At 62.7% G+C, this 54,727-nt stretch carries 61 protein-coding genes and 4 pseudogenes (1 of these 65 cut by a window edge); 19 read left to right on the top strand and 46 right to left on the bottom strand.

Annotated elements, in window-relative coordinates; genetic code table 11:
- Positions 1–88 (bottom strand): annotated as a pseudogene (locus tag E0501_RS21630) (IS6 family transposase); the annotation flags it as partial.
- 175 nt (positions 89–263) lie between these two features.
- Between E0501_RS21630 and E0501_RS20160 the strand changes: the two are divergent.
- A complete protein-coding gene (locus tag E0501_RS20160; RefSeq protein WP_137703217.1) occupies positions 264–1,247 on the top strand; it encodes an acetamidase/formamidase family protein in 984 nt (327 codons plus the stop codon).
- Between the two features lie 46 nt (positions 1,248–1,293).
- On the top strand, positions 1,294–2,055 hold the full coding sequence (locus E0501_RS20165) for an SDR family NAD(P)-dependent oxidoreductase (protein WP_137703218.1): 762 nt from the start codon (positions 1,294–1,296) through the stop codon (positions 2,053–2,055).
- A gap of 69 nt (positions 2,056–2,124) precedes the next feature.
- Here E0501_RS20165 and E0501_RS20170 read toward each other — a convergent pair whose 3' ends face one another.
- The 10 genes and pseudogenes from E0501_RS20170 to E0501_RS21400 form a co-directional block, all read right to left on the bottom strand.
- A complete protein-coding gene (locus E0501_RS20170) occupies positions 2,125–3,837 on the bottom strand; it encodes an AMP-binding protein (RefSeq protein ID WP_137703219.1) in 1,713 nt (570 codons plus the stop codon).
- Between the two features lie 23 nt (positions 3,838–3,860).
- Positions 3,861–6,251: an amidase gene (locus tag E0501_RS20175; RefSeq protein ID WP_170222795.1), complete on the bottom strand. Its 2,391-nt coding sequence runs from the start codon at positions 6,249–6,251 to the stop codon at positions 3,861–3,863.
- Positions 6,248–6,976: an ATP-binding cassette domain-containing protein gene (locus E0501_RS20180; protein WP_137703220.1), complete on the bottom strand. Its 729-nt coding sequence runs from the start codon at positions 6,974–6,976 to the stop codon at positions 6,248–6,250. The genes E0501_RS20175 and E0501_RS20180 overlap by 4 nt, the downstream gene beginning before the upstream one ends.
- A complete protein-coding gene (locus E0501_RS20185) occupies positions 6,973–8,016 on the bottom strand; it encodes a branched-chain amino acid ABC transporter permease (protein ID WP_205123528.1) in 1,044 nt (347 codons plus the stop codon). The genes E0501_RS20180 and E0501_RS20185 overlap by 4 nt, the downstream gene beginning before the upstream one ends.
- The gene (locus E0501_RS20190; protein WP_137703221.1) at positions 8,013–8,882 is read right to left on the bottom strand and encodes a branched-chain amino acid ABC transporter permease; all 870 of its coding nucleotides are present in this window, start codon (positions 8,880–8,882) and stop codon (positions 8,013–8,015) included. The genes E0501_RS20185 and E0501_RS20190 overlap by 4 nt, the downstream gene beginning before the upstream one ends.
- A gap of 57 nt (positions 8,883–8,939) precedes the next feature.
- On the bottom strand, positions 8,940–10,187 hold the full coding sequence (locus tag E0501_RS20195) for an urea ABC transporter substrate-binding protein (protein ID WP_137703222.1): 1,248 nt from the start codon (positions 10,185–10,187) through the stop codon (positions 8,940–8,942).
- 57 nt (positions 10,188–10,244) lie between these two features.
- Positions 10,245–11,882 carry a flotillin family protein gene (locus E0501_RS20200; RefSeq protein WP_137703223.1) on the bottom strand — a complete coding sequence of 546 codons (1,638 nt, stop codon included), beginning with the start codon at positions 11,880–11,882 and terminating at the stop codon, positions 10,245–10,247.
- A 306-nt stretch (positions 11,883–12,188) separates the two neighbouring features.
- A complete protein-coding gene (locus tag E0501_RS20205; protein ID WP_137703224.1) occupies positions 12,189–12,827 on the bottom strand; it encodes a pyroglutamyl-peptidase I in 639 nt (212 codons plus the stop codon).
- Between the two features lie 73 nt (positions 12,828–12,900).
- A complete protein-coding gene (locus E0501_RS20210; protein ID WP_137703225.1) occupies positions 12,901–13,779 on the bottom strand; it encodes a nitrilase family protein in 879 nt (292 codons plus the stop codon).
- A 143-nt stretch (positions 13,780–13,922) separates the two neighbouring features.
- A pseudogene (locus E0501_RS21400) lies at positions 13,923–14,024 on the bottom strand (IS6 family transposase); the annotation flags it as partial.
- Positions 14,025–14,075: 51 nt separating this feature from the next.
- Here E0501_RS21400 and E0501_RS21225 point away from each other — a divergent pair.
- A complete protein-coding gene (locus tag E0501_RS21225) occupies positions 14,076–14,231 on the top strand; it encodes a hypothetical protein (protein WP_161594673.1) in 156 nt (51 codons plus the stop codon).
- A gap of 297 nt (positions 14,232–14,528) precedes the next feature.
- Here the strand turns inward: E0501_RS21225 and E0501_RS21405 are convergent.
- The 11 genes and pseudogenes from E0501_RS21405 to E0501_RS20260 all read right to left on the bottom strand — a co-directional run.
- Positions 14,529–14,609 (bottom strand): annotated as a pseudogene (locus E0501_RS21405) (IS6 family transposase); the annotation flags it as partial.
- Positions 14,610–14,987: 378 nt separating this feature from the next.
- Positions 14,988–15,911, bottom strand: a complete 924-nt coding sequence (locus E0501_RS20215) for a transglutaminase family protein (protein ID WP_137703226.1) — start codon at positions 15,909–15,911, stop codon at positions 14,988–14,990.
- Between the two features lie 48 nt (positions 15,912–15,959).
- Positions 15,960–16,169, bottom strand: a complete 210-nt coding sequence (locus E0501_RS20220) for a hypothetical protein (protein ID WP_137703227.1) — start codon at positions 16,167–16,169, stop codon at positions 15,960–15,962.
- Positions 16,169–16,702, bottom strand: coding sequence for a hypothetical protein (locus E0501_RS20225; RefSeq protein ID WP_137703228.1), 534 nt, complete (start codon positions 16,700–16,702; stop codon positions 16,169–16,171). The genes E0501_RS20220 and E0501_RS20225 overlap by 1 nt, the downstream gene beginning before the upstream one ends.
- A gap of 76 nt (positions 16,703–16,778) precedes the next feature.
- Positions 16,779–16,958 (bottom strand): hypothetical protein, encoded by a 180-nt coding sequence (locus E0501_RS20230; protein ID WP_137703229.1) that lies wholly within the window; start codon positions 16,956–16,958, stop codon positions 16,779–16,781.
- A gap of 90 nt (positions 16,959–17,048) precedes the next feature.
- Positions 17,049–17,855: a transglutaminase-like domain-containing protein gene (locus E0501_RS20235; protein ID WP_193555918.1), complete on the bottom strand. Its 807-nt coding sequence runs from the start codon at positions 17,853–17,855 to the stop codon at positions 17,049–17,051.
- A gap of 366 nt (positions 17,856–18,221) precedes the next feature.
- Complete coding sequence (locus tag E0501_RS20240) at positions 18,222–18,701, bottom strand: hypothetical protein (protein WP_235857927.1); 480 nt, start codon at positions 18,699–18,701, stop codon at positions 18,222–18,224.
- A gap of 270 nt (positions 18,702–18,971) precedes the next feature.
- Positions 18,972–20,060, bottom strand: a complete 1,089-nt coding sequence (hflC, locus tag E0501_RS20245) for a protease modulator HflC (RefSeq protein WP_137703230.1) — start codon at positions 20,058–20,060, stop codon at positions 18,972–18,974.
- Complete coding sequence (hflK, locus tag E0501_RS20250) at positions 20,057–21,124, bottom strand: FtsH protease activity modulator HflK (RefSeq protein WP_137703231.1); 1,068 nt, start codon at positions 21,122–21,124, stop codon at positions 20,057–20,059. Before hflK ends, hflC begins: the two co-directional genes overlap by 4 nt.
- Before the next feature lie 107 nt (positions 21,125–21,231).
- Positions 21,232–21,576, bottom strand: coding sequence for a hypothetical protein (locus E0501_RS20255; protein ID WP_137703232.1), 345 nt, complete (start codon positions 21,574–21,576; stop codon positions 21,232–21,234).
- A complete protein-coding gene (locus tag E0501_RS20260) occupies positions 21,573–21,881 on the bottom strand; it encodes a hypothetical protein (protein ID WP_137703233.1) in 309 nt (102 codons plus the stop codon). Before E0501_RS20260 ends, E0501_RS20255 begins: the two co-directional genes overlap by 4 nt.
- Positions 21,882–22,161: 280 nt before the next feature.
- Between E0501_RS20260 and E0501_RS20265 the strand changes: the two genes are divergently transcribed.
- The 3 genes from E0501_RS20265 to E0501_RS20275 all read left to right on the top strand — a co-directional run bounded on the left by E0501_RS20265 (position 22,162) and on the right by E0501_RS20275 (position 23,401).
- Positions 22,162–22,587, top strand: a complete 426-nt coding sequence (locus E0501_RS20265) for a hypothetical protein (protein ID WP_137703234.1) — start codon at positions 22,162–22,164, stop codon at positions 22,585–22,587.
- A complete protein-coding gene (locus E0501_RS20270) occupies positions 22,584–22,997 on the top strand; it encodes a hypothetical protein (protein ID WP_235857928.1) in 414 nt (137 codons plus the stop codon). Before E0501_RS20265 ends, E0501_RS20270 begins: the two co-directional genes overlap by 4 nt.
- Before the next feature lie 215 nt (positions 22,998–23,212).
- Positions 23,213–23,401 carry a hypothetical protein gene (locus E0501_RS20275; protein ID WP_137703236.1) on the top strand — a complete coding sequence of 63 codons (189 nt, stop codon included), beginning with the start codon at positions 23,213–23,215 and terminating at the stop codon, positions 23,399–23,401.
- Between the two features lie 56 nt (positions 23,402–23,457).
- Here the strand turns inward: E0501_RS20275 and E0501_RS20280 are convergent, their stop codons facing one another.
- Positions 23,458–24,192 (bottom strand): Crp/Fnr family transcriptional regulator, encoded by a 735-nt coding sequence (locus tag E0501_RS20280; protein ID WP_137703237.1) that lies wholly within the window; start codon positions 24,190–24,192, stop codon positions 23,458–23,460.
- A gap of 150 nt (positions 24,193–24,342) precedes the next feature.
- On the opposite strand from E0501_RS20280, the gene E0501_RS20285 reads away from it, so the two are divergent.
- From E0501_RS20285 to E0501_RS20330, 11 genes are all read left to right on the top strand, one after another.
- On the top strand, positions 24,343–24,579 hold the full coding sequence (locus E0501_RS20285; RefSeq protein WP_137703238.1) for a hypothetical protein: 237 nt from the start codon (positions 24,343–24,345) through the stop codon (positions 24,577–24,579).
- Positions 24,580–24,712: 133 nt separating this feature from the next.
- A complete protein-coding gene (locus tag E0501_RS20290; RefSeq protein WP_137703239.1) occupies positions 24,713–25,000 on the top strand; it encodes a co-chaperone GroES in 288 nt (95 codons plus the stop codon).
- 42 nt (positions 25,001–25,042) lie between these two features.
- Positions 25,043–26,671 (top strand): chaperonin GroEL, encoded by a 1,629-nt coding sequence (gene groL, locus E0501_RS20295; protein ID WP_137703240.1) that lies wholly within the window; start codon positions 25,043–25,045, stop codon positions 26,669–26,671.
- Between the two features lie 105 nt (positions 26,672–26,776).
- Positions 26,777–26,911, top strand: coding sequence for a hypothetical protein (locus tag E0501_RS21720; protein WP_268888900.1), 135 nt, complete (start codon positions 26,777–26,779; stop codon positions 26,909–26,911).
- Positions 26,912–27,181: 270 nt separating this feature from the next.
- Positions 27,182–28,492 carry a Na+/H+ antiporter NhaA gene (nhaA, locus tag E0501_RS20300; RefSeq protein ID WP_137703241.1) on the top strand — a complete coding sequence of 437 codons (1,311 nt, stop codon included), beginning with the start codon at positions 27,182–27,184 and terminating at the stop codon, positions 28,490–28,492.
- Positions 28,493–28,887: 395 nt separating this feature from the next.
- The gene (locus tag E0501_RS21725) at positions 28,888–29,013 is read left to right on the top strand and encodes a hypothetical protein (RefSeq protein ID WP_268888901.1); all 126 of its coding nucleotides are present in this window, start codon (positions 28,888–28,890) and stop codon (positions 29,011–29,013) included.
- 16 nt (positions 29,014–29,029) lie between these two features.
- The gene (locus tag E0501_RS20310) at positions 29,030–29,416 is read left to right on the top strand and encodes a DUF302 domain-containing protein (protein ID WP_137703243.1); all 387 of its coding nucleotides are present in this window, start codon (positions 29,030–29,032) and stop codon (positions 29,414–29,416) included.
- A gap of 1 nt (position 29,417) precedes the next feature.
- Positions 29,418–30,071 carry a TVP38/TMEM64 family protein gene (locus tag E0501_RS20315; RefSeq protein WP_137703244.1) on the top strand — a complete coding sequence of 218 codons (654 nt, stop codon included), beginning with the start codon at positions 29,418–29,420 and terminating at the stop codon, positions 30,069–30,071.
- A 96-nt stretch (positions 30,072–30,167) separates the two neighbouring features.
- A complete protein-coding gene (locus E0501_RS20320; RefSeq protein WP_137703245.1) occupies positions 30,168–32,501 on the top strand; it encodes a heavy metal translocating P-type ATPase in 2,334 nt (777 codons plus the stop codon).
- Between the two features lie 10 nt (positions 32,502–32,511).
- On the top strand, positions 32,512–33,123 hold the full coding sequence (locus E0501_RS20325) for a class I SAM-dependent methyltransferase (RefSeq protein WP_137703246.1): 612 nt from the start codon (positions 32,512–32,514) through the stop codon (positions 33,121–33,123).
- Positions 33,124–33,271: 148 nt separating this feature from the next.
- Positions 33,272–33,715, top strand: coding sequence for a DUF411 domain-containing protein (locus tag E0501_RS20330; protein ID WP_137703278.1), 444 nt, complete (start codon positions 33,272–33,274; stop codon positions 33,713–33,715).
- A 26-nt stretch (positions 33,716–33,741) separates the two neighbouring features.
- Here the strand turns inward: E0501_RS20330 and E0501_RS21785 are convergent, their stop codons facing one another.
- The 15 genes and pseudogenes from E0501_RS21785 to E0501_RS20405 form a co-directional block, all read right to left on the bottom strand.
- Positions 33,742–33,876: a hypothetical protein gene (locus E0501_RS21785; protein WP_328591488.1), complete on the bottom strand. Its 135-nt coding sequence runs from the start codon at positions 33,874–33,876 to the stop codon at positions 33,742–33,744.
- Positions 33,877–33,907: 31 nt separating this feature from the next.
- Entirely contained in the window at positions 33,908–34,165 is a 258-nt protein-coding gene (locus E0501_RS20340) for a hypothetical protein (RefSeq protein WP_137703279.1), read from the bottom strand.
- Entirely contained in the window at positions 34,162–34,836 is a 675-nt protein-coding gene (locus tag E0501_RS20345; protein ID WP_137703248.1) for a YcbK family protein, read from the bottom strand. Before E0501_RS20345 ends, E0501_RS20340 begins: the two co-directional genes overlap by 4 nt.
- Before the next feature lie 70 nt (positions 34,837–34,906).
- Complete coding sequence (locus E0501_RS20350; RefSeq protein ID WP_205123529.1) at positions 34,907–35,161, bottom strand: DUF6127 family protein; 255 nt, start codon at positions 35,159–35,161, stop codon at positions 34,907–34,909.
- 32 nt (positions 35,162–35,193) lie between these two features.
- Positions 35,194–36,189, bottom strand: a complete 996-nt coding sequence (locus tag E0501_RS20355; RefSeq protein WP_137703250.1) for an FscB — start codon at positions 36,187–36,189, stop codon at positions 35,194–35,196.
- Positions 36,186–39,539 carry a phage tail protein gene (locus E0501_RS20360; protein WP_137703251.1) on the bottom strand — a complete coding sequence of 1,118 codons (3,354 nt, stop codon included), beginning with the start codon at positions 39,537–39,539 and terminating at the stop codon, positions 36,186–36,188. The genes E0501_RS20355 and E0501_RS20360 overlap by 4 nt, the downstream gene beginning before the upstream one ends.
- A gap of 3 nt (positions 39,540–39,542) precedes the next feature.
- The gene (locus E0501_RS20365; protein ID WP_137703252.1) at positions 39,543–39,761 is read right to left on the bottom strand and encodes a hypothetical protein; all 219 of its coding nucleotides are present in this window, start codon (positions 39,759–39,761) and stop codon (positions 39,543–39,545) included.
- Positions 39,758–40,006 carry a hypothetical protein gene (locus E0501_RS20370; RefSeq protein ID WP_137703253.1) on the bottom strand — a complete coding sequence of 83 codons (249 nt, stop codon included), beginning with the start codon at positions 40,004–40,006 and terminating at the stop codon, positions 39,758–39,760. The genes E0501_RS20365 and E0501_RS20370 overlap by 4 nt, the downstream gene beginning before the upstream one ends.
- 123 nt (positions 40,007–40,129) lie before the next feature.
- On the bottom strand, positions 40,130–40,978 hold the full coding sequence (locus E0501_RS20375; protein ID WP_137703254.1) for a phage BR0599 family protein: 849 nt from the start codon (positions 40,976–40,978) through the stop codon (positions 40,130–40,132).
- 13 nt (positions 40,979–40,991) lie between these two features.
- Entirely contained in the window at positions 40,992–42,113 is a 1,122-nt protein-coding gene (locus tag E0501_RS20380) for a hypothetical protein (RefSeq protein ID WP_137703255.1), read from the bottom strand.
- Positions 42,106–44,589 (bottom strand): phage tail tape measure protein, encoded by a 2,484-nt coding sequence (locus E0501_RS20385; protein WP_137703256.1) that lies wholly within the window; start codon positions 44,587–44,589, stop codon positions 42,106–42,108. Before E0501_RS20385 ends, E0501_RS20380 begins: the two co-directional genes overlap by 8 nt.
- Positions 44,582–44,740, bottom strand: coding sequence for a DUF7697 family protein (locus E0501_RS20390; protein WP_235857929.1), 159 nt, complete (start codon positions 44,738–44,740; stop codon positions 44,582–44,584). Before E0501_RS20390 ends, E0501_RS20385 begins: the two co-directional genes overlap by 8 nt.
- A gap of 68 nt (positions 44,741–44,808) precedes the next feature.
- Entirely contained in the window at positions 44,809–45,246 is a 438-nt protein-coding gene (locus E0501_RS20395; protein ID WP_137703257.1) for a hypothetical protein, read from the bottom strand.
- Positions 45,246–46,183: pseudogene (locus E0501_RS20400) on the bottom strand (phage tail tube protein). Before E0501_RS20400 ends, E0501_RS20395 begins: the two are co-directional and overlap by 1 nt.
- A 24-nt stretch (positions 46,184–46,207) precedes the next feature.
- Entirely contained in the window at positions 46,208–46,627 is a 420-nt protein-coding gene (locus E0501_RS20405; RefSeq protein ID WP_137703258.1) for an acyl-CoA transferase, read from the bottom strand.
- Positions 46,628–47,126: 499 nt separating this feature from the next.
- Between E0501_RS20405 and E0501_RS20410 the strand changes: the two genes are divergently transcribed.
- A complete protein-coding gene (locus E0501_RS20410) occupies positions 47,127–48,212 on the top strand; it encodes a sodium:calcium antiporter (protein ID WP_161594674.1) in 1,086 nt (361 codons plus the stop codon).
- 199 nt (positions 48,213–48,411) lie between these two features.
- Here E0501_RS20410 and E0501_RS20415 read toward each other — a convergent pair whose 3' ends face one another.
- Genes E0501_RS20415 through E0501_RS20445 form a run of 7 tightly spaced genes read right to left on the bottom strand, consistent with a single transcriptional unit; the run spans position 48,412 to position 53,539 of the window.
- Entirely contained in the window at positions 48,412–49,044 is a 633-nt protein-coding gene (locus E0501_RS20415) for a DUF6441 family protein (protein WP_137703260.1), read from the bottom strand.
- Positions 49,041–49,352, bottom strand: coding sequence for a head-tail joining protein (locus tag E0501_RS20420; RefSeq protein WP_137703261.1), 312 nt, complete (start codon positions 49,350–49,352; stop codon positions 49,041–49,043). The genes E0501_RS20415 and E0501_RS20420 overlap by 4 nt, the downstream gene beginning before the upstream one ends.
- On the bottom strand, positions 49,352–50,365 hold the full coding sequence (locus E0501_RS20425) for a major capsid protein (protein WP_161594675.1): 1,014 nt from the start codon (positions 50,363–50,365) through the stop codon (positions 49,352–49,354). Before E0501_RS20425 ends, E0501_RS20420 begins: the two co-directional genes overlap by 1 nt.
- 25 nt (positions 50,366–50,390) lie before the next feature.
- Positions 50,391–50,768 carry a head decoration protein gene (locus E0501_RS20430; protein ID WP_137703263.1) on the bottom strand — a complete coding sequence of 126 codons (378 nt, stop codon included), beginning with the start codon at positions 50,766–50,768 and terminating at the stop codon, positions 50,391–50,393.
- Between the two features lie 4 nt (positions 50,769–50,772).
- Positions 50,773–51,792: a head maturation protease, ClpP-related gene (locus tag E0501_RS20435; protein WP_161594676.1), complete on the bottom strand. Its 1,020-nt coding sequence runs from the start codon at positions 51,790–51,792 to the stop codon at positions 50,773–50,775.
- A 4-nt stretch (positions 51,793–51,796) separates the two neighbouring features.
- Positions 51,797–53,320: a phage portal protein gene (locus E0501_RS20440; protein WP_235857930.1), complete on the bottom strand. Its 1,524-nt coding sequence runs from the start codon at positions 53,318–53,320 to the stop codon at positions 51,797–51,799.
- Positions 53,321–53,323: 3 nt separating this feature from the next.
- The gene (locus tag E0501_RS20445) at positions 53,324–53,539 is read right to left on the bottom strand and encodes a phage head-tail joining protein (RefSeq protein ID WP_137703265.1); all 216 of its coding nucleotides are present in this window, start codon (positions 53,537–53,539) and stop codon (positions 53,324–53,326) included.
- 65 nt (positions 53,540–53,604) lie between these two features.
- Between E0501_RS20445 and E0501_RS21230 the strand changes: the two genes are divergently transcribed.
- Positions 53,605–54,498 (top strand): DUF1186 domain-containing protein, encoded by an 894-nt coding sequence (locus E0501_RS21230; protein ID WP_161594677.1) that lies wholly within the window; start codon positions 53,605–53,607, stop codon positions 54,496–54,498.
- Positions 54,499–54,536: 38 nt separating this feature from the next.
- Here E0501_RS21230 and E0501_RS20455 read toward each other — a convergent pair whose 3' ends face one another.
- A protein-coding gene (locus E0501_RS20455; RefSeq protein ID WP_137703266.1) for a phage terminase large subunit family protein crosses the window boundary here: on the bottom strand, positions 54,537–54,727 show its final stretch. The gene runs 1,810 nt beyond the window's last position; 191 of the gene's 2,001 nt are visible here — the last part of the coding sequence; the start codon falls outside the window, past its right edge — the gene reads right to left on this strand; its stop codon occupies positions 54,537–54,539.

A 54,727-nucleotide genomic window follows, 5' to 3' on the forward strand; every position in this document is an offset into this window, starting at 1 on the left:
ACAACGGGAAACGCACATAGAGCATCACTGCCAGGCGGATGATCTCCGGGCTGGTCTTGAAGTACTTGAAGGGGGAACGCTTGGTCATCTTGAGAGGCTAAGAGAGCCCCCTGCCCGGCTCAAGGCAAGTTCCTCTGACATGACCCATGCCGGAGTCGATCATCGAGAACCGGAAGAAGATCGAGGAGCTCACCCGACAGGCCACTTGCCAAGTACCCGAGATGCTCTAGTCTGATGGCATGAGACAAAAGGGAGGTTTCCCGATGACATGGCTCGACTCCTCTGTCATGGGCCGGCGCGGCGTCGCGCAAGGCCGGGAAGGACAGCACCATCACCTCACCGAGGCGATGCAGGACGAATACCACTACGTCTACGGCCCCTATGCAGACCCGGTGATGACCATCGCCCCCGGCGACGTGGTCGCGGTCGAAACTCTCGATGCCTTCGGCGGCGCGGTCAAGACCGAGGATGATCTGCCGTCGAAAGTGCTGAACATGCCCTTCGTGAACCCGCAGAACGGGCCCATCGCGGTCGAGGATGCCAGGAAGGGCGACGTTCTCGCGGTCCATATCAGAAGCCTTCTGCCCCGGGGTCCGCAACCGGCCGGCACCACGGCCCTGATCCCCGATTTCGGCGGGCTGGTGGCCTCGGGCCTGACGCATCTGAACGCGCCGATCGCCGAGCGGGTCAAGAAGATGGATGTCACGCCCGACGGGATCCGCTTCTCGGACCGGATCACCCTGCCCTACGAACCCTTCGTCGGCACTATGGGCGTCAGCCCCGAAATCGAGGCAATCTCTTCTCTCGTGCCCGACTTCTACGGCGGCAACATGGACCTGCCCGATGTGGCTCCGGGTGCCGTGATCTATTTCCCGGTCCAGCGGGACGAAGGTTTCTTCTACATAGGCGACTGCCACGGCCGTCAGGGAGATGGTGAGCTTTGCGGCGTCGCGGTCGAGATCCCGGCCACGGTGACCGTGCAGATCGACCTGATCAAGGATTGGGCCATCCCCGGCGTGAGGCTGGAAACCGAGGAGTTCATCATGGCCGTCGGGTCGGCCCGGCCGATGGAGGACGCGGCGCGCATGGCATACCGTGACCTCGTCCGCTGGATGGTCGAGGATCACGGTTTCGAGGAAACTGAGGCCTACTTCCTCGCCACCCAGGCGGGCAGGATGCGCGTCGGCAACATGGTCGACCCGAAATACACGCTGGGCGCATCGATGCTCAAACGCTACCTGCGCTGATCCGACGGCGGGTCGGTCGCGCGGACAGAACGGGAGAACGTGCAAGATGGACCTGGGATTGAAAGGTCTGCGAGTCCTTGTCACCGGCGGCACCAAGGGCATCGGCCGAAAATGCGCCGACATCTTCGCCGACGAGGGCGCTGCCGTCTCGGTATGCGCCCGCGACGCGGCCCACGTGACTGCCACGGTGGAAGCGCTCAAGCAGAAGGGGGTTCCCGCCTTTGGCCGCGCCGTGAACGTCGCGAACGCCCATTCGCTGAAATCCTGGGTTCAGGACAGCGCCGCCGCGCTCGGCGGGATCGATATGGTCGTAGCGAATGTCTCCGCGCTTGCCGTTGCCGATGACGAGGCCGCCTGGCAGGCCGGTTTCGAAACGGACATGATGCATTCCGTCCGGCTCGTGAATGCCGCGATGCCCTGGCTGGAAAAGTCGCAGGCGGCGTCCATCACCCTGATTTCCTCGGTCTCCGGGCGCGAGATCGACTTCACCGGCCCGGCCTACGGCGCCTTCAAGGCCGCCCTTGTGCACTACGCCCAGGGCCTGGCGATGAAACTCGCCCCGATGGGTATCCGTGCCAACACCGTTTCGCCCGGAAACACCTATTTCGAGGGGGGCATCTGGCAATCGATCGAACAGAACAACCCCGATCTCTTTCGGGATGCCCTTGCGATGAACCCGATGAAGCGCATGGCCAACCCCGACGAGATCGCGCGCGGCGTGGTCTTCCTCGCATCGCCTGCGTCGAGCTTCACGAGCGGCACGAACCTCGTCATCGACGGCGCCCTCACCAAGGGCGTGCAGCTCTGACGCGACCGGCCCGCGCCCGGGCGCGCTCCACGAGGCGGTCGTCACCCAATCCCGGGTGGTCAGGCGCGATCAGGAGGACAGTCCCAGATCCTCGATCATCCGCGCGCGCATGACGAATTTCTGCGGCTTTCCGGTGACCGTCATCGGCATCTCCGTTACGAAACGGATGTAGCGCGGGATCTTGTAATGCGCGATCTTGCCCCGGCACCAGTCCCGCAGGCCGTCTTCCGCCATCTGCGCCCCCGGGCGCAGGATGATCCACGCCGCGACCTCCTCGCCGTATTTCGGGTCCGGCAGACCGAAGACCTGCGCCTGCGAGATGTCGGGATGGCCCACTAGGAACTCCTCGATCTCGGCCGGATAGACGTTCTCGCCCCCGCGGATCAGCATGTCCTTCAGGCGCCCGGTGATCCGGCAATAGCCCTCGGCATCGATGGTGGCCAGATCGCCGGTGTGCATCCAGCCGCCGCGGATCGCCTCCACGGTGCGCTGCGGATCGTCCCAATACCCCTTCATCACAAGGTAGCCGCGCGTCAGCAACTCGCCCTGCTGGCCGACAGGCAGGGTCCGGCCCTTGCCATCCACCACCTTGCACTCGGCATGGGGCTGAATGCGCCCCACCGTCGATACGCGCCGCTCCACGGGATCATCTACCGCCGACTGGAACGAGATCGGGCTCGTTTCGGTCATACCGTAGCCGATCGTGATCTGCCGGCAATTCATCCGTTGCATGACCCGGCGCATTAACGGCTCCGGGCAAGGGGCGCCCGCCATGATCCCGGTCCGCAGGCTTCGTAAGTCGAACCGGTCGAACTCGGGGTGATCAAGCATCGCTTGGAACATCGTCGGCACGCCGTGAACCGCCGCGCAGCCCTCGGCATCGATCGCCGCCAGGGTTTCGCGCGCATCGAAGGCCTCTCCCGGGATGACCATGGCCGCGCCATAGGCACAGGCCGCAAGGTTACCCAGGACCATGCCGAAACAATGGTAGAACGGCACAGGAATGCACAGGCCTTCCCCCGGTCGCAGCCGCATGGCCCGAGCCGTCGAGATCGCGTTGTTCACGATGTTCCGGTGACTCAGCGTTGCCCCCTTCGGGGCGCCTGTCGTGCCGCTGGTGAACTGGATGTTGATCGCGTCATCCGGGTCGAGGCTCGCGCCGATCGCATCAAGGCGGGCCCGAAGCGCGGGGCCGCCCTTGGCCATCACCGCATCGAACGACAAAGTGCCGGGCCGCGGGTCCGGCCCCAGCTGGACCACCGACCCGAGCCGCGGCAAACGCGCCGCCCGCAGCCGCCCGGGTGGGCAGGTGTCCAGCTCCGGTGCCAGCTCGGCCAGCATGGCCATGTAGTTCGACGACTTGAATTGCGGCGCCACGATGAGACAAGACACGCCGGCCTTGTTCAGCGCGTATTCCAGCTCCGAGCTGCGATAGGCCGGGTTGATGTTCACCAGGATCGCGCCGATCCGCGCGGTCGCGAACTGCGCCAAAAGCCATTCCGGACGGTTGGGCGACCAGATGCCCACCCTGTCGCCCTTGTAGACCCCGATCGCCAGGAGCCCCGCCGCAAGACGATCGACCAGCTTCGCAAACTCGGCATAGGTCCAGCGGTCGCCGGTCTGGCGAAAGACCGCCGCCGTTCGCGACGCGTGCCGCCGCACGACCTCGGACAGGAAGGCCGGGATCGTGGCCTCGATCAACGGACGATCGGTCACCCCCGCCACATGCGACAGGCCGTTTGCGGGGCGAATGCCCGGTCTGGAGATCACCCGTGCCGACATCGCGTCGCTGGTCCTTTCCGGCCTTACATGTTGCGCCAATCACCGGCCTGTTCGAAGGCACCCGCCGCGCGGTAGATCGTGCTTTCCTCGTAGCGCCGTCCCACAAGCTGCAGGCCCACGGGCAACCCGTCGGACATCCCGCACGGGATCGACATTGCCGGATGGCCGGTGACGTCGAACGGCGAGGTATTGGGCAGCATCTCGAAGGCGCGCTGCGTCCAAAGCGCCAGCGAACTGTCCGGCGGCGGCAGCGGCGTCGCCTTCATCGGGGTCGTCGGCATCAGCAGCAGGTCATAGGAGGCCAATACATTATTATACTCCTCGCGCAGCTTCCGCGCGAGGTTCTGCGCCTTGGCGTAATAACGGCCGCGCGTGTGCTTCAGGTGATACTGCCCCACGAACATCGAGATCTTCAGCGTGTCCGACAACTCGTCGGCCCGCGACCGCCAGTTGGAATGATAGTCCAGAAGCGAGGTGGTATAGAGCCCTTCCCAGCCGGTGCCGAAGCCGTTTCCGATCATCATCTGGTTGGTCAGGCCTTCCAGCCCGATGGGCGTCCAGATCGCCGGTCCGTACAGGTGCCAGGGGATCGAGATCTCGTCCACCGTGGCGCCCAGGCTGCGGAACACATCCGCCCCGGCGCGCACCTTCGCATCGACATCGGGTTCCGACTGTTCGTGCCCGAACCCTTCCTTGACCACGCCGATCCGCAACCCCGAGGCGCCGCGGTTGACCGACGCCGTGTAACGTTCAGTGTGCACGTCGTACTGGCGCGGGTCGAGGCCGTCGGCCCCGGCAATCACCTCGAGCATCAGAGCGTTGTCCATGACGGTCTGCGTCATCGGCCCGGCATGGTCGATCGTGTTCTCGATCGGCATGATCCCGGAATAGGGCACGAGGCCATGGGTGGGCTTCATCCCGTAGACCCCGCAGAACGAGGCAGGCATCCGGATCGAGCCGCCCTGGTCGCCGCCGATCGCCATGTCGACCAGCCCCGCCCCGACAAGCGCCCCCGACCCCGACGACGACCCCCCCGCCGAATAGCCCGGCTTGTGCGGGTTGTGCACGGCCCCCGTCGCGTTGGTGTGGCTGCCGCCCGAAAGGCAGAAATACTCGCAATGCGCCTTGCCCATGATCGTCGCGCCGGCATCCAGAAGGCGCGTGACGATGGTGGCATCGATATCGGGGGTATAGCCCTTCAGGGTCGACGCCCCGTTCATCATCGGCACACCCGCCAGGCACACGTTGTCCTTCAGCGCGACCGTCCGCCCAAGCAATGGTCCGCGCGGCGCGCCCTTGATCTCGGTCTTCACGTACCACGCGTTCATCGGGTTTTCCTCGGGTGTCGGACGATAGCCCGAGGTACGCGGATAAAGTACCGGCGGCAGGTAGTCAGGCAGCGAATCCACCACATCATAGGCATCCAGTGTGCCTTGCATGACATCGAGGAATTCCTGGATCCGCTCATCCGACATGTGCATGCCCAGTTCGGCGACAATCTCTTTCATCTGCGAATGGGTGGGGCGCTGGACGGTCATGTAGGACATCCTTTCTTGCAACGATGCCGGAGCGGCGGATCTTTCGGCCGGGGTGCCCAGGCCGGGTCTGCTTCCCGCGGTGTTAGCCGGGGTCTCTTTGGGGGCCTTGTCGGCCTGAAGTGCCGACAAGGCGCCCGAGGCCGGTTTCGCGGTCTGGGCGCTGCCCGCACCGAGACCGGTGAATTCCTCGATCAGGGCCGGGTCCGCCGCGTCCGAACCCGAGACCTCGCCCATGATGCTGCCCTTCTGGATCAGAAGGATCCTGTCGGACAGGGCGGTGATGAAATCGAGGCTCTGCTCCACCAGCACGATGCTCAGGCCTTCGCGGCGGTTCAGTTCCTTCAGCAGGTCGATGATCTCGTCGATGATCGAGGGCTGGATGCCCTCGGTCGGTTCATCCAGAAGCACGAGGTCCGGGTCGGACACCAGGCACCGCGCCAGGGCTAGCAATTGCTGTTCGCCGCCCGAGAGCGCCCCGCCATCGCGGTCCAGCAGCCGTTCGAGCCGCGGAAAATCGGCCAGCACCCGGTCGATGGCATCGTCCTCATCCATGTCATGCGCGGCAATGCCCATCCGCAGGTTGTCCCGGACACTCAGGTTGGGAAAGATTCCCCTGCCCTGCGGAACATAGCCGATGCCAAGCTGCGCGCGCCCCGAGGACCGCAGCCGCCCAATATCCTGGCCGTCGAACAGGACCGTGCCGCCCGAGGCCGGGATGATGCCCATCAACGCCTTCAGAAGCGTCGATTTCCCCATGCCGTTATGGCCTAGGATCCCCAGGATCTCGCCATCCTCGACCGACAGGTCGATGCCATGCAGCACGGGCACGCGGCCATAGCCTGCCCTCATGCCCGATACTTGCAGAAGCGCGCTCATGCCCTGTGCCCCAGATAGACTTCGCGGGCACGCGGATCGGCCGAAATCGCTTCCATCGTGTCCTGCATCAGGATGCGACCCTCGTGAAACAGCGTCACCGTGCGCGAGATCATGCGGATGAACTGCATGTCATGCTCCACAACGATCAGGGCCGACGTCTTGTTGATCTCCTCGATCAGCTCCACGGTCCTGTAGGTTTCCTCGTGGGTCATGCCCGCGGCCGGCTCGTCCAGCAGCACGAGCCACGGCTCCGCGGCCACGACCATGCCCAGCTCGACCCATTGGCGCTGCCCGTGGGCCAGCTGCCCGACCAGCGTGCGTCGGATATCGCCCAGTCTCAGGCGCTCGATCGTTTCGGCGGTAAGGCTGCGGGCACGCGACTCCCCGTGCCAGCGCCGGGCCGAGAGCCAGATGTTCTCTTCCACCGTCAACCCGTCAAAGACGTTGGGCACCTGCGTCTTGATGCCGACACCGAGGCTCGCAACCTCGAACGGCTCCGCCCCGGTCATCTCCTGGCCGCGGATGATCACGTCGCCCGAGGTCGGGGTCAGTTGCCCGGTCAGGCACTTGAAGAAGGTCGACTTGCCGGCGCCATTCGGGCCGATCAGGCAGCGCAGCTCGCGATCGAACAAGGTGAAATCCACCTGGTCGACCGCTCGCACGCCGCCGAAATGCATGCACAGGTCGCGGGTCTCGACAACAACCTCTCCGCGTTGGCGTGTCATCCCGCGTCCTCCGCCCTGCTCCGGCGGCGCCGGCGCGACCGCACGGGTCTCTTCCGGCGACGGCGGTTCACCCAGTCGATCACGGTCGGCGCCACGCCCTTGGGAACCAGCAGCACGAAGACGATCAGGATGACCCCGAGAACCAGGTTGTTGTTCAGAACGCTTTGGCCGCCCAGCGCCGAGGTCAGGTAGAACAGCGCAAAGGTCGCTCCGGCGGGCCCGATCAGCGTCCCGCGCCCGCCCACGATCACCCAGATGATCGTCAGCGCCGCGTTGTAGAGGTTGAACACATCCGGCGTGATCCGCCCCACCCCGTTGCAGAACATCACGCCGCCGACCGCGGCGATCCCGGCGCCGATGGTGAAGATCCCCAGCTTGTAGAGGCGCACGTCGTAACCCAGCAATTCCGAGCGAAGTTCGTTCTCGCGGATCGAGACGCAGACGCGCCCGAACTTGGTGTTCACCAGCCAGCCGGCGAAGACGTAACACAGGATGAGCGCCGCCATCGCGACATAGAACACCTGTTCGGGAAACAGGAAGGTGCGGGCATCCCAGGGCAGGTTGATCGGCGGAGACGACACCCCGTTGAATCCGCCCAGAAGCGCCTTGCCGATCTTGTATTCGGGTCCCGACGTGCGCCGGATCAGCGAAAAGAAGATCAGCGTCACGGTCAGCGTGATCACCCCCAGGTAGACGTCCGAGACGCGACCGAAGAAGATGAAATACCCCAACGCCGCGGCAAAGGCCGATGTCAGGAGCACCGCGATCAGGATGGCCCAGGTGGACCCGCCGATATTGATCGCCGAGATCGTGTAGACATAGGCCCCCAGCCCGAAAAAGGCGACCTGCCCGAAACACAGGATCCCGCCATAGCCCCAGATCAGCGCAAGGCTGAGCGCCAGGATCGCAAGCGCGATGGCGGTGGTGAGGTTGATGATGGTGAACAGCTGCAGCACATGCGGCGCCGCGAACATGAAAACGATGCCCAGCAGGGCATAGACAAGCGTCGGGCGCATCTGGCGAAGCATACCGCTGCTCATAGCGATTTCCGGAAGAAGCGGCCGGTGATCCCGCGCGGCATGAGCCGCAACAGGATGATCGCGGCAAGAAGAAGCGCGATCTCGCCAAAGGTCGAGCCCGCGATGAACGAGAAGATGCCGTTGATCCCTCCCAGCAGAACCGAACCGGCGGCCGTGCCGGCCAGGATCGACGCCCCGCCCGAGATCACGGTGATGAAGGCCTTGGCGATATAGGTCGCCCCGATGGTCGGCAGAACCCCCGTCATCGGCGCCAGAAGCCCCCCGGCAAGCCCCGAGACCGCCGCGCCCAACCCAAAGGTGATCATGTAGATCCGGCTGGTCGACACCCCCAGCGACGAGGCCATCTCGGCGTTCTGCATGGTACCGCGGGCCAGCAGCCCGAGCTTGGTGAACCGCAGCGTCATCCAGACCGCGACCAGCAGCGCGATCGTGATCAGGATGAGGAAAAGCTCGTAGCCCGACGCGGAATACGCGCCGATCCGCACCGCGCCCAGCGGCGGCGAAACGGTTGTCGCGGTCGAGGCGCCGAAGATCGATGTCACGATCCCCACCAGCAACAGCGACAGCCCCCAGGTGGCCAGCAACGTGTCCACCATCCGGCCATAGAGCCACCGGATCAGCAGGCGCTCGACGATCACCCCGATGATCCCCACGACGAGCGGCGCCAGGATCAGCATCGAGACCCAGATGTTGATACCCATGTTCGTGGCCACGACGACGGTATAGCCGCCCAGCATCAGGAACTCGCCATGGGCAAGGTTGATCACCCGCATCATCCCGAAGATGATCGCGAGCCCGAGACTGATCAGCGCCAGGTTGGCGATGACATAGATCAGCTGGAAAAGGACGGCGACGACGAGGTCCAAGAAAGGCGCTCCGAGGATAAGGTGGGGGTCCAGCACGAAAGCTGGACCCGAGGTCGGTTACTCGATCCCGGCCGCGGCCAGGCCGTTTTCGAACAGGAAGGTGGACTGATCGGGATTGGCGACCAGGTCACAGACCAGTTGCGTATCCGCCGGCGGCTGGTCGGTGAAGGATTCCACGATGTTCCAGGTCTGGTCCTTCAGTTCGCTAATGTAGACGTTCATGTTGCAGTGGTTCGTCTGCGCATCGATCGTCACCGCCCCGGACGGGCCGTTGTAGGTCAGCCCCGAGCGCAGCGCCTCAATCACCGGATCACGGTCGGGGGTGCCGGCCATCTTGACCGCTTCGGCCCAGAGCATCGCGCCCTCGTAGGACCGGACCGCCAGTTCGTTCATGACCGGACGATCGGCGCCCAGCCGCGCTTCGAGACGCTGCAGGAACTCGGTGTTGACGGCGTTGTCCGCGCCTTCGAAATACGAGTAGGAGGCGATGATACCGTCGCCTTCTTCGGCCGAGATCAGCTTCTGTTCGTTGCCGACGCCGAAGGTGGTGGAGGCGATCGGGATCTCCTTCATCATGCCGGCCGCCGCGTACTGGCGGTAGAACGACACATGCGCGCCGCCGACCAGGGCCGAGATGACGAAATCGGGCTTCGCGGTCTGGATCTTGTTGATGGTCGGGCCGAAATTGGTCACGTCCAGCGGGAAGAACTCCACGTCCAGCGTCTCTCCACCGTTCTCCGCCACGAACTTTTGCATCCACTGCGCGGTGATCTGTCCATAGTTGTAGTCGGCCGCGACGATGTAGACCTTCTTGCCCCACTTGTTCATCGCGTAAGGCACCACCTTCGCCACGGTCTGCGCCGGGGTCGAGCCGGTGCAGAAGCAGTTGTAGTCGCAGACGCCGCCCTCGTACTGGGTGTTGTAGAAATAGAGCGTCTTGAAGCGCGCCAGCGTAGGGCGGATTGCTTCGCGGCTGGCCGAGGTGATACCCGCATGCACCGTGTGAGCCCGGTCGCCCGCCGCGGCCTGGGTGGCATATTGCGTGTAGAACTGGATCGTCGACTGCGCGTCGTACAGCTTCAGCTCGACCTCGCGGCCCAGAAGGCCACCGGCGGCGTTGATGTCGTCAATCGCCATCTTGGTGGTCTCGGCCATCGGCGCGCCATAAATGTCCAGCCCCCCCGAAAGGTCGAGGATCGACGCGAAAATGATTTTGTCGCTGCCTTGTGCCCGGCCGATGATCGGGGCCGACGACAGGGCCAGTGCCGAGGACCCGGCCAGAAAACTCCTACGCGAAAAAGTCATGTTTTTTCTCCTGTTGGGTTAGGTACTTCGCGGATCGCGCATCGCGCATTGATCGCTTCAGTCCTTGGTTTCAGACGTTGAGCCGTCCGTTTCTTCCTTGCGGGTCTCCCCGCGACTTCTACGATCCAGCTGCGAGGTCACGCCGCGCACACCGTCGCCGATATTCATGCCCACTTCCTCGCCCAGCCGCTGAACCGCGGGAAGCTGCAGCGCCATGGACAGAACGCCATCGACCAACTGGTTGACCGTGCTGCCATCGCCCTCGCCGGCTCCGTCGCCCGTCGCGCCACCACCCCGGCCGACGCCGGTGATGTGATTGATGCGGATGCTTTCGATCTTCTCGGCGGGTTTCAGCATCCGTTCCACCACCTCGGGCAGGGTCTTGATGCGGGCCTCGTCGAGTTTCATCGACATAAGTTCCGTGCTTTGCGCGTTTTCGGCCTCGATCACCGCCGCACGGCCCTTGGCCTCCGCCAAGAGCTTGGACTTCTGCGCTTCGGCACGTTCGAGCATCGCCTTCGCCTCGGCCTCGGCCATCGCCAGGATCGTCCCCACTTCCGACTTCACGCGGGTATCGTCGACTTCGGCCTGCTCGGTGGCTCGGATCAAGGCGAGAACCTTGTCGCGATCCGCGGCCGCCTGCTCGCGGATCGTGCGAACCTTTTCCTCGGCCTCGGCCCCGGCCGCGGTGGCCGCGATCGCCTCGGCCTCGGCATGCGCCTCCTCGACCCGCTTGGCGGCGAGTCGGACGGTGTTTTCTGTCTTGGCCAGGGCCGTGGCCAGTTCGGCCGCCAGGCTCTGTTCCCGCAGCTCCCGGTCTTTCTGGATCTCGGTCAGCCGCACCTCGCGCTCGCGCGCGATCCGGGCCGCCTCGCGCCGCTTCTCCGATGTAGCCTGCTCTTCCGCCGTTTCAGCCATCGAGCGCGAGCGCGCGATCTCGATCTCGCGCTGCTGGGTGATCATTGCTTCCTCTTCCTCGCGCGAGATCGTCAGCTTGCGCTTGGTCGCATCCAGTTGGCTCTGGCGTACGGCGACCTCAGCATCGGATTCGATGACGGCGCGCTCCTTCTTGTTGACCGCGATGATTTCGGCAAGGCGCCGCATACCCAGCGCGTTGAAGGCGTTGTTTTCATCCAGCGCGTGAAACGGCGTTTGGTCGATCCGGGTCAGGGACACCGACTCGAGCAAGAGACCGTTCTGCGCCAGGTTCTCGGCCAGTATCTCCGACACCTCGCGCGCGTAACCGGCCCGGTTATCCTGCAACTCGTCCATGGTGTACCGGGCCGCTACCGACAGCATCGCATCGACAAGCTTGCCTTCCAGGGTTTCGGCCAGATCGGCCGAGCGGAACGACTTGCCCGCCAAGGCCTGCGCGGCAGTTGCAACGCCCTCGTCGGTCGCTCGGACGCGAACATAGAACTCGGCCCCGACATCGACACGCAGGCGATCCTTGGTGATGATCGATTTCGGACCCAGCCGCTCGATCTCGAGCTTGGTGGTCCGCATGTTCACTTCAGCGATCTTGTGCAGGAACGGCAGCGCAATGCAGCCGCCGTCGAGCACCACCCGCTGCCCGCCGGCCCCAGTCCGAACCAGGCTGATTTCGCGCGTTGCCTTGCGGTAATACCGGTTCAGAAACAGAATGATCAGGATCGCTGCGACAACAATAACGACGATAGTCACAAACACCGCCATCACGTCCACCCCCTTGTCTTGATATGGAGTGCGCGGCAGCGCGCACCCCGACTGGACCTATAGAAACTCGCCACAACCAATTTCTTGTCTGCAAGATGACCCAGCGTAAGCGTCGAGTCGAAAACCTGTCAACTCAGTTGATCAATCGACTTGCGTTCACGGCCACGACAAGAGGCTCGCAAAGAACGAAAAAACCTGTTTTGCCTGATATTTGAGCGCAAATTAACGTGACAGCCCCAATTCGTTCACCCCGCAAATGCCATTGCGTCGATGCCGGCTCTCAGTCCATTCCCACGACGTGCGGCGTCAGGCGACATCCAGCCCGGCGCGCAGCGCGTCGACCATGTCGTCCAGGCACATCGACGCCACGTCGGCGCGCTGATGCATCTCGAGTTGGCCATCCTCGGCCACCTGGTCCATCATCTCAGCCACCTGGCGCGGCAGATACGGCAGGTGAACAAAGCCCGCGTCGGTGTCGGGATGTCCTAGCGCGCAATGATGCAGGGCGATGTAAAGCGTCGCGTTGCAAAGATAGTTTCCGGCGCTGCCGGACTGGCGGCAGGGCAGCCCCGCCGCTCGAATCGCCGCTTTCATGGCATCCGCGCGCAGGGTCGAAAGATAGCCGTCCGGCCCGTCCTCGATCACCTTGCCGTTCTGGCGATGCCCGGCGTTGTCGGGCAATTCGAACCAAGACCAGTTGGCCGCCATACGCTCGATGCGGATCATCGGCTCACCCGGCCAGAGCCCCAGCGACACCACTTTCCTCGGGCGCAGGTCATCGATCAACTCGGGTAGCGCGCGGCCGACCCGTTGGAAATCCACCGGCAGGCTATGGCCCTTCACCGCCATGCCGCGGACCCGCATGCCATCGAGCGCCTGCGCCACCAGTTCCGAAGGATTGGCGCTGCGCCCGGCGTAGCTCTGGAAACCCGTGACCAGGATCATGTCCTTCCTCCTCGTCTAGCGGACCGCGCCCCGCGCCCGACCGGCCTTGGTGTTGTCGAAACCGGGCGCACCGCTAGACCCAACTGCGCTTCGCGCCCGAACCGAGCATCTCGCCGTAGACATCTGTGCGGCGGTCCCGAAGCACCTGGTTGAAATCGTTCCAATTGCGCTTGCGTCGCGCATCCGCGACGTTGAGATCGGCATAAAGGATCTCCTCGTCCGTCGCGCTGGCCGGTCCGGCGATCGGCCAGCCCGCATGGTCAGTGATCAGGCTCTGGCCGACAAAGGGCTGCCCGCGCTCCGTTCCCACACGGTCTGCCGCCGCCACGAAGACCGAGTTGGCATGCGACGCGCCCATGACCAGGATGTTGGCCATAGCGTCGCGCTCCGGGTCCTGCTCAGGCATCGGCACCCAGTTCGTCGGGATGCATACGATATCGGCACCCTGCAAAGCGCACAGCCGAAAACTCTCGGGAAACCACGCGTCATAACAGATCATCATGCCGATCCGTCCGATCGGAGTGTAGAACACCGGGAACCCCAGGTTGCCGGGCTCGAAGAAAAGGTTTTCCTCGTTCCACAGATGGTTCTTGCGAAACGTCCCGACATGACCACTTGGCCCGATCAGGACGGCCGCGTTGTAAAGGGCATCGCCCTCCCGTTCCGACAGGCCCGCGACGAGCCAGATCTCGCGCCGCGCCGCAACCTCGGCCCAGGCTTCGCAGGTCGGCCCGTCAGGCACCGTCTCGGCTAGGGCAAAGGCTTCCTCGCGGGTTTCAAAAACATACCCGCTGTTGGCCAGCTCGGGCAGTACAACCAGATTGGCGCCATTGTCCGCCGCAGTCTCGATCCGTTGAACGCTGCGACGGATGTTTCGCGCTTTTTCTCCGATGACGGGCTCCATCTGGACACAGGCGACACGAACCAAGGCTTCGTTACGTTGCTTTTCCATCCTCTTCCTCTTTCGCTCGCTTGCCCCGGGCCCCGGACCAACGGTTTCGGGGCCTAAATGCTCCAACCGAACGAGATCACCACCGGGCCTCATCCGGTGCGGCCAATAAATCCAGTCTAGTCCGAAACGGCCATTGCCGACATAACATTTTCAACGAAAGCACCGAACCGAACATACAGCATCACCGGCAGGCGGATGATCTCGGGGCTCGCTTTGAAGTACTTGAAGGGGGAGCGCTTGGTCATGGTCAGAGGCTACGCAACCGCCCTGCCCGCCTCAAGCCACGTTCTTCTGACATGACCCTCAAGATGGATCAGGAATGGGTCGAGTTGCTTGGTGAGGCATCTGCTGTTCCGCCTGAATGGAACTGGACCAACCTTGCAGGTAAAACCGGCGACGAGTTGGAGCTACAGTACCGGCACAAACTTGAGGCTCTGGCATACCCCTCCTGAAGGTCTGACGGGGCTGGGCCGGCAGTATCAGTGGCTCTGCGGAGGTTTCCTGACCCTCAGAAACGGCACAGATAACACGACCATCGCAGAACAGGCTGTGATATATTAAGTCAGCACAGCTGACACATGAGGTCAATTCATGGGAACCGAGAACAGGCAAGGACTCATCAATTCCGGGCAAGTATCAGCACCCGTTTGGGGAAGCCTCACAGAGAAGCAGGAACGGTTCGCACCGTGCTGTCAGACGAATTCAACTCGTCTCTGCAAGGTCAGTAGCGCTGTCCCTTATGCCGCGCAGAACCGGACATAGAGCATCACCGCCAAGCGGATGATCTCGGGGCTGGTTTTGAAGTATTTGAATGGGGAGCGTTTGATCATTTTGAAAGGCTACGAAAGCCCCCTGCCCGGCTCAAGCAAAGTTCCTCTGACAAGACCCAAAGAAGAGTTTTCACCAGAATTTCCCTGTAAATCGCGACTTATCAGGGAAATTCGCCCAAACCCCACCGACAAAATCGGGCAACTGAGAAGCTTGCGAAAATGAGGGGTTTTACAGCCCACGGTGCGTCTCAGCTGTGCACAGGCCAGTGTAAATGCACGAAACGACGGCAGAAATCGCGGTCAATTCTGCTGGGAAACGAGAGACAGGGGGGGGGTGGCGGAGGGAACAGGACTGGCGTCGAACCTTCTCCGGCCGTTAAAGTATTGTTATTGATAAGTTTAAACCAGCAGACGCAAGCCAGTCCCACCGAAATGCCATCAGACAAGCGCGATGTCCGCCCCGCCTCTTGGGGCCAGAAGCAAGTTGTCTTGTGCCGAAGCACTCTCCACTCTTACGAGCACCTCCATCGAGAGCAAATCGACGTTCGTTCCGACAAAGTTGCCTGCCACCGGGGTGACCTGTGCGATGTTTCGGGCCACGGCGAGTGGTATCAGGTTCCGGGACCCGAAGCTCCGGTTCGTGGGATCGAAGGCAATCCATCCGGCACCGGGTACAAAAATCTCGACCCAGGCATGGGTGGACCCGGAACCCGCAATTCCAAGGAGGCTTCCTTCCGCATCGGACAGATAGCCGGACACTATGCGGGAACCGAGTCCAAGTGTGCGCGCGGCTTCGGCGAGCAGGACCGCAAGATCACGGCACGAGCCCCACCGCCGGTCGAGCGTCTCGATCGGTGCCTGGGTGCCTTCAGTGTCGCGGCTCTGGTAGGAAATCTGGGTGAACACACCATTGCTGATGTCCTTCAGCAAAGACAGCGTGTCGGTCGGGCGCGCCATGACGAAGCCCTCGACCCATCGAGAAAGCCGACCGTCCGGGTCGGGGTATTGCGGAACCGTCAACGCGCCCAAATCGGTCCATTCGTCGGCGGCGTAGTCAAAGGGGTACTGCGCGGCCGAGGCGGCGATGGCAAAGACCGGCCATGCAGGCGCGGTGAGATCCACTGTGGCACGGCTCTCGATCACCAGATGATCTGTCAGGCTGTCAAAGATGGCGGTGGCGACAGCGTTGCCGGCCACGTCATGCGCCCAGGTTACCGTCGCCGTCGGAGAAATGGAGAGGGCATGCGCAATTAGTCGCAGTTCCCTCGTTTCTCGTGGACGTATCATCAACCGATGGGGCCCAAGGGGGACCTTTTGACGGTATCTGTAGGTCGTGGTGTGAACGATCTCGAGGCAGGCCAAAATGATGTTCCAGTTAGGATTGAGGAAGACGGTGCGCGGCTGCGGGGATCAGCGGCGGCGAGATGCGCCCGCGCTGACGGGCGCGGCGTTCCGCCAGGCATTCAACCCCTTGCAGCGCCGACAAATTCGTTCTCCGAAGCCTTCGCTCCAGAACGAGGTTTCGCATCGCAGGCATCGGCGTTCTTGCGGAACATCACCCACGGCCCTTGGGGTCGCGATGTCCGGTACGTCACCTTCGGCGATGGCCTCGTCCGCCATCACGTTTTCCCCGCAGCCAGACGGGTGCGCAAGGACGGCGGTGAGTCCGGTCGCGTAGGCATGCCTTCGTTTTCGGCGGTCTGGATGGACTCTTCGTCCCGCGCTCCTCGGGCGGTCGTCTTCGAAGGCGGCGCGGCCAGGTTCGGATCGGACGTCCCAGACCCGGAATAAAGATGTCGCAGGTGCGCCTCGGAGACCCCGTCGGCCTCCATCACGAGGCGCACCATCGGATCAGCCAGCATTTCCTCAAGGAAGAAGTCGGTCAACGCTCTGCCTGTCAGCTTGTCCCTGGCGCGGGCATGGTCCAGGTCGACAAGGGAAACGGTCAAAGTCCGCGCAAGTCCCGGATGAGATATCCGGGGATGAAGCTTCACAAGGACGGAGGCTTTCCAGGCTGCGGGATCCTGTTGATCCGGGGGTGAAACCAACTCCGTTTCGATCTCGTACTCTCCCGCCGGGAGCGTCTCGTCAAAGCCAGGAACGGTGAAGGGCCTGGAAAAAACCGCAATGGTCTTGCTCGTCAGATCTTCCATTGGCGCGTTCCTTTCCCTTGTTGCTGTGGATGGTCCGCGTCCATCACAGGAATGAGGCGCGTAACCTGTGTAGGTCTCAAGATGTCTTGGACTTCGCGGGTGCTTCCTTGTTAGCGGCCTTGGGCTCGGTCTCCTTGGCAGGGGTCGTTGCTGTTTTCGCAGGCTTCGGCTTTAACGCAGCCGCAGCCCTGGCGGTCAGGTCCTTGAAGGACATTTCATCGATCCTTTGATTTTCCGAGGCCAACTCCTCGTCCATGTCGGACCGGGATACCTCGCATCGGTACTGTATATATGGGGGCTGGCGACCCGAATTGCGATGGTGCATCGAAAAAGAGGCCGAGGTCAGTCAGGCCAGTTCATCTGTCCAAACCTTGAATTCCATCAAAGTGTTCTGGCCGAATGTCTGGGTCAGAGGGACATCGGCAGCATCGCGACCGCGCGCGATCAGGATTCTCGCAAACCTCGGCTTGTTGTTCCGCGGGTCGAACATGTGCCATTCACCAGCGAGAAAGACCTCCATCCACGCGGCAAAATCCCCGGGTGGATAAGGGAGAGGTTCACCGATGTCGCTCAGGTATCCGGTGCAGTAGCGGGCCGGAATGTTCATGCAACGACACAGGGAGATGGCGAGATGGGCGAAGTCTCGGCAGACACCCTGTCGCTCGGCCATGGTCTGCGATGCGGTGCGCGTCGCCTTCGCCTGCATGTAGTCGAAGCGGACATGTCCATGCACGAAATCACAGATCGCCTGGACGCGTGACCATCCGGGATCCGTGGTCTCGAAAAGGCGCCACGCCTCCTCCGAAAGAAGGTCGGTGTCGCAATACCGGCTGCCCTGCAGAAACACGAGGGTCTCGAACGGCAGATCCTGAACCGCGTGCTGCCGCGCGCCGGGCATGGAGGGATCAGGCTGGCCCGTGTCGCGGAAGATGCCATCCGTCGACAGGCGGAAGTCGCCCTCCGGGGCCAGGACGCGTGTACACCAGTTGCCGAAGCCATCCCGGTAGCTTTCGAGCGGCACGCTTGGCGACGTCACGAGGTAATCGGCACGTTCCAGATCGCCAAAACGCGAGTAGTGGACGTTCAGCATCGCAATCAGTGGCGTCGGCTGCGGGAAGCTGTAGCGCAGACGGCACCCGATGCTGACCCGCATGCCGGACAAACGGCCGCGCCTGGTCATGTCATGATCATCTTGCAAGGATGAGCGTCCGAGGCATTGGGCCGGTGCCAGCCTGCGCAAGGACGGGGAAGGCCAGTGACGCTATCACTCCAGCCACGATGGCCAGCCTCGAGATCAACCTTGCCAGCGGGTGTCTCATCGCCGCTTGCTCCTTGGCGGACCGTAGTCCGCCGGTTGCCGCGCGAGTCTTCGATAGCCCAAGCGTGAGCGTTCCAGTCAGCCGTCGCGTGGGCGCGGGCGGTGGCGGGGAGCCCCTGGAATTCGGTCTCGTTGGCATGCCTTCGTTCTCGGCCACCTGGATCGCGAAGTCCAGCGGAACTGTCCGATGAGTGCGACCGGTCATCGGGGCGACAACCTGTGCAGGGCCGCAGCGGCAAGAGCATGTTCCTTCTGGTGGTAGTCGCCGAGGAACTTGCCATCGACCTGCACCTCCCAGATGCCGTTTCTTTCGTTGACCTGAACCCCACCGCGCTGCGTTGGCCGGTTCATGGAAGACCCCTGTTCTCCTCCGCCTTTCGGCGACACGGGTTTCTTGTCGGTCAATTTGGGCTCGTTCGCGATAGGCGCGCGCTCCTCTACGAGAAGCATCACGGCGCGAATGAATTCTTCCGCATAATCATCGGTTTCGCGGTAATCGTGTTCGTGCTGCACCATACGCATCGGTTCCACGAACCGTTCTCGCAGATGGTCGACGAAACGCGGCTCGGTACGGGCCATGTAGGCGATCAGGGCCTGTAGGATCCGTTCATGAGCCAACACGCGCCGTTCGAGATTGGTCGTCTCTGCTGCCGTCCTGGTAAGATGTTTCACTGATGTCATGGCTTATCATCCTTCACGCTGCACTGTGGGACGCTGGATGTCGTGCGTACGAGTGTGGCCAGGCAGGCTACCGCCTCGTCGCGATCCAGCTCTTGCTATCCTCCTACCAGCCAAGCGCAAATCGTGCGCTGACGCAGGTTAGGGGCACGGAAATTAAGTGGTTGTGTCTTGCTCAGAAGCGGAAAGAAGCCGACCTCGGTGGTCCAGATGTCATTGACGTGCTTCCTGATTGATACCCTCAATTCATGCTTGAAACCTTCCACCATGAACCTATCGGCCTGCTTCGACCTCCGTCTGTGTCACGATTGGCGTCGCGGGGGCTTGCGCTGGTCGGGCCCTGCCGATTGACGCCACGCCACCGTCGCTTGGAACGCTGCCTGGATCCCGGATTGGGTCTGCCTCTCCCTGCATGCCGCGCAGGAACTGGAACAGATCGCTGTCCGTCGTCAGGACAAGCGTCGTGTCGTCGGAAATCATGTCGCTGTAGGCCTGCATGGTTCGGGTGAAATCGTAGAATTCGACCGAAACGGCATCGACATTGTAGGCGCCCGCATAGATTGCTGCCGCTGCGGCATCGGCGGCACCGCGGATTTCCTCGACGGCGCGATAGGCTTCGGACTGGATCTTGTTCAGATCCCGCACCCTATTGCCTTGAATACGGGCCGCTTCACCGTTGCCTTCGGACAGGAATCTTTCGGCGATCTGTCGCCGCTCCGAGATCATGCGGTCATAAATCTTGGGTCGCACGCTCTCATTGTAGTTTATGCGCTTGAAACGAATGTCGAGAAGCTCAATCCCGAAGACGCGCACCTTCTCCGCCGCCGCCTCGAAGATCTGCTGCTCGACCAGCGCCCGCCCCTTCGTGATAGGAACCAGTGCGCCAATGTCCTGCGCAAGCTCCTGATCAGTCAGAAGCGTGTCCCGAAGCGGCGTCCGGCCCCTGGTCGTGCGCACAATCTCGATAAGTTCGTGCTTGGCGACGGCGTTCCGCGTCTCGCTACCGAGGATATCATCGAGGCGCGACTGGGCGCTGCGCTCGTCGCGCAGGCGCAGAAAGTACTGCAGAGGATCGGTGATCTTCCAGCGCGCGAAGAGATCGACCGAGATATAGAGCTTGTCTTTGGTGGGCATGTCCGATGGCGAGCCGTCCCACTCCAGAACCCGGCTGTCGATCCGGTTAACTTCCTGAACGAAGGGGAGTTTTATCTTGAGACCAGCCTCAGTGATCGGCGCGCCGACCGGCTTGCCGAACTGGGTGATGATGGCCTGTTCGACCTCGCCGACCGTGTAGACGGCGGATGACGCAGCGACGACCCCGGCAACCGCAATCCCCGAGGCAATAAGCGAAAGGGTCTTCATCGTTGCTCTCCTGTCTGTCGATCAAGGTTCAAAAGCGGGAGGATGTTTGCCGTGGACCCGTCGACAATGATCTTGGAACCAATTCCCGGCAGAACATCCTGAAGGGTTTCGATGTAGATCCGGCGCCGGGTAACTTCGGGCGCCAGACGGTATTCCGTCAGGAGGGCCGTGAATCGGGCCGCATCGCCCTCGGCTTCATTGATCCTCCTCAAGCGATAGCCATCGGCTTCGCGGATCCGCTGGTCCTTTTCGCCTTCGGCCAGAGGTATGACGCGGTTGTATTCGCGGCGGGCCTCGTTGATGATCCGCTCTTTTTCTTGCTGCGCCTGATTGACCTCGTTGAACGAGGCCTGAACGGGTTGGGGCGGATTGATGTTCTTCAGCTGTACCTGATCGATGCTGATACCCATCGCGTACTTGGTCGCGAGCGCCTGCATTTTCAGCAGGGCTTCGCTTTCGATTTCCTGACGCCCGACGGTGATCACCTCGTCGACTGTGCGGTCTCCCACGACTTCACGCATGACGGACTCCGAGACGTAACGCAGGGTCGCGCTCGGCTCACGCACCTCGAACAGAAATTTCCGAGGTTCGGAAATCCGGTACTGCACCACCCACTCCACGAGCGCGGCGTTGAGATCGCCAGTCACCATCTCGGTCTCGCGGCGACCGTCCGTCGGGCTCTGATAGGGATCGGAGGCACCCGGAGTCGTGAACCCGAACTCCTGTTTCAGCTGGCGCTTGACCGGGACCAACGTGGTCACGTCAATCCCGAACGGGATCTTGAAGTGCAGCCCCGGAGGGACCTCGGCCGCGTACTTCCCGAACCGTTGGACAATTGCGACGGAGTCGCTCGGCACCGTGTAATATGAGGTCCACGCCCCAAACGCCGCAAGCGCAATGGCGGCCCCGATTGCAAGACGCTTCACCGGTGGCAGACCGTCCGGCAGGATGCCGTGCAGCCGATCCCGGCCCCGCCTGAGAATTGCATCAACCTCAGGGGGAACGCGGGTCTGCTTGTTTTTCCAAGGCCCGCGATCTTCCGGTCCATTATCATCAGAAGGCATCGCAAGCTCCTATCTCGGTTTTGGCACTCGGGGCGATGCCTGGCTCGCGCGTTTGACGGTGCGACCCGTTTTGCGCCATCACATCGTCGGCTCTGAACGGCATGACCTCAGAGGTCCAGTTCCTTCAGGCAGGCTTGCGCAATGTCTCGGTCTGGGGCATCGGTTCCTGGCATCGTCGCCCAGCCGGCTGTCATGAGAGCGTCGCGCTTCTGGTAGGTTGAAGCTGCCCGGATCGTTGCAAGCTTGTCCACCCGAGCCGGGTCTGACCGCGCCATGTCGAGGCAGACCGGTACCATTGAGGCGACGACATCGTTACGTGACATCGCCACCGCCCGGTCATTCGAGGTGCCGCCGGTCACCCAGCCGCCCCATGTGAATCCGACGACACCGACAAAGACAGCACCGATCACGGCACCATAGATGCCGGGTTTGAGCCATTCGGGAGTATTCATTTCAAGTCCTCCTGCGGAGAAAGCGCCGCCTCGCTGTGATTGTTCGTTTCGGTTGTGGCCGCATCCCGGCCCAGCGCCTCTTTCAGGTCGCGCTCGGATATCACCCGGAGTTCAATTCGCCCCGCATGACCGCCCCTTCCGCGCACCGTCAGGTAGGTCGCCGTCCGTCTATAGGCCTCGAAGCTCAGCCCCTGGAGAAGCTCCTCTTCGACGAGAACATCATAGTCTCCCGCAGGCAGATCGCCCGGGTATCCCGGCAAGGTGAACGGGTTTGAAAACGTCACCGTCGATCTGGTCGACCGCATGTTCATCTCTGGTCTCCGCGATGTTGGCAGATCCGTCGCTCACCACTGTTGACGGCCCCTTGGAATGCGGGACGGACCAGTCGAACGATTGAGTGTCTTGTACCTCGGGATCGTCCGACTGGTGCTGACGCATGTTAGTCCCGGGCACCGAACCGGCTGCGACCCCGTCCTTTGGGAAGTCGCCCACACTGACCTGTGTAAGGGCGGCGAGACCGACCTGCGCGTATCCTTTGGGAAACAGGAGCGATCTGCGTTCCTGCAACCCTTGAAAGGATTGGCGATGGCCGACAACAATGTTCTCAACCCGCACCCGCCCGAGTTCGATCGGTTTCTCCAGGCATACGTCGGCGAGGACCGGAACGGCTATGCCGTGACTGTGCTCTCCACGCTCGCGCGGCTTGGCCTCGATCCATGGAACGAAACCGCTGAACTGGTCATGCTGGGGCACGACGCCGCGCAGGCACGCTTGGGAACGCTGCTTGCCCGATTTCGGGACGTTCCCGCGCTCGCCAGCGATCACGGCAAGATCGCACGAGACTTGAGCGAGCTGCTTCCCGAAGGCCGGGCGTCAGGTAGCCTGAAGCGAGCTGCCTCGACGGGCGCCCACGGGCGCCCGGGAGGAAGCGGCGCGATCTGGGCCGTGTTCGCGATCATCTTTGTGCTGTTTCAGATGTTCATGGTTGGCGGGTCGGGGTCAGGCGAATGACCGTATCAACCGCGACCGCGAGGAGACCGGCCCATGCGGCACACAAGTCCGGTACGCTTTCTCCACACGAACAGGGCAAACTCTGGGACATGGAGGAACAGTTCTGGACCAGCGGCGCCGACAGTGCGCAGGCGACCACAGCAACCAACGCAGTTATGGTCTTCCCCTATCCGCCCGGCATCCTCCAGGGCGACCAGATCTGGCCCCATCTTCGCGAAAGGACCGGCTGGCGTTCCGTCGTCATGGCCGAACGGCGCGTGACGCGATGCGGTGACATCGCGATCCTCACTTACCGGGTCTCGGCTGAAAAAACCGACGTGCCGATCTACAAAGCGCTTTGCGCCTCAACGTACCTCAACGATGAGGACACCTGGCTGAGGATTTCCCACCAGCAAACTGTGGTGATTTAAGAACCGCAGAGGCAATCGACCTGCCGCGGGCGCCGGGACTAACCTGCGTCAGTGCGGCGAGGCCCTGGCACGGTTAGATGAGACGTGCCCGCCGAATATTTGGTGGCGCATCTTTTTCCGAGTACCCGAGAAGCGTGTGGACGTGTCGATCCCAAAAAAGGTCGGCATGTCGACACGCTTCTTATTCTCGGAGTGTCCAGGAAAGGACAATTCCAATGACTCCCGAACAGAACAAGACTGCCGAGAAGATGACCTCCATGAAGGCCGCGTGGGACAAGGCGCCCTCCGGCCCGAAGAAGGACGCTGCTCTGAAGCATTACCAGGCAGCCGAGAAGGCCAACACCGCGAAGAACGACGCCGAGACCAACAAGGAACTCGATGCGGCGAGCGAGAAGCTCTCGTGACATCCGACACCTGATGCAAACCTTGGCCGCCCCTCGCTTTGCGGAGGGCGGCCCTCTCATTTCAGGAGCGGCCCGGTCTGGTCGAGATATGCCGGATCGAACCCGGCAAGATCCACCAGCCCGCCATAGTCGTGAAGCGTAACGCGGCCGTCCCGAAAGGTGACCAGTCCACTCTCGCGAAGCTGCCGCAGGACGCGGTTCACATGGACTGCGCTCAACCCCAACGTATCGGCGAGGTGATACTGCGTCAGCGGGCAATCATACCCATCCTCAGTCCCCATGCCCACCAGCGCAAGCCGCGATCCCAACTCCAGCAGAAAATGCGCCATGCGGGCGTCCGCGTCGCGCCGGCCGATCCCGACAAGGTGTTCGACCACCATTGCCTCGTCCCGCGACGCCGCCCAGAGAATGGCTGTCGCCAGGCGCGGCGTCTGCGCGAACGCATCAAGAAGGTCGCTCTTCAACACTTCAGCGGCCTCAATTTCCACGATAGGTTCGAAACTGTGATCCGAGGTGCGCAACAGCAAGCTGCGCAAGCCGAGGAAATCTCCAGGCACCTGAAAATCGACAATCTGGCGTGTCCCGTCAGGCTGGAGCTTGTAGGAACAGACCCAACCTGCGGATAGAATATAGGCGGCCTGAGTCGACTGGCCCTGATGCACCATATCACGCCCCGCAACGAAGGAGCGGCGACGTTGGTGCAGGCGCTCGAGCACATCCAACTCCGCCTTTGACAAAGCGACAAAGGCCGAAAGTTTGCGGGTCAGGGGGCTGTGTTCAACTGATGTCATGTGGCCTCCCGGCGTGTCGTGACCCAAGAGCAGAAATCGGCTCGGACACTGCTCTGGATCAGTCCAGCATAGAGCAATTCCTGCGAGATGTACGGATGCATCTGAATCTCACCTTCTCTCAGGTTCACGATGCCAAGGAAGGAAACTCAGATGTCCACCGCAAGCGAACATGCAGGCCAGGCCGCCCTATCGATCTGCGAGGCGCTCCTGCTTGCCATGAACGATCGCGGGTTGCTGCCGGAGCATGAGATCGTGGGGGTTCTTCGCGACGCCGCGGCGACCCATGAGAACGCGGTCGGTACCGAACTCGAAATAGAAAGCCACCGGGCCGTCGCCGAATTGATCAACGCGATCATCGCTGGCGGGAACTCTGTTCGACGCCCGTGAACCGCTCGGGCGGCGGTGTCGATCCGAATTCTCGGAGTGGAGACCGAATAGGATACCGCGGACTTGCGCGCAACGCAGCCAAGCATTTGACCCGACCCGCTTCGCCAACGAAACCTCGACAAGGAGCACGTCGATGTCATTCACTCCACTCCACGACCGGGTTCTTGTTCGTCGCATTGAAGGCGACGAGACGACCAAGGGCGGCCTCATCATTCCCGATACTGCCAAGGAGAAGCCTCAAGAAGGCGAAGTTGTCTCCGTTGGTGCCGGGGGAAGGCGCGAGGACGGCGAGCGCATCCCGATGGACGTCAAAGCCGGCGACCGGATCCTGTTTGGAAAATGGTCCGGCTCAGAGATCAAACTCAATGGCGAAGACCTTCTGATCATGAAGGAGAGCGACATTCTCGGCGTGATCGCCTGAGTCCAAAACTTCAAACCAACCTCAGTCTCAGGAATTCACATCATGTCCGCCAAGGAAGTTCGATTCAGTACCGACGCCCGCGACCGCATGCTGAAAGGCATCAACACGCTGGCAAATGCCGTCAAGATCACTCTCGGCCCCAAGGGCCGAAACGTCATTCTCGATAAATCCTGGGGTGCGCCGCGCATCACCAAGGACGGTGTGACCGTCGCCAAGGAAATCGAGCTTTCGGACCATTTCGAGAATATGGGCGCGCAAATGGTGAAAGAGGTCGCGCAGCGCACGAACGACGAGGCTGGCGACGGCACCACAACCGCGACCGTTCTGGCGCAAGCCATCGTCAAAGAGGGTATGAAGGCCGTCGCCGCCGGCATGAACCCGATGGATCTCAAACGCGGGATCGACAAAGCCGTCGCTGCGGTCGTGGCCGAGATCAAGAGCATGTCCAGACCGGTCGGCGACAGCGACGAGATCGCCAAGGTCGGGGCCATTTCAGCCAATGGAGAAGTCGAGATCGGTCGGCAGATTGCCGACGCGATGGCCAAGGTCGGCAAGGAAGGCGTAGTCACCGTCGAGGAAAACAAAGGGTTGGAGACCGAGACCGAAGTGGTCGAAGGCATGCAGTTCGACCGCGGCTATCTGAGCCCCTATTTCGTCACGAACGCTCAGAAAATGGTCGTCGAGTTGGATGACTGCGTCGTCCTGCTTCACGAAAAAAAGCTGACCTCTCTCATATCCATGGTGCCGTTGCTGGAGGCAGTGATTCAGGCCGAGAAGCAACTGCTGATCGTGGCCGAGGATATCGAGGGCGAGGCGCTGGCGACGCTGGTCGTCAACAAACTGCGCGGCGGATTGAAGGTGGCGGCCGTCAAGGCACCCGGCTTCGGAGACCGCCGCAAGGCGATGATGGAAGACATAGCCGTGCTGACGGGCGGTCAGGTGATTTCCGTGGAAATGGGCACCAAGCTGGAGAATGTCACCATGGACATGCTCGGGTCCGCCAGAAAGGTCACAATCACCAAGGATGACACGACGATCATCGACGGTGCCGGAGCCAAGGACGCGATCGCGGCGCGCGTCAACCAGATCCGGGCGCAGATCGAGGAGACCACTTCGGACTACGACAAGGAGAAACTACAGGAACGGCTCGCCAAGCTTGCCGGCGGCATTGCCGTGATCCGGGTCGGCGGGGCAACTGAGATCGAGGTGAAGGAGCGCAAGGACCGCGTCGACGACGCGCTGAACGCCACCCGCGCTGCGATTCAGGAAGGTGTCGTACCCGGCGGCGGCGTGGCCCTGGTTCATGCCGGCAAGGTGCTGGCGACGCTGAAGGGCGAGAACGGCGATCAGAATGCCGGCATCAAGATCGTCCGGCGCGCAATCCAGGCACCGCTACGCCAGATTGCCGGAAATGCCGGGGTCGACGGATCGGTTGTCGTTGGCAAGGTCATCGAGAACGACAGCCGGAGCTTCGGTTTCGACGCGCAAGCCGAAGAATACGGCGACATGCTGAAGGCCGGCGTCATCGATCCGACGAAAGTCGTCCGGATCGCACTGGAAAACGCCGCGTCTATTGCCGGGCTATTGATCACGACCGAGGCGATGGTCGCGCAAAAGCCCGAAAAGGGCGGCGCCGGTAACGAAATGGGTGGAATGGGCGGAATGATGTGAATGGGCGGGGCCTGTGCGCAGGAGCCTCGGGACGAGAAATCACATTCCCGATGGACATGAACGCCGATCTAGTCAGCACAATAATTCACAATAGGAGAAACGGAAATGACCAAAGGCAACAAGCAACGCGGCAACCGCGAAGCGAAAAAGCCTAAGAAGGTGAAGGAAAAGGTCGTTGCAACAGCCGACTTCATGAAGGGCAAAACCTTGACCAATCTAGGCGAGCACAAGAAGAAATAGGTAGAGGGCCAAGTGATTGGCTATCACTGAATACGGAGCCTGATGGCGGCGGGAGACGACGCGCATAACACTTTGGCGGAGCTTCCGCTGCGCAAGGCTGCACCTATGAGACGAGAAGCACCGGAGATTTCTTTTATTCGCGGAGGCCCGGACGCTTGCCGCCTGAGCCGTCCGGTACGCGGCTGAGGCGCCGGCAACTGCTTCTCGTGGTCAACGCATCCGCGTTGCGATGGCATAGCTTCTCACTACCCGAAAAGGTATGCTTCTCCCGTGATCGATACTCATCAAGGCCTGCCCCATGAGGCCGCCGACAGCATAACGAAACCCTTCGCACGCTTCCTGAAGATCGAAGCGGCAGCTGGTAGCCTCCTGCTCCTGGCTGTTCTGCTGGCTTTGGGGCTCGCCAACTCGCCGTGGCAAGAAGGCTTTCTTCGTTTCTGGGAGACCCCCATCGGCCTCACATTCGGCTCGTTGGATTTCACCCGCTCTCTGCGGCACTGGATCAACGACGGTCTGATGACCCTTTTCTTCTTCGTGCTTTCTCTGGAACTCAAGCGCGAGTTGGTGCTGGGCGAATTGCGAAACCCTCGACAGGCCGCCCTGCCGTTCGCAGGCGCCCTGGGTGGCATGGTCGTGCCGGTCTCTCTGTATCTTGTGCTGATGTCCGGCCAGCCCGGCATACATGGCTGGGGAACCGTGATGGCAACCGATACGGCCTTCGTGATCGGGTGCCTGGCGCTCTTCGGAAGCCGGATCCCGCCCACCTTGCGATTGTTTCTGCTGTCTCTGGCCATCTTTGACGACGTCGGTGCAATCCTTGTGGTCGCCTTCGGTTACGGTGAGGCGTTGAACTGGTCGGCTCTCGGATTGGGCTTTCTGGGGATTGGTATCGTCGCGGGCGCGTCGCGCCTCGGGATCAGAAGCGTACCGGTCTATTTCCTTCTGGGAGCGGCAGTCTGGTTATGCTTCGACGCTTCCGGCGTCCACGCGACTATTGCAGGCGTCATTCTGGGCCTGATGACGCCAACGCGCATATGGGTGAGCGATGCCCGCCTGCGTGAGATCCTTGGGCGAGTACTCGCCGTTCCGACCGGCGAACGTCGACAAGGAGATGCCGCAAGCCACCGCGACCTGCGTCAAGCTGGCAGAGCGGTCACTGAGTCGCTCTCCCCAGTCGAACGGCTCGAGATGATGCTGCACCCCTGGGTCGGCTTTGCAATCATGCCGATCTTCGCACTGGCAAATGCCGGCATCACGATTCAGGGTGTCGATTTCGTACAACCGGTCTCGCTGGCGATCATTGTCGGCCTCGTGTTGGGAAAACCGATCGGCGTCTTCGGGTTCAGCTGGATTGCCGTACGATCCGGCCTAGCGGCACTCGCGCCGGGCTTGTCGTGGCCTTTCATTCTGGCCGGCTCTTTTCTGACGGGGATCGGTTTCACGATGTCGCTGTTCATCGCCGGACTCGCATTCGACAGTCCCGTCCTGAATGCGGCAAAGTTGGGTATTCTCGGCGGATCGGCGCTCTCGGCGATACTCGGCATCTCGCTTCTGATTTGGCTCACATTGCGAATGAGGTGACGAAAACACACAGCCGATGCGCTGCGCGACCTCGTTCATGTACCCTTACTGTCCATCGTCGATGTCGACGCCGATCAGTTCTGAGATGCTTTGCTGCCCAATGTTGCTGCAACAGCCGACGACGCAGCGCAACGTGCAGCAACTGCCCGTAAGGAAGGGAACACGAATTGGAACGACACGGGAACCGGTATGGGCCTTGACTGGCTCCGCGCCCTGCTGATCCTCGTACTGGTGATCTTGGCCATAGAGGCACCGATCAAACTTCTTCGACAATAGGCGGAAGCCGGAAAGGGCGCCCCGCCGTCCAGACACCGATCCTATGCTATACTGCGCATGCAGTAGTGAGGCCTGTTTATTAGGCGCCCCTTAGGGGTGCAACCTAGGAGGACGAGAAGATGAATTGGAACGACATGGGCTTCGGAATGGGTTTCGGAATGGGGTTTGGCTGGCTGTTCGGCCTGTTGATCCTTGTGCTGGTGGTTTTGGCCATAGCGGCGCTGATCAAATATCTTCGGAAATAGGAAAAAGGACTTCGCAATGACCTACACGATCAATCGCGTGATCTCCGGCGCAGGTATTGACGACATTGACTCTCGTGCGCGCAAGGCGCTGGCGGATCAGGGTTTCGGCGTGCTGACCGAGATCGACGTCAAGGCGACGATGAAGAAGAAGCTGGATGTCGAGATGCCGGCCTATCGCATCCTCGGAGCCTGCAATCCGAAGATGGCGCATCACGCCATCGGGATCGAGCCGCGTGTGGGTGCGATGCTGCCGTGCAACGTCATCCTGCGCGAGATCGAGGATGCCGTCGAGGTCAGCGCCATCGACCCGGTCGCGTCGATGCAGGCGATCGAGAACAGCGAACTTACGGCTGTTGCGGGCCAGGTCCGAGACCTTCTCGCGAAGGCCGTTGCCTCGATCTGAGGTGGGGTTGCGCGCAATCATCCTCGTGGTGATGGCGATCCTCGGGATCGCCGTGCTCGGTGCCTGGCTGTTCGCGCCTTCTGCTTTCGACCTGGCACCCGACCTGATGGACGGCGAACGTCTGGAAATGCTGGTGGCGCGCGCCGGGATCTGGGGGCCGGTTCTGATCGTCACGCTCATGACCCTCGCAGTCGTGGCCAGCCCGATCCCGAGCGCGCCCATCGCGCTGGCCGCCGGTGCGGCCTACGGGCATGTCTGGGGAACGGTGCAGGTCGTGATCGGCGCGGAACTCGGGGCACTGATCGCGTTCGGCCTCGCGAGAGTTCTGGGGCATGATGTCCTGCGACGGGTCTTTGGTGACCGCGTCGATGCCGGGCTGCTCGGCTCGCAGACCGCGTTGACCGCGACGGTCTTCGCCAGCCGCCTGATGCCGTTCGTGTCTTTCGATATGATCAGCTACGCTGCGGGGCTCAGTCGCCTGCACGCTTGGCGGTTCGCCCTCGCGACGCTGGCCGGCATCATTCCGGCAAGCTTCCTGCTCGCCCATTTCGGGGGTGAGGCGGTCAGCGGAGACTTTGGGCGCGCGACTTGGGCAGTGCTCGGTCTCGGCCTCGTGACGGGCCTACCGCTGCTCTGGGTGGCGATGCGGAGATAGCCTGAAGAGAGCCTTCCCGACCAAGATTGAAATGGGCTTGACCTTCCAACCGCTGGAGGTGGCAAGCTGAGAAAAAGACCAAAAGGCGCACAGACCATGGAACACGATCACCACCACGCGGCACCCGACGTGCCCTCGGGGGCCGAGACGGCGAAGGACCCGGTCTGCGGGATGACGGTTGCAGTCAAGCCCGATGGACGTCACGCCGAGTTCCAGGGCGAGCCCTTCCATTTCTGTTCGGAGAAATGCCAGACGAAGTTCACGGCGGATCCGTGGTTCTATGCCTCGGGAAGGGCCGCCCGACAAAAGAAGGCCGCACCGGCCAACGTCCAGTACACCTGTCCGATGCACCCCGAGATTGTTCGGGATGCGCCGGGGTCATGCCCGATCTGCGGCATGGCGCTGGAACCGATGGTGCCCTCCGACGAGCCCAGCGAGGAGCTGACAGACTTCACACGCCGGATGTGGATCTCGGCTGCCGCCGCGGTGCCGCTTATTATCCTGACGATGGGTGAACTGGTGGCGCTGCCGGTGCGCGACTGGATCGGGCATCAGACGGCCAGCTATCTCGAGTTTTTGCTGGCCACGCCCATCATCCTCTGGGCGGCGCTGCCGTTCTTCCGGCGCGGCTGGGATTCGATCGTGAACCGAAGCCCGAACATGTGGACGCTGATCAGCATCGGCGTGGCGGCGGCATACCTTTACTCGCTCGTCGCCACGTTCCTGCCGGGGGTGTTTCCGGAACAGTACCGGATGGGCCACGGCGTCGGCACCTACTTCGAAGCAGCGGTCGTGATCGTGACGCTGGTTTTCGTGGGCCAGGTTCTCGAACTTCGGGCGCGCGAGCGCACGGGGGATGCGATCCGCGCGCTTTTGGATCTGGCGCCGAAGACCGCACGGCGTATCCTGCCAGACGGTACCGAATATGACGCCCCGCTGGAGAACATCATGGAGGGCGACCGGCTGCGCGTGCGCCCCGGTGACGCGGTCCCGGTCGACGGAACCGTGATCGACGGCCGCTCGTCGCTGGACGAAAGCATGCTGACCGGCGAGTCGATGCCCGTCGAAAAGGGCCCGGGCGATGCGGTGACCGGTGCGACCATCAACAAGAACGGCTCTCTGGTGATGGAGGCGGGCAAGGTCGGGTCGGACACCGTGCTGGCGCAGATCGTGGCCATGGTGTCGAACGCGCGCCGCTCGCGCGCGCCGATCCAGGGTCTGGCTGACCGGGTGTCGGCGGTATTCGTGCCGACCGTGGTCGCCATAGCCGTCGTCGCCTTCATCGTCTGGCTGACCGTCGGCCCCGAGCCCGCGCTGGTCTTCGCGATCGCTTCGGCGGTGTCCGTCCTGATCATCGCCTGCCCGTGCGCGCTTGGGCTGGCCACGCCGATCTCGATCACAACGGCAGCAGGACGCGGGGCACAGGCGGGCGTACTGATCAAGGACGCCGAGGCGCTGGAACGCATGGCGGCCCTCGATACGCTCATCGTGGACAAGACCGGCACTCTGACCTTGGGCAAGCCGAAGCTGACTGACACCGTGGCGCTGGCGGACGTTCCCGAGGCCGCCCTGCTGTCGCTGGCGGCGGCGCTGGAGCGCGGTTCTGAACACCCATTAGCCGAGGCGATCGTCGAGGGGGCAGAAGCACAAGGGGCCCCGCGGGAGGAAGCCACAGATTTCGATGCTGTCACCGGCAAGGGCGTGCGCGGCACGGTCGGCGGCCGTGCCGTGGCGCTCGGCAATGCGGCAATGATGAGGGAGATGAGTCTGGACACGAGCGCAGCCGAGGCGAAGGCCGACACCCTGCGCGCCGAGGGCAAGACGGCGATGTTCGTCGCTCTCGATGGCGCGCTCGTCGGCATCGTGGCGGTCGCCGACCCGATCAAGGACTCGACCGCACAGGCGATCCGCGAACTTCATGCCCAGGGTCTGCGGGTCATTATGGCGACCGGCGATAACGAGCGCACGGCGCAGGCGGTGGCGGGCAAACTCGGGATCGACGAGGTGCGCGCGGGCGTGCTGCCCGAAGCCAAGAAGAACCTGATCGACAAGTTGCGCCGAGAGGGCCACAAGATCGCGATGGCGGGCGACGGGGTAAACGACGCGCCCGCGCTGACCGCCGCGGATGTCGGCATCGCCATGGGCACGGGCGCGGATGTGGCGATGGAAAGTGCCGGCATCACCCTGCTGGGCGGCGACCTGATGGGCATCGTCCGGGCGCGCAAGCTCGCACGCGCCACTTTGCGCAACATCAAGCAAAACCTGTTCTTCGCCTTCGCTTACAACGCGCTTGGAGTCCCCATCGCAGCAGGACTGCTCTACCCCGTCACCGGCCTTCTCCTGTCGCCGATGATCGCGGCGGCGGCGATGAGCCTGTCGTCGGTTTCGGTCATCTCCAACGCGTTGCGACTGCGGCGGATCGGTCTCTGAGGGAGGAACGATGACCGACAAATCGAACCGCTGGGAAGACGTCTACCAGAGCAAGGCCGATGCTGAGACCAGCTGGTTTGAGGAGCGCCCGCAGATCTCGCTCGACTTGATCGCCGCGACAGGGGCAACCATCGACGCCGCCATCGTCGATGTCGGTGCCGGGTCGTCGCGGCTGGTGGATTGTCTGCTGGAACAGGGCTTCCGCCGGATCACCGTGCTCGACCTGTCAGCGACGGCCCTGGCAAATACCCGCGCTCGGCTGACTGAAGACGTCCCGGTAGAATGGGTTGTGGCGGATGTCCTCGATTGGCAACCTTCGCGGAGCTTCGATGTGTGGCATGACCGGGCTGCGTTCCACTTCCTGATCGAAACCGCCGATCTGGAAGCCTATCTGCGGGTTATGGACCGGGCCCTCAAGCCCGGAGCTCACGCCATCATCGGTACCTTCGCGCCAGATGGCCCGGAGTGGTGCAGCGGACTGCCGGTCGCCCGCTATGACGCGACGCTTCTGGCAAAACTGCTCGGCCAAGACTACCGCTTGATCCGGTCGCAGACGCACGAACACCACACGCCGAGGGGCGGCGTGCAGCGGTTCCATTTCGGCCTGTTCAGGAAGAAGTGATCACTTGAAAATCTGAGGAAATGCACAAGCTGTGTATGATTGTCTGCGTAAGGAAAGCAAACGCTCGTTTCTCCAGAGAGTTACCTGGCAGAAATGGCCCGACGAAGGAGTGATATCTGTGGAATACAGGATCTCTCGCCGCGAATTGATGCTCGGCGCGATTGCAGCTTCGGTCACCATGCGGGTCCCCGCCATGGCTGAAACCAGACCGGCGATCCATGTGATGAAGGACCCAAACTGTGGCTGCTGCTCGGCCTGGATCGAGATACTCGAGAACGACGGCTTTGATGTCACGACCGAGGAGAGCAGCGGTACGCGTCTGAGGCGTTACAAGATAGACAACGGCATCCCGCAGAACATGGTCTCCTGCCATACTGGGCGGATCGATGGCTACATAATCGAGGGCCACGTCCCTGTTGCCGACATTCGCCGTCTGCTGGATGAGCGTCCGGACGCAGTGGGCCTAGCAGTGCCCGACATGCCCTTCGGATCGCCCGGCATGGGTCCGGAAAGTGAACGCGAAGCCTACGATGTGTTCCTGATCCGGCGCGACGGATCGACCGAGGTGTTCACCAGCTACGCTGCCGCATGACCTTGAAGCTGCGAGTCCGCTTCTGATCAGGGACGAGAACACAGGCGCGCCTGCTCCCGCATCACGGCGTAGTCGCTCAACATCTCGACGACGGCTGATCCATTCGGCAGCGCCGCCAATTCCTCGGCCGCTCGCGCCTGAACCTCCCGACTGTACTCCACGACCGGCGGACATGTCGCCAACCCGCCCGCTTCAAAACCCTCCGTCGCGCAGCCGGTCAACCAGCTCGCCCCGATCACGAGGACGGCGAGCCACAGCGTCCAGCATCCGACGTTGGATTTCATTGGTCTTCTCCCTGGTTTCAAGGCGTTCCGCCAGGCGACCGACGCGCTCACCGGTGCGGCGGACCGACAGCAGGAACAGGATAATGGCGAGTGCAATGGCACCGTAGCGCAGGGCGACCCGTGCCAGTGGGCTTGCCGAGATTAGGCCCAGCATGGTGGCGATCATCGCTGCCCCCGCTTCCAATCATCGAGGCGCGCATAGATTGTGACCGCGATGCCGACGAGTGCCACGGCGATGAACACCCAGCGGAGCGTATCGAGATACGGGACGAGCGGAAGGATCGCCTCCTGAGTTTCAGACAGCACCTGCTGCGTAACCTCCACGCCTGCCGCACCCAGCGTCGCCACTCCGGCCGCTCCGCCACCTTTCATGGTGCGGCTATCGGCCAAGACCTCGCGCGCGGGCTGGGTTTCCTCGGCGAAAGCCGTCGCCCGGATGGGGAACCTCTCACCCCAATGCCGCGCCGGGCCAATATCGACATGCATGAACCCGGATCGCGGATAGAAGCCGAAGCCGAGGAAACCGACCTCCCGTGCCTCCGCCTCGAAGGCAACCGGATCATGGTTTGACATCGCGATGTCGAAGGCCGCACCATCCATGTGCTTTGATCGGGTGGCGCCGCCGACGGCGCGGTTGTGTTCAGGACTGCGATAGGCGGAACGGACGATCAGCGGCTTCCCCAGACGGTCGCGCAGCGCCTGTAACTTGTCGAGCGCAGGGCCGTTGATGAGCAGCTTGCCGGTGCCACGGCAGGCGATTTCCGCTGGCGAGAAGTTGGTCCAGCGCCAGGCGCCGTCGGGCACGTCGCGCCAGTGCTCGTAAAAGGTCGTGGTCATCAGGTCCTCCAGAAACGAAAAACCCGCCTCGGAGGGCGGGTGTGGTGAGCGGGTGAATGTTTGAATTGGTCTACGGCGATCCACCGAAGATCTTGAGCTTCAGCGCAATCCCAGCAAGGAGCGCCAGCATTACGCCAGTGGTGATGAGATGGACCGCTGTCTGAACGGCTGTGCGCCGCACGAAGCGGATGCAGTCGAGCAGCGAGCGAAGATCGCGAATATCGAGGGCGGCGTCCTTGCCATCGATCCCGGCGTCGGCCAGCGCGCGCTTGGCCCCTGCTTCAGCCGCGCGTGTCAGCATGTCTTGGAATTCGACCTCGGACATGCGCATGTCACCTTTGTCGGGACGAGGTGGCGTCATGACGAGATGATCCCAACCTCTGTCGGCAGCACGGCCGTGGTCCAGGGCGTGCTGTCGGTGGGGTTTACGTCCCATGTCGAATAGACCGGCGACGGCATATCGGCGGACGGCGTACCGGGAGATGCGTCATAGTCCACGCCGCCAATCCGCAGAAACCCTGCAATGCCGGTTGGCCCGGCCGTGCCAAGCTGGGCGAGCTGTTTCACATGCACGCCCGCGATGGTCGATGCACCGGCCGGTCCCGTCGGCCCCGCCAGCGAAAACGACATACGTTGTCCGACAATGTCACTTGCAGCGCGCGTGGCGATGTCGCCGTCCTTCACGGCATCCACCCCGCCCGAGAAAGCGTCATAGGTCGCGACCAGATCGGGCGTGCGCCGCGCAAACCGCCGCCCAATGGTCGAGACGCCGTCGAGCACCGCGATATGGGCGTAATAACAGGTGGCGGGGTTGTAGAAATCGAAAAGACCGTGGTTCTTCCAGACACAGCGAACGGGTCGACCCTTGCCTCCGGTGTTCGCTGCTGTTGCACTGCTTTGAAGAACGCTGTCGACGTAGAACTCGATGGTGATGTCGGCACTGACCGCAACTTTCACATCGACCCAATAGACTTGGTTCGTGGCAGCAGTGAAGGACGAGGCTCCATCGACATTGGTGTCACCCATTGCCATGGCGTGATATTTCTCATCGTCCCGCTCAGTTCGGACAATCGCAACAAGCGCATTTGCGGTGTCGTAGAACTCCAGGAAGGTGCCATCCGTGCCGATAATGTGGGCGTTAATCGACGGCGCTTTGTATCGAAAGCTCAACCAGATATCCCCAGCGGGCAAGGACCAGGAAGCGGAAAACGGGACTGCGCTCGTCTCACCCGTGTTGATCCGGACGCAGTTCACGTCGAGATCGGCGTCGAACCCGGCGACGTCAGCGCTCATGCGGCCCTCTACGCCCGCAAGGTCAGTGACCTGGTGTCCAAGATGCAGGATATGGCTCATGGGATTACCTCTATGTAAACTGCGGCCTCGGCGGCCGTGAGACGGGAATGGCCGCCCCATTCGTTGAAGATGGCGATGTCCGGGATGGTGAGGCGCGCGTCACTGCCAAAGCCAATATAGATGGCGGCCTCTGCGATGGTCAGCTGTACCGCCCCACCGCGATCAAGGAAGATCACTGTGTCGGCGACCGTCAGACGCGCGTCGGCCCCGATCTCAGTCCACACGGAGACCTCGGCGACCTTGATGCCGTCCGGCATGAAGAGTCGGATCGACCGTGCTTGCCAGGCCTCATAAGCGATTGTCCCAGTCGTGCGCCGCGCCTGTACCCGTACCTCGAAATGCTTGGTGCCTGTGGGTGCGGCCAAGATCGGCACATCCTCCTTGGTCAGCGTGACGCTGTTAGCGGTGCCCACATCGATGACCGCAGCGGGTGGCTCAAGCGTTGTGTCAGTATCGGGATCGACCCAGCGGATCTCGACCGCATAGGTGACACCCGGCTCCGGTCCAATGTCCCCCGCGTCATAGGCGTCGAACACGCTGCTGGTCTGGGTGAGCCTGTCGCGATGGGACCAGGTCAGCAGGACCGGCCCGAGGTTCAGCACGTTAGGATTGACGACCGACACACCGTTGCCGCGCAGATCGCCGGGTGGCAACGGCCGGATAGCGCGACTGGCCAGTGTCACGGCGTCCTCGGGTGCCTGCGCGAGCGGCAGCGTCCCAAAGCCGGTCTCGGGCAGCATCTTGATCGTCACTGTCTCTCCGGAGGCGAAACTTGCCTCAGATGCATTCGCCAGCTGCTGCCAGCAGATCACCGGCGTGCCAGCGGGACGGGTCTGCGGGACCGTGTCGAGACAACCGCGCCCGACCGTGAGCGTCGTCGCACTCACCCCGTCGATCCGGACCAGTTCGTCACCGATTGTCGCAAGCGTCCCGATGGTGACGTCATTCAGGCCGGTCCAGCTTCCGACGTTCAGCACCCGTTCGGCCGGGTCGTCACTGACGTCCGAAACCAACAACGCCGTCGGCACGAACTCAACTGCCTCTTCGAGGGTATAACCCGCCCCGCTGTCGCTCCAGACCTGTGCGGAGAGCGCATCGGCCGAGGGGCGCTCCCCGGCCGCGACGATCGCGCCCACACCGGGATCTTCCTCGAGAAGTGCATCTGCTTGGGCATGCCCCAGCTCCTGGACCAGCAACCAGTATGGTGCTTCGGCGACCCAGCGGCGCGTGAGCGGCTTGGGCGGCAGGATCAGGCTGCCGGGATCGCCGCTTTCGCCGCCGACAAGGGCGGTTTCGCCAAGCGCAAAGACATCCTCGGCGATCTTGAGGCGCACGCCATTGGCGCGCCCGTCGCCATCGTCGATCTCGACAATACGAACGACGACGCCCTCAAGTCCACGCCGGGGGGTTGAAAGAACGATCACGTCGCCCGGATCGAGATCAGCACCAACACGGCTGACCGTGATCTCGCCTGACAGGATCGGTGCGGAAAGAGCCCGCAGGTCGCGTTCTGCGACCCGCACGGCAAGGGACTCGAAGCGAATGCCCGGGTAATCGACCGTCGCGCTGACCACCTGACCCAGATCCTGCACGAGTGCGGTATCGGTCACGCTGACCGAGCCGGTCTGGTCGGTACGGGCGTCGGAAAACTTCGCCGTCACCGAGTTCACGAGATCAGCGGCCTCGCGACGCCCCAGCTCGCCCCAATCGACGACATTGGTCTCATCGAAGACCGGTAGGGTCTCGGGATCATAATTGGCGCGGATTAGGCGCAACTCCCAACGACCGGAGCGACGATCGACATAGAGATAGGCGTCGATGTGCTTCAGCACGTCGGCGATGAAATCCTCGATGGTCGACACTCGTTGCCATAGGAGCGAGAGCCCAAAGCCTTCGGAGAAGAGCGCATCCGCGGCAATGGCGAAGCTGGGCCCGATGTCAGAGAACGTATGCCCCAGCCCCCAGTCGCCATTGGTCAGGCACTCCCGGATGATATGCGCGGGGTTCATGTCGGGGCCTTGCCCAAAGGCCGCACGCAGCGAAGCCACCAGCGCATCAGGATCGCCCGGCGGCACCACAGGGACGCCATCGACCGGCGTGTTGTCGATTTGGGCGGTGGCGCTGGTGTCCGAGAGCGCGATGTTGAAGGCGAAGACATCAACCTCGGAGATGCCGGAAAGCGTGGCAATCGCCGACTGCAGGGTCGAGGCCGGGCTCGGTTCCCCGTCGGTGACAAAGATCAGGATCCTGCGTTTGCCACCCGATCCGTTGAAGAACGTCCCCGCCTGGCTGACGGCGACCCCAAAATCCGTCCCACCGCTCACGGAGCTTGAGAGCGCGTCGACCCATTCCTTGAGTTCACCGTAGGCCGTGGCATCGGCATCGCGCCGCAGGATCGTGCCGGAGACGGTCGAGTTCCAGGTGACGATCTGGACGTCGTTGGGCTGTGTTGTTGTGTCGGGAGCGTTCTCGCCGATCTCCTCGACCAGGCGCGAGACGGCGGCGATCTGGGCCGACATACGCGATCCTGACATCGAGCCCGAAGCGTCCATGGCAATGTAGATCGCAGCATCACCGATCCGGACTTCGGGTACGATCTGTGCCTTTTCGGGATACCATTGTTGGCCGCCATCCTCGGCCTTGAGGATCCGCGTCAGGCGCACCGACCAGGGCTTGAGATAGGGATTGAGGCCGAGAAACACTTGCCGCAGCACGAGCGAACAGATCCCGCGATAGCCGGGCACATCGGCTCCGGCATTTGCGGCGAGATAGTCATTCTGCGCCTGGCTCGGCGCGCCCATCAACACGTCGATATCGCCGACAATGCCGCCTTCGCGCTTCTCGCCGCCGAAGAGGTCGGGCTTGTTGATCCGGATGCGTCCGCCCGCAGCGCCGCCGTTCAGGCTGGGTACGCTCGCGGCATCCGATACCGTCGCAGACTGGGCGGTGAAAGCGGTGGCAGCAGGCTCGGCGAGCCAGGTGGTGATGCCGGTGGCCGCATCATAGGTCACGGCCTGAACCGTCACGGTGCGGGTTGTGTTGTCCGTCAGGAGCTGCAGGTCATAGCTCTGGCCGAGCCGAATGCCCGTGAGCGTGCCCGGGAACCTGACCTCGGCGACGCTGTCGCCGACGGCGGCGGCGGTGGCGGACATATCCGTGACGGTGCCGTAGCTCGCCAACGCGCCGACGCCGGTCCCGGCGGAACTGCTCTGGCCCGAGCCGATCGACCAGGCGGTGCGGTCATCGACCCGGATCTCGCGGATCGCATCGACTGGCCCATGGCAGAGCGCCAGATGCGCCCCGAGCGAATAGCGATAGCCGACGGTCTGGGACTTCGAACGACCACCCATGGCTCAGGTCTCGCTTGCGGTGCGCGCGGAGCGCTTCTCAGCCTCCGCGATCACACGGAATGCCAGGGCGTCGCCGGTCGCGGCCAGCACGTCGGCCGAAAGTCCGTCTGCGAGGAAGGCCTGCCAGTTGAGGCCATGACGGCGGAACCACGGCCGCGCCCCCTGAAAGCAAAGCCGGGAGGCGCGCAGGTCCTGAACGGTGACGATCAGATCTTCGCTCATTTCTTGCCGCCCTTCTTGCGGATCGGATCGACCTTGAGATCCCCGGCCCAGACGACGTTCGGGCCACGCAGCAGCATGGTGCCGAAGATCACGGGGATCGGACGACCTTCCTCGGCCGTCGGCAGGTCGAAATCGTCAAGTCCGGCGGCTTTCGGGGCTTCGACCTTTGGTTTGGGCGAAAGCGCATAGGAGATCGCCGTCAGAACGAGGCTGGCGACGATCTGGACGACGAAGTTCCAGACCATGTTGTGTTCTCAGATTTCTAGCGTTTCGAGTTAAACTTGGATCGCTTTGTCGCTGCCTCTCCCTTCGGTCGAACGCGAAAAGCGATACGGGTGTGTCTCAAGTGAAACTCGAAACGCTCTAGGTCAGACGATGCTGGTGCCGCCAAAGGGATTGCGGCCGGGAATGTCGGGGAAACCACCAAAGTTCAGCAGGTTGCCGAACTTGGCCTTGCAGGTGTCACGCCGCAGATCACAACCGGGAGCAATCTCGACGAGCGCCAGGCTTTCCAGATCATCAATGGCCGCCTCCAGATCGAGCATCCGGCCAGAGAGCGTCAGTGCATCTCCGACATGCCCAGTAATGAAACCCAAGATACCTGCGTGGCGCAGCACACCACCCCGAAACCAGCCGTTCGGCAACAATGCGGCCTCGGGCACGGTGATCGTAAGGCCCTGATGCGCGCTCGCCGTGCCCCCGACGAAAAAACTCTCGATGTCGAGGCGGCAGCCCCGGGAATAGAGCGCATGACGACAGAGCCGCTGGTATTTGGCGCGGACGCCCTCCCGGCGCATGGATGTGAACAGGGATTCACAGCGCAGGGTGATCCGTCGCCCCTCAACCCGTGCCGAGACAACGCGGCCCTTCCAATGCGCAACCACCTCCGTCGGCACCTGTTCATGCCCCCGGAAGATGGTGAGTGTCGTGAGCGCCCGGCCGCGGGGGCCGAGATAGCGACGGGCGAAGGGATCGGAGAGCGGAAAGGTGACGCTGAGGTCGACCCGCCTTGGGTCGCTGCTCTGGACGACGGAGCCATGGCTGACGGCCGAAGGGTTCCAGATCAAATCCTCGGTCTCGTCGGCGATGGCGCCTGCAAGCGAGGTCCAGATTGCCGTGCGGCTGGTGAAGCGCCAGACCTGATCGCCTTCGGCGAAGAGATATAGGAAATACGGCCGCCCTTCGGCGGTCGAGGTTTCGGCAAGATCGTAGGTCATGCGGGTACAGGGGTCATACTGGGGTCTCGATCAGGCTTGCCGCGAACTCAGTCCGGTCCGCAAAATGCTCCAGTTCGATCCGGTCGGTATCGAGCCGCACCCTGGTGAGCAGATGGATCGGTGTTGTGCTGGGAATGCTCTTGCCCGGGGCGGCGATGGTCAGCCGGATCCCAAGCGCGTCATAGATGGCGTTGGTGATCTCGCGGAACACCGGGCCAGAGGTGATATCGAACATTACATGCCGTCCGATCCAGACGCCGGGCTCGGCGGTGGCCGCGACAATCACAGAGGTGGCCGAAGACGTGACAGGTGCCTGCAGGACCAGTTCCCGGCCCCAGGTCGGAAGCCAGAAGGCACGTTGACGGCCACGCATGGTATGCAGCCAGCGGCGGCGCGACCAGCGGGCCGTGCCTCGGTCAACAAGGGTGATCGTTGACCGACGCTGGACATGGGTCAGAACCGGTTCGATCACGATGGGACCGAAGCTGTTGTCAATGTACTCGACGGATTGCGCGATGCTCTCGGCCAGCGGCTGGCGGAGCACGGCCGGATCGGTCAGCACATCGAGCCCGACGTGGGTCGGATAACTGCTCGCGACCAGTTCGGTCCCGTCTTGCAGCGTGAAACTCGCCGTGACCGTCCCCAGCCCCTGGCGGCGACGGTCGATCTCGACGGGTCGCGTCAGGACCCCGGTTCCCACCGGGGCCACAATCGGATGCGTAAGATTCACGCCCGCAGGAACTGCCAGCTCGAGCCGGTCGGGAAAGATCGCGCTGACCTCGACGAGATATGCCTCGCCGCCATCAGCTGCGACGACGGCCTGTCCCGGTGCTGCGAACGTTGCCTGGGATGTATCTACGAACACAGTCAGTTCGGCGGCATCGATCGGTGCCACCGCCAGGCGCGCAAGATGCCAGAGCGGGACCGTCCATGTATCGACCAACCCGACCCGGGCAAGCTCGGCGGCACGTGCGAGGTCACCGGCGTTCAGGAGATGCGAGACCGTCAGGATTGAGCGCGGTACGGTGCGCAGCGCAATCCGCTGTTCGGCCGCCTCGGTGATCAGGGTGTCGGTGTTCCATTCCAGCACTTCAGTGACGGGCTGGCGCACTGGGAAAGGCCAGAGCCTAAGCATCGAGGCCTCCCCGGTTGCGCCGGATCACGTTTACGATCAGCCGCTCGCCTGCGGGCGTTGCGAGGTAATCGCCGACAATGGAGGGATCGAGTACGTTGACGATGCGTGTCGCAGATTGCGTAGCCTGACCATCGCCGCTCGTCTCAACCCCGAGTCGACCACCGCGGCCTCGGCGCAGCGGCAGGATGGCTTCCGGGCCTGCCTCGCCCATCAGCCCGATCCCGCGTGCAAAAGGAAACACCGTAGGTCGGGAGATCACGCCACCGCTGGCAAAGGCTGTGATCTCGCCCGCCTGCCCAAAGGCACCGCCTCGTGCGAAGGTGCCGCCAATCCCAAAGAGACCGCCAAGAGCGCTGCTCAACCAGCCAAAAAGGCCGCCCCCGCCGGTGCCCGATCCAGAGAACGCCCGGAAGAGCGCATCCTCGATCGGTTTGAAGGCGGTATCGATCAGACGGTTGGCCAGGTTCTGCGCGATCCCGGATATTGCGCTCGCGAAGGTTTGCCAGCTCAGTTCGCCCGACTTCAATGCCTCCTTGATCGGACCAGTGATGTCCTCGGCCAGCCCTCGGGCGATTTCTTGCGTGCGTTCCACTGCCGCCCGGGCCGCGTCCCATGACTGGCGCGCAACATCGGCAGCGCTCTGGAGCGCCCCACCGGCACGACCAGCCGCAGCCGCTGTTTCATCAAGCGTCGCGGCTGGTCCGCCAGCCTCGTCTTCGGCAAGGGCTGCATCAAAGCGATCTGCCGCCATAGTTGCCCCGTCGAGGGACGTCTCTGCCTCGGTTCCCGCAGCACGCATCGCCGTGCGCAAGGCCTCAAGGACTTCGAGCGGCTGCAGAGCTCCCTCTGCGAGCGTGGCCGCGGTTTGCCTCCAAGCCTCCGCGGAGGCGGAAGCGTCACTGGCTGCTCCTGTAAGTCCGAGATCCGGCACCGCCAGCGGGTTGTCGGCAAATGCACCGGCAAAAGCATCTTGCGCGGCCGTGGCCGCCTGGGTCGCGGCACCCGCAAAGCGGTTCTCGAGCTGCCCCAGATCGAGATCGGCAATCAGGCCGATCCGTCGCTCAACGCCGAGCGCTTCGAGACCGGCGTTCACGCCGTCGATGAAACCGTTGATCCTGGAGACGACGCCGTTCAGCATCGCCTCGACGCCTTCGATCAGGCTGTTTGCCGCCTGAAACGCGAGATCACCTATGGCGGCAGGCAATAGACCCCAGACGGCCTTGATCGCCTCGAAGGCCCCCTCAAAACTGTTCACGGCCGAATTTGCAAAACCGACAACGCCCTCGAGCGCGCCTTGCATCGCGGTGGCTGACGCCGCCTGCACATCCGCAAAAGCCGCCATCGCAGAGGCTGCAAAACTGCCAGCCCCCATCTTGATCCGCTCCCAGACCTCGCTCGCGAGGTTGCCCAGCAGCGCCATGGCGTTTCCGAAGCCACCTGCTCCGGAGACAAGCTGGCCGAACTGGTAGATCAGTTCACCAGCACCGACGATGAGCGCCCCGATCCCGGTGCGGATCAATGCGCCACGCATCACGACAAGCGCGGTTGCAAGGCCGCGTACGGAAATCGCCGCAGCTACCATTCCGGCGACCCAGCGCCCCGCCAGCAGGGCCGCAAAAGTCGCGGCGTAGGTGGTCAGACGGCCGATATTGTCAAAAAGTCCCCTGATGGCCTTGCCCAGTGGTCCGGTGCGGCTGGCCACCGCCGCCATGGCATTCGCAACAGCTTCGAGTGCGGGGGCTGCGGCAACCGCCAACTGGTTCGATAGCCCGCGCCAGATGAGGCCAAGGCGCGAGATCGCATCATTGGCGCGTTCGATCTGGTCGGCATCCTGTTCCGAGACGACGACACCGAACGCAAGGACGTCTTCGGTCGCCTGGCGCAAGGTCGCCGTGTCGATCCGCGACATCGCGATGGAGCCTTCTTCGCCGAAGAGCTGACCGGCGACAGCGGCGCGCTCGGCAACCGGCACAAACTCTTCGATGGCGGCGTTGATGGCGCCGACGCGCTGATCCAGCGGCAAGGCAATAAGGTCGGTGGCCGATAGTCCCAGTCGCTCCAATGCGTCAGCAGCGGGGCCACTCCCAGCGGCCGCCTGACTGAGACGACGCGCCAGGTCCTTCGTTGCCTGTTCGATGCCGGACATCGAGACACCTGCCAGTTCGCCAGCACGCTCGAGGGTCTGGATCGAAGCGACCGTGGTGCCGAGGGACTGGGCGAGCTTCGCCTGAGCATCGACCGTTTGCAGCCCAGAGCGCACCATGGCCACGCCTGCAGCCGTGGCTGCGGCGACGGCAGCAGCTGCCGCAACCCGCACCCGCCGCGCGAACCCGGCGAGCCGGGCGTTTGCTGCCTCCATCTCCCGGCTGAGCCGCCCGAAGCCACGCGCCCCGGCTTCGCCGACACCTTCCAGCTCGGCGCGCACCTGCCGCCCCCCAACCGCGGCAAGGCGGACAGAAACGCGCTTTTCAGCCATTGGTGTGATCCATCTGTTCGTTGAGTTTGGTGACCATCACCGCCTCGATGACGGGCAACAGTTCAGCCATGACCAGTGGCGAGATGCCAAGGGCATCACCCAGTGCCAGTGCAGCCGACATGTCCCAGCCGACGACAGCGCCGGGCAGCACGCGCAGTTGTCCGCCAAGACGGCCGACAAGATCCCAGACCTGCCAGCCTTCAAAGGAGGTGGGTTGATTCAGCCGCGCCGGGCAGTCTTCGCAGACTTTCTCGCAGGCTTGGCAGTATTGCTCGCCCCCGCCGTAGGACCATTCGGCAAGGGCGCGGAGACGTTTTTTTCCTGTTCCAGCAGCAAGCCTTTGGAGACGTAGGTCAGCTGGAAGGCCTCGAAGATCGGCCATATGTCGAGAAGCGCGTCGATGGCCTCGGGGCTTGGGTCGATTGCGGCGCCGTCGGTGTCGCCGATGCCTTCCCAGGCGAGCACCGCGCGTCGCGCCAGCGCCTTGGCGAAGGCGACGGCGCGCTCCTCGTCGCTGGCCTCCTCCGGAACCGCCTCGACCGCGGGATCACTCCGGGTCGCCACCATAAGCGCGGTGGTGAGCGGGCGCAGCTGCACCCGCACGCCAGGAGCGAGATCATGCCAGCAGGGCAGGTTCGTCAGGTCGAGTGTCAGCATCAGTATACCTCGATGTCGTTGATCAGGGTTGCGGTGCACATCCTGCCCACAACGCTGTCGCGCGCGGCTTGCCAGTCGAATGTGGCCTGCACGCCCTGTGGGCCAGAAATCTCGATCCGGGGGCGCGGCAGGTAGACAGCGTGCACGGTAAAGGTGAAGCTCTCGCCGGAGGGCAGCGCGTAGGAAAACTCTAACTCGCAGGGATCGCCATTGATCGCCTGTGAGACCAGCGTCTGGTCTGCGAAGCGCACTTCGATGGAACCAGTCAGTGCCGCGATGGAGGGGTCGGCCCCGTCAATCCGCCCATCCGAACGGATGGTCTCGATACGATCCAGGTTGTTGGCATAGGTGATGTCGGCCGAAACGACGTTTCCGAGTGCCGAGCCGTTCCGCGTGATCGCCCCGTTGAAATGGCCAAAACGCTGCAATTCGAGAGCGGTTGGCGTTCCAGCGCCCGTCGTTGTGCCCACGGTCTCGCCCTGCGCCACCAGACGGGCCGTGGCGATCAGCAGACCAGATCGCTGCATCTGCCAGGTTATCTGGTCGACGACGCAGCCGGAGTACATCGCATAGCGTGGCACCTCCGGCATGCCGGTCTCGATGGACAAGCTGGGCAGCGTCCACGCACCCGATTGGAACTCGTGAGCCACGGGCCGGTGCCCGTTGTGGTCGGTGCGCCGAAGGCCGCCTTGAGCCAGAACCCGAAGGCCTCGGCGTCGAGCGGCACGACAACATCTCCATCGGCCGTCACCGCATCCTTGATCGGCGCAAGGGGATCGCGGCCGTAACCAAGGAGTTCCGAATTCAGCAGCGGTTGCTCTGCCCCCAACGAGGTGCTCGCAAAAGGCATCTTGGTGAAGCCGCCCACGGGGGGCGTTCCATAGGTGGTCTCGAACGCAAGCGCCATTTGCGCCCGCGCCCCTTGGGCTCGTGCCATTGTGTTCTCCTCGGATTGTCGGGATCAGCTGAGTGGGTCAGCCGTTGAATAGTGCAGGACGACCGCGATAACGGCCGCCTTCAGGCTGGCCGCGCCCTCTACGGCCAAATCGACCGACCGTGGCGCTTCCGCCTCGATCCAGTCGCAGAGCCCGCCCAGCGTGCGGTCGGCAGCGAGCGCCGTGCCGATGCTGGCGCAGAGCGTGTCGAAGGCGGCGTCACGGTCGGCGACCTGCACGACCGCCTCGATCTCGGCGCGGTGTTGGTAGTGGTAGCGCAGCGGCGAGAGCGTTACCTCGGGGTCGCCGGGTTCACCATCCCGCAGGATCAGCAGGCCCTCCGTCGGTACGCGCTCGGGCAGCACCTCGCCGCGCAGAGCGGAGGCGGGCAACACCGAGAGCCGCGCATGCAGCGCGGTGAGAATAGTTTCGCGAAGGGTGGGCATTCAACGTTTCCGGTTATCTGGTGAGGCCAGGCACTTGGTCCTGGCTTCAATGCCGACCTGATTCACCCTTGTAGATTTCAACGGGGCGGCACCGTACCGGCCGTTCGCTGCAGTCTGCACGAATGTTACAGGTGCGGGACAAAACGGACAGTTCTTCACAAGTTGCTAAACATCGTAACGGCTTATGTGCAGGCGAGGCATAGTTGCTCCAATAGACGGTCTAGCAGTGAGTTCAAGAAAATGTTGCGCCGCTTTTCCGACTGTTATGATGGCCTCAATAGGCCCGTATTTTGCCCGATAGATCAATGAAGCTGCGACTAGAGCGACGAACGACTCGGGTGAGCCAAGGTCCCCAAAACTCCTTCGTCCGGTTGAACTTGAAATGGTTGCGCTCCGTCGGATTCCAACCGAAGCGGTTCTTAGACTCCCCAGAGGTCTGACCACTGCACCTGTCTATCCTAGTGTCGCGCGTGCTGAGCGACACACGAGGCATTGGAATTTGACGCTGATCAGTGGCACGATATCAGTGCACGGTTATAATAAGCACATGGAAGTTCCACAGACTGGAATCGGCTTAACCGTTGTTCTCTTCGTGATGTGTGCCAGCGTCGTGTGGATTTCTGGCGCGCGTCTTGCCTATATTGCTGACGACCTTGCCGATAGGTTCCAGTTGGCCAAGTCGCTTGTGGGCCTTCTCGTATTGTCTCTGGCGACATCGTTGCCTGAGGTTGCGACGACGCTGGCCGCGGCTGTCCGGCAAACGCAGGACTTGGTACTCAACAACCTGTTCGGAGGGATTGCACTGCAGACCGCTGTTCTGGCGATGTCTGACTTCTGGGCCAGAGGCGCCATAACCAATTACCCACGCAAGGCAAACCATGCTCTCGAGGCGACGCTGCTGGTGTTCTTGTTGTCGACTGCTCTCATCGTCGTCAGCGTCGGGGAAACTTTCGTCTTCATGGGCGTAGGGCTGGGAAGTGCGCTCATCGCATTGATCTACGCGGGCGTCATTGTTCTGTTGCGACGCTATGATGGGCAAAATGATTGGGTGCCGGTAGATCTGCCGGACCCAGAGGAGCTACCATTTCCGGCGCCCTCCGGCTTGGCAGGGACAAGCAACCGTGTGCTTTTCTTGCAAGCGGCGTTTGCTTGTCTAGCCATCCTAGTCTTCGGTTTGCTTCTTGTTGTTTTTGCAACCCGAATAGCAGATCAAACTGGTCTGGGAGAGGGGTTCGTTGGTGTGACCCTTTTGGCCGGAGCAACGTCCTTGCCGGAATTGACGACCACAATTACGGCAGTTCGGATTGGCGCTTACACAATGGCAATTTCGAACATCTTTGGCAGCAATTTGATTATGCTGGTTCTCGTTTTTCCAGCCGATATCCTCTTTAGGGGTGGTCCAATACTGCAAAATGCGTCGACAACTGTGCTGCTCTCCCTTTCTTTCGGAGTTGCTGTCACGGCGATTTTTCTGACGGGTCTGATCGTGCGCAGCAAACCCAAGATCGGTGCATTTGGACTTGATTCCGTACTGGTTCTTGTCGTGTTCCTTCTGAGCATACTGGCCTATTATCACGTGCGGTGAAGCTTGGTTGGACTTTCTGAGAGATCATTTTTGCATGTTGCAAATGGATGAACGGCATCACTTCACTCTAAGTCCCTGCCGAATGGCTGCTCCGGGCTCTGACCGGCCTTTCTCTGCACTAAGAACGAATGTCCGCAGGTACTTCATCGATGGTTTCGCGCGCTGCGCCAATCGAAGAATCACCGACCGTCGCCATTTGCTACCCAACATGCCCCTCGACCCATTTCGCCACGATCAGCCCCGGCACGCTGTCCAACGCCCGCTCGGCGTCGCGGTTGAGATCCAGCCGCTTGGGCAGCTTTACCTGCGGCAACAGCAGGAAGATCGGCGCGGTGACCTTGCCGCGCCCGGTCTTGGATCGGGACACCACGGCCTGACCCTTGGTGTTCAACCTACCCTCTGCCACCAGAAGGCTCGGACCTGTCCTCCTAAAGACGAAGCGCAAGCGCAGCCCGCGCCGCCGCTCCCACTCGCCGGGAGTGATCCGGCCACCGCGTGTGGACTTGCCAGCAGCTGGTAGCGGGATTGCCAGCCAAAACCCGTCCTTCGATCGGATCAGGGGGCCGGTGTCGTGCGCGCCAACGATCACCGGCGCCTTGGACCAAACCAACGCAGCCGCATCCAGGCTTTCGCCGGACCTCGGGAAGTTCTGGTTGCGGATCGAGTTGGCGAGCCGCCGCCCGAGCCCCGCGCTGGTGATCTGCGTGCGCCAGGCAGTCTTGAGTCCGGTCCCGGCCTCACGCATGGCGGCCGTCACCGCGCGTTCGCCCGCCGCGACCTCGGCCGCCATCATCGCGACGATGTCGGGATCGATGTCGAGTTTCAGTTTCACGCAGGCCTCAGGTCGACGGTCCAGACCAGCCGCTCGCGATCACGGATGGGCTCGCCCTGAATGAGGAACGCCTCGCCGTCGATCTCGATGCGGTCGCCTGGATGCGGTGCCGTGATCTCCGCGACGCGCAGATCTACCCGGGTCGTTTCCGACCAGAGCTGGGCATCGCCGAAGTCGGTGATCGCATCAGCCTGCCGGGAGACGACGCGCACCAGCATGGGCGCGCCGCCGTCGGAGGTGTAAATAGCCTCTCGGCCGATGTTCGGATCGGCGAAGAGCAAGTCGACGGCGGCCCCAAAGGCAGACATTACGTCCGCCGTGCTGAGCGCAGAACCTGCGGCCGGGTGCAGATCGGCAGAGGATTGCTTTCGATCTCAAGCCGGACCCATTCGTCACGGTCCCGATCGGGGATCGTACGCGCGTAGAGCGGCAAGCCGAGCGTGTTCACCGTCTCGAACGTGTCAGCCGGAGCGTGATAGATCTCGAAGAGGCCCTCCACACCTTCGGGATAGAAGAATGCCTTGTCGGTTGGCACGCCGAAGCCCGCCCCCCCTCGGTAGCGGCGGAAGCTGATACCGCCAAAGCTGACCTCGTCGGCAACCCGGCCGCGAAGATCGGCGGCAGCGGCGGTGTTGAGATAGGTCTCGCGCACTTCCTTATGGGCGATGAGATCGGCGAAGAAGGCCGAGCCGCATTCGGCGCGGACCTGCACGGCCCCGGCCGCGAGCCCGCCCATGCTATCTTCGACGCTTTCGATCAGCGCCTGACAGCGTTTGCGCAGCGCGCCAGAGCCCGGGGTCGCATTGTCCAGATCGAAGTCGATCTCGGTGGCGGGTGTGATGGCGAACTCGGTGAAGTAGTTGATCACCGTGGCGCTGTCCTTGGGATCCTTCACAATGCCCTGAATGCCGTTCAGCAGGTGATATTCGAACGTCGCCTCCGCATCCTGGCGCAAACGGGCAAGCTTTCGGGCAACCTCGCTTTGCACCTGCTGGGTGGCGCTTTCCGAGCCGAAGTCGCGAATGCCCTGAATTTCCGAGGCCCAGAGCACGTCCTGCTTCTTGAACTGACGGCAGACGAAGGCGCGCATGTCGCGACGCTCGGGGACCTGTTGCTCAGCCGCCGAGCCGCGTTCAGAGAACGGGATCAGCGACAGCGTGCCGTCCCGGCTCTCGATCACGACGGTGCGCGAGCGCACGCCGCGCGGCGAGAACAGACCCGCGCCCGACAGGATCGCGGGCTTGAAGGGGATGTTTTCCAACGCGCGGGTAAGTTCGATGATGGTGAAGGCATCGCCTTCGAAGATATCCATGGTGGTCATGGGAATGCCTCCTTTGAGAGTTTGATCAGCGGACGAGAATGTTGGCCGCCAGCAGCGCGGCATGGGCGGCGGTGATCTCGCCCTCGCTGGGAGAACCCGCAAAGACGAGATCATGGCGATTGACGATGGCGGGGCCACGGACCAGCGCGACGGCTGGCACGTCGCCGCCCGCGGCGTCGGCCTTGCCCCAGAGCACCGCCACGGCGGTTTCCGTGCCATCGACGGCGGCGGGATCATGGGCCGCGTATTTGCCAGACGCAGTAATCTTGCCCAGCACGGTGCCCGGATCGATCGTGGCAAACGCTGTTCCTGTGGCGACGGTGACGGTTTCGCGGGTGTAATCGCGGAAGGCTTCCCAGACGAGGAAGCCTCCGGGATGTGTGGTCTCGGTGAGCGTGGTCACGTGGTTATCCTTTCAGCTTGAAGGTGCGGGCGACGATCTCGCCCCAGGGACGGGCAGTCGCGGTCCGGCCGGGTTGTGCGTGATGGGCCGTGATTTCGGGTTCGGCCTCGGCTTTCGCAGCTAGAAGGGCCATGCGGACATCGTCGAGACTGGCGTCCTGGTCGAGGAACCGCCCAGCCATCTGTGGCTGGCCTGCAAGACGGCAAAGATCGACGACAGTGCGGGCATGGGTGATCGCCTCGGCGCGGATCGCGGCGGGATCGGGCGGTGCGCCGCCCGCAGCCGGGGCCGGATCCGAAAAGCTGGGCATGTCGTCGGTGACACCATGCCCTTCCGGCTCGACAGGCGCTTCGTCGCTGTCCGCCTCTGGATTGCCTTCGGCCGGAACGCCCTCCGCCTCGGTCGGAACACCCTCCTGGCCAGTGGCTTCCACTGCCTCGACGAGATCGGGCGGCGCGTTGCGGAACCGGCCGATGTCGAAGCGCGCGGCCATCCTCACAGGGTCCGCCAGCCGGTCCGCGAAGCCCGCCGCCACAGCATCGGCTGCATCGAACCAGGTTTCGGCCGCCATCAGCGCTGCGATCTCATCATCAGTCTTGCCGGATTTGGCGACATATCCCCGGACAAGACTGCCCGCAATCTTGTCGAGCGCTTCGGCCATTGCGCGCATGTCGCCCGCCGTGCCCATTGCCAACCCCGACGGATCGTGGATCATCAGGAACGCATTTTCCGGCATGACGATCTCGTCACCCGCCATGGCGATATAGGACGCGGCAGAGGCGGCAATACCATCGATCCAGACCGTGACCTTGCCCGCGTGCCGCGTCAGCGCATTGTAAATCGCCACCGCATCGAAGACTGACCCGCCCGGGCTATTCAGCCGCAGATCGACCGGCGTCCCGTCGGGCAGTGCGCCGAGTTCGGCAAGGAACCCCTTCGCCGAAACCCCAAAGGCGCCAATTTCGTCATAGATCGCCACTTCCGCCACCGTTCCCTGGGCGCGGATCGCATACCAGCTTGTCATATTGTCACTCCTGTTCGGTGGCGGGATCGGTGGAGGCGGATCCGTCGCCTGTGTCTTCGCCTGTGCCATCTCCAGGATCAGGCCGCGCTGCGGGCGTCGCTCGCGCGCCCTGCGTTTCGCCGGGGCTCGCGCGGTAGCTCAGCCCCAGATCAGCATCGCGTTTGGCATCTGCCGCATTTTCGCGGTCGACTTCTTCGACGTCATAGCCGGTGGCCTCGACCACCTTGCGGCGCGAGGTGATGCCCGCTTCCATGGCCAGCACCTGTGCCTGGATGTCCTTCAATGGATCGACCCAGTCCCAGCGCGGCGGGATCCATTGAACCGGTCGCGCGGCAGCGGGATTGCCGATATTCAGAGCCCCCGACAGCACGGCCGTCTCAAGCCAGCGCCACCAGATCGGCCGACACAGCTGGTGCGCCATCACCCCGTGTTGCAGCTGGCCAATGCGGCGACGGAACTCGACCAGCTCTGCCCGCAAGCTCGAATAGTTCGCCTGGCGTACATCGCCGGTTACAAGGTGATACGGCAGCCCCAGCGAGGCCGAGACAGCAAGGAGTGTCCGGTACTGAAATGCCTCATATCCGCCACCCACGTCGGCAGGGCTGGAGAATTTGACGTCCTCGCCCGGCAGCAGCACCTGCATCGTGCCCGGCTCGAGGCTGGCGATGGCCGCCCCGTCGAGATCCACCTCCGCTTCCCCGATCATCGGGTCTTCTGGCGCGGTCTTTGTGATGAAGCCCGCGAACATCGCCGCGGTCTTCTTCCGGTCGAGCTCGGCGTCGTCGTACTGGTCCAGCAGAAACAGCCGCACCATGGCCGGTGCCACATGTGGCAAGCCACGGATCTGGCCTGCATCAATGGGCCGATAGATGTGCAGCACGTCGTTGGCTGGCACGCGGACCGTTTCCGGTATCACAGCCCCCTGATCGGTGCTGTCGCCCGGATGGCGACGCCGAAAGTGATAGGCAACGCGGCGGCCGATGCCGTCAAATTCAATCCCGCAGCGGATGCGATTGCCGTTTGCCGCAGTTTCGGTCTTCTCGAAGGGCAGCATTTCTGACTGCAGGAGCTGCAGTTGTATCGGCACCAGCAGACCATCCTCGGTCCGCCGTGGCCGCATACGCACGAAGCATTCGCCTGCGACGAACATCTCCCGCGCGACCATGGCCTGCAGGCCATAGAAGTCGGTCAATCCGTCGGCATCGGCCTCATCCGTCCAAGCGAGCCACAGCCGCTGAACGCTGTCACGCAACGCCGCATCCGCGATCAGCGACGACGGCTTGATCCCATCCCCGACCATGTTTGACGCAAACGCCTCGCAGGCATTGGCGGCATAGCCGTTGGTGACCACCAGTTCCCGCGAGCGTGCAAGGAGCCTCGGGCCACCCGAAGCGACCAGTGAATTTATGTTTTCCAGCGGCGGTTGCCAGCCCCGCAAGCGCCGCCTGGCCAGAGCGCCTTCCAGACGCGCGGACACAGCGGCGGGACCGCCCGGGGCCCGACGGCGAAAGCGACCAAACAGGCCCATGGATCAGAGCCCCTTCGTCGTCGTTACACGCACCTGCCGAACGATCCGTCGTCCCTCTGCAGTCGCGATCTCGCGGTCGAGCGCCTCGATGGCCCGATCAATTTCCGCCACACTGCGATAGTCCACCGTCTTTCCGTCGTAACTGACGCGCGCCACGCCAGAGGAACGCTGAACAGCTAGGGTCTCGCGGCGGGCACGGAGTTCCGTCGATGTCGGCATCTGAATTGACCTGACCTGCGAATATGTTTCATTTAGCCAAACGACCACGGATTGAAGCCAAAGCCATGACCCCGAACGAAATCATGCGCGACCTCGCGCGCGACGACATTTTCCCGAAAGCTGCCATGGCCGAAGCCGGTGCCAGGCGCGAGGAGATGGTGCCAATCTTTGTCGATCTGATCAGCCGCCTCACACGGCAGCGTATCCCGGCGATGAAAGATGCTGACTTGATGGCCCTTATTCCGGTCTTCCACATGCTGGGCGAATGGCAAGATCCACGCGCCTATCGCCCATCGGTTCAGATGCTTCGTCGCCCAACCATGGTCATCGACCATCTCCTGGGAGACGCCGTGACCGAAACAAGCTTTCGCGTCATCGCTGGAACGTTCGACGGCGACTTGCAGCCGGTGTTCGACGCGATCGAGGACAGGAAAGCTGATGAGTTTGGCCGCAGCTCCCTGATGAGCGCCCTGGTTCTGATTGCGCAATTGCACCCCGATCAACGCCCGACAATCGAAGATTACTTTCGGACCTTTCGCCAGCGATGCCCCAAGATACCCACCGACGTCCTGACCGGCTGGATGGACGCCATTGCCGCCCTCGGGCTCGAGGACATGTCCGAGGCCGTGCGCGAGGATTTCGACCAGGGCCTGATCCCGAAAGATTATTGCGACTTCGGGCATTTCCTTGAGGATCTGGAGGCCACCCTCAACGAAGATGTTTCCCCCGCAAACCGTCGTTACCAGAAAGCCCTGATCACCAATGCCATCTATGAGTTGTCGAAATGGCACTGTTATACAGATGAGTTTCTCGTCCAGCAGAAGACCCGCAAAGTTGACAACGCCTTGCGCGTGGCCCCCTGGACAGAGGCCCTCACAAAGACACCTGATAAACTTGGCCGCAACGATCCCTGTCCCTGCGGCAGCGGCAAGAAGTTCAAGAAATGCTGCCTGCACTGAACCGGCCCGGCCAACATGACCCTGCGTTTCCAGCCCCATCACCTCATGTAACTTGAGCGCACGGTTCGCCGCTGTGGTCCCGCGCGCCGTGAAACGCGTGTGGTGGTTCCGGCCCCGTCCTCAGCCATGTCTTGTCCTGGAATCCCGAGCTGGGCTTCCAGATCGGCCCAACGCGCTTCAGGCCAGCGATCGGCCCCGAGGATCCACGCGGCGGCCCGCGCATAGACCC

Source organism: Marimonas lutisalis, assembly GCF_005434965.1.
In the GTDB taxonomy this organism is placed as follows: Bacteria; Pseudomonadota; Alphaproteobacteria; order Rhodobacterales; family Rhodobacteraceae; genus Marimonas_A; species Marimonas_A lutisalis.

Excerpts from the sequence above, each read along its gene's own strand:
- E0501_RS20345 (WP_137703248.1), bottom strand. The coding sequence starts at position 34,836 with ATGACCACGACCTTTTACGAGCACTGGCGCGACGTGCCCGACGGCGCC.
- E0501_RS20195 (WP_137703222.1), bottom strand. The coding sequence starts at position 10,187 with ATGACTTTTTCGCGTAGGAGTTTTCTGGCCGGGTCCTCGGCACTGGCC.
- E0501_RS20380 (WP_137703255.1), bottom strand. The coding sequence starts at position 42,113 with ATGCTTAGGCTCTGGCCTTTCCCAGTGCGCCAGCCCGTCACTGAAGTG.
- E0501_RS20375 (WP_137703254.1), bottom strand. The coding sequence starts at position 40,978 with ATGACCTACGATCTTGCCGAAACCTCGACCGCCGAAGGGCGGCCGTAT.
- E0501_RS20235 (WP_193555918.1), bottom strand. The coding sequence starts at position 17,855 with ATGCGGGTCAGCATCGGGTGCCGTCTGCGCTACAGCTTCCCGCAGCCG.
- E0501_RS20360 (WP_137703251.1), bottom strand. The coding sequence starts at position 39,539 with ATGGGTGGTCGTTCGAAGTCCCAGACCGTCGGCTATCGCTATTCGCTC.
- E0501_RS20420 (WP_137703261.1), bottom strand. The coding sequence starts at position 49,352 with ATGTCTGCCTTTGGGGCCGCCGTCGACTTGCTCTTCGCCGATCCGAAC.
- hflK (WP_137703231.1), bottom strand. The coding sequence starts at position 21,124 with ATGCCTTCTGATGATAATGGACCGGAAGATCGCGGGCCTTGGAAAAAC.
- E0501_RS20445 (WP_137703265.1), bottom strand. The coding sequence starts at position 53,539 with ATGCCGACATCGACGGAACTCCGTGCCCGCCGCGAGACCCTAGCTGTT.
- E0501_RS20425 (WP_161594675.1), bottom strand. The coding sequence starts at position 50,365 with ATGACCACCATGGATATCTTCGAAGGCGATGCCTTCACCATCATCGAA.
- E0501_RS20200 (WP_137703223.1), bottom strand. The coding sequence starts at position 11,882 with ATGGCGGTGTTTGTGACTATCGTCGTTATTGTTGTCGCAGCGATCCTG.
- E0501_RS20280 (WP_137703237.1), bottom strand. The coding sequence starts at position 24,192 with ATGACATCAGTTGAACACAGCCCCCTGACCCGCAAACTTTCGGCCTTT.
- E0501_RS20220 (WP_137703227.1), bottom strand. The coding sequence starts at position 16,169 with ATGGCGGACGAGGCCATCGCCGAAGGTGACGTACCGGACATCGCGACC.
- E0501_RS20230 (WP_137703229.1), bottom strand. The coding sequence starts at position 16,958 with ATGGACGAGGAGTTGGCCTCGGAAAATCAAAGGATCGATGAAATGTCC.
- E0501_RS20350 (WP_205123529.1), bottom strand. The coding sequence starts at position 35,161 with ATGTCCGAGGTCGAATTCCAAGACATGCTGACACGCGCGGCTGAAGCA.
- E0501_RS20340 (WP_137703279.1), bottom strand. The coding sequence starts at position 34,165 with ATGATCGCCACCATGCTGGGCCTAATCTCGGCAAGCCCACTGGCACGG.
- E0501_RS20290 (WP_137703239.1), top strand. The coding sequence starts at position 24,713 with ATGTCATTCACTCCACTCCACGACCGGGTTCTTGTTCGTCGCATTGAA.
- E0501_RS20365 (WP_137703252.1), bottom strand. The coding sequence starts at position 39,761 with ATGAGCGAAGATCTGATCGTCACCGTTCAGGACCTGCGCGCCTCCCGG.
- E0501_RS20225 (WP_137703228.1), bottom strand. The coding sequence starts at position 16,702 with ATGGAAGATCTGACGAGCAAGACCATTGCGGTTTTTTCCAGGCCCTTC.
- E0501_RS20385 (WP_137703256.1), bottom strand. The coding sequence starts at position 44,589 with ATGGCTGAAAAGCGCGTTTCTGTCCGCCTTGCCGCGGTTGGGGGGCGG.
- E0501_RS20310 (WP_137703243.1), top strand. The coding sequence starts at position 29,030 with ATGACCTACACGATCAATCGCGTGATCTCCGGCGCAGGTATTGACGAC.
- E0501_RS20240 (WP_235857927.1), bottom strand. The coding sequence starts at position 18,701 with ATGACATCAGTGAAACATCTTACCAGGACGGCAGCAGAGACGACCAAT.
- E0501_RS20440 (WP_235857930.1), bottom strand. The coding sequence starts at position 53,320 with ATGGGCCTGTTTGGTCGCTTTCGCCGTCGGGCCCCGGGCGGTCCCGCC.
- groL (WP_137703240.1), top strand. The coding sequence starts at position 25,043 with ATGTCCGCCAAGGAAGTTCGATTCAGTACCGACGCCCGCGACCGCATG.
- E0501_RS20270 (WP_235857928.1), top strand. The coding sequence starts at position 22,584 with ATGACCGTATCAACCGCGACCGCGAGGAGACCGGCCCATGCGGCACAC.
- E0501_RS21720 (WP_268888900.1), top strand. The coding sequence starts at position 26,777 with ATGACCAAAGGCAACAAGCAACGCGGCAACCGCGAAGCGAAAAAGCCT.
- E0501_RS20370 (WP_137703253.1), bottom strand. The coding sequence starts at position 40,006 with ATGGTCTGGAACTTCGTCGTCCAGATCGTCGCCAGCCTCGTTCTGACG.
- E0501_RS20265 (WP_137703234.1), top strand. The coding sequence starts at position 22,162 with ATGGCCGACAACAATGTTCTCAACCCGCACCCGCCCGAGTTCGATCGG.
- E0501_RS20330 (WP_137703278.1), top strand. The coding sequence starts at position 33,272 with ATGCTCGGCGCGATTGCAGCTTCGGTCACCATGCGGGTCCCCGCCATG.
- E0501_RS20325 (WP_137703246.1), top strand. The coding sequence starts at position 32,512 with ATGACCGACAAATCGAACCGCTGGGAAGACGTCTACCAGAGCAAGGCC.
- E0501_RS20260 (WP_137703233.1), bottom strand. The coding sequence starts at position 21,881 with ATGCGGTCGACCAGATCGACGGTGACGTTTTCAAACCCGTTCACCTTG.
- E0501_RS20180 (WP_137703220.1), bottom strand. The coding sequence starts at position 6,976 with ATGACACGCCAACGCGGAGAGGTTGTTGTCGAGACCCGCGACCTGTGC.
- E0501_RS20175 (WP_170222795.1), bottom strand. The coding sequence starts at position 6,251 with ATGAGCGCGCTTCTGCAAGTATCGGGCATGAGGGCAGGCTATGGCCGC.
- E0501_RS20210 (WP_137703225.1), bottom strand. The coding sequence starts at position 13,779 with ATGGAAAAGCAACGTAACGAAGCCTTGGTTCGTGTCGCCTGTGTCCAG.
- E0501_RS20285 (WP_137703238.1), top strand. The coding sequence starts at position 24,343 with ATGTCCACCGCAAGCGAACATGCAGGCCAGGCCGCCCTATCGATCTGC.
- E0501_RS20205 (WP_137703224.1), bottom strand. The coding sequence starts at position 12,827 with ATGATCCTGGTCACGGGTTTCCAGAGCTACGCCGGGCGCAGCGCCAAT.
- E0501_RS20435 (WP_161594676.1), bottom strand. The coding sequence starts at position 51,792 with ATGACAAGCTGGTATGCGATCCGCGCCCAGGGAACGGTGGCGGAAGTG.
- E0501_RS21725 (WP_268888901.1), top strand. The coding sequence starts at position 28,888 with ATGAATTGGAACGACATGGGCTTCGGAATGGGTTTCGGAATGGGGTTT.
- E0501_RS20395 (WP_137703257.1), bottom strand. The coding sequence starts at position 45,246 with ATGCTGACACTCGACCTGACGAACCTGCCCTGCTGGCATGATCTCGCT.
- E0501_RS21225 (WP_161594673.1), top strand. The coding sequence starts at position 14,076 with ATGACCCTCAAGATGGATCAGGAATGGGTCGAGTTGCTTGGTGAGGCA.
- E0501_RS20165 (WP_137703218.1), top strand. The coding sequence starts at position 1,294 with ATGGACCTGGGATTGAAAGGTCTGCGAGTCCTTGTCACCGGCGGCACC.
- E0501_RS20170 (WP_137703219.1), bottom strand. The coding sequence starts at position 3,837 with ATGTCGGCACGGGTGATCTCCAGACCGGGCATTCGCCCCGCAAACGGC.
- E0501_RS20185 (WP_205123528.1), bottom strand. The coding sequence starts at position 8,016 with ATGAGCAGCGGTATGCTTCGCCAGATGCGCCCGACGCTTGTCTATGCC.
- hflC (WP_137703230.1), bottom strand. The coding sequence starts at position 20,060 with ATGAAGACCCTTTCGCTTATTGCCTCGGGGATTGCGGTTGCCGGGGTC.
- E0501_RS20405 (WP_137703258.1), bottom strand. The coding sequence starts at position 46,627 with ATGCCCACCCTTCGCGAAACTATTCTCACCGCGCTGCATGCGCGGCTC.
- E0501_RS20320 (WP_137703245.1), top strand. The coding sequence starts at position 30,168 with ATGGAACACGATCACCACCACGCGGCACCCGACGTGCCCTCGGGGGCC.
- E0501_RS21230 (WP_161594677.1), top strand. The coding sequence starts at position 53,605 with ATGACCCCGAACGAAATCATGCGCGACCTCGCGCGCGACGACATTTTC.
- E0501_RS20255 (WP_137703232.1), bottom strand. The coding sequence starts at position 21,576 with ATGAATACTCCCGAATGGCTCAAACCCGGCATCTATGGTGCCGTGATC.
- E0501_RS20160 (WP_137703217.1), top strand. The coding sequence starts at position 264 with ATGACATGGCTCGACTCCTCTGTCATGGGCCGGCGCGGCGTCGCGCAA.
- E0501_RS20355 (WP_137703250.1), bottom strand. The coding sequence starts at position 36,189 with ATGAGCCATATCCTGCATCTTGGACACCAGGTCACTGACCTTGCGGGC.
- E0501_RS20275 (WP_137703236.1), top strand. The coding sequence starts at position 23,213 with ATGACTCCCGAACAGAACAAGACTGCCGAGAAGATGACCTCCATGAAG.